The organism is Sporosarcina sp. P13 (assembly GCF_002743055.1).
Taxonomy (GTDB): Bacteria; Bacillota; Bacilli; order Bacillales_A; family Planococcaceae; genus Sporosarcina.
This window is the reverse complement of the sequence record NZ_PDYM01000012.1, coordinates 1-57,671: the sequence shown is the minus strand read 5'-3', so window position 1 is coordinate 57,671 and position 57,671 is coordinate 1. Positions and strand designations below refer to the sequence as shown.

The 57,671-nt window shown below is 40.5% G+C and carries 56 protein-coding genes, 1 CRISPR repeat array, 1 riboswitch and 1 other annotated feature (1 of these 59 running past the window's edge); of the genes, 39 read left to right on the top strand and 17 right to left on the bottom strand.

The window, feature by feature from the left end; all coding sequences use genetic code 11:
• From CSV79_RS07895 to CSV79_RS16780, 11 genes are all read left to right on the top strand, one after another.
• On the top strand, positions 1 to 750 hold the 3' portion of the coding sequence (locus CSV79_RS07895; RefSeq protein ID WP_199171892.1) for an aldehyde dehydrogenase family protein. Its footprint begins 720 nt before the window's first position; only the last 750 of its 1,470 coding nucleotides appear in the window; its start codon lies beyond the left edge, outside the window; it ends in the stop codon at positions 748 to 750.
• A gap of 23 nt (positions 751 to 773) precedes the next feature.
• A complete protein-coding gene (locus CSV79_RS07890) occupies positions 774 to 1,058 on the top strand; it encodes a BMC domain-containing protein (protein WP_099688497.1) in 285 nt (94 codons plus the stop codon).
• Positions 1,059 to 1,091: 33 nt separating this feature from the next.
• Positions 1,092 to 1,964, top strand: a complete 873-nt coding sequence (pduL, locus tag CSV79_RS07885; protein ID WP_099688496.1) for a phosphate propanoyltransferase — start codon at positions 1,092 to 1,094, stop codon at positions 1,962 to 1,964.
• Between the two features lie 16 nt (positions 1,965 to 1,980).
• Positions 1,981 to 2,286, top strand: coding sequence for a EutN/CcmL family microcompartment protein (locus CSV79_RS07880; RefSeq protein WP_099688495.1), 306 nt, complete (start codon positions 1,981 to 1,983; stop codon positions 2,284 to 2,286).
• Positions 2,261 to 2,596, top strand: a complete 336-nt coding sequence (locus CSV79_RS07875) for a BMC domain-containing protein (protein WP_099688494.1) — start codon at positions 2,261 to 2,263, stop codon at positions 2,594 to 2,596. Before CSV79_RS07880 ends, CSV79_RS07875 begins: the two co-directional genes overlap by 26 nt.
• A gap of 205 nt (positions 2,597 to 2,801) precedes the next feature.
• Entirely contained in the window at positions 2,802 to 3,752 is a 951-nt protein-coding gene (mdh, locus tag CSV79_RS07870) for a malate dehydrogenase (protein ID WP_099688493.1), read from the top strand.
• Positions 3,753 to 4,055: 303 nt separating this feature from the next.
• Positions 4,056 to 4,223 (top strand): hypothetical protein, encoded by a 168-nt coding sequence (locus CSV79_RS16785; RefSeq protein ID WP_158232494.1) that lies wholly within the window; start codon positions 4,056 to 4,058, stop codon positions 4,221 to 4,223.
• A gap of 164 nt (positions 4,224 to 4,387) precedes the next feature.
• A riboswitch (cobalamin riboswitch) is annotated at positions 4,388 to 4,563 on the top strand.
• 173 nt (positions 4,564 to 4,736) lie between these two features.
• On the top strand, positions 4,737 to 6,011 hold the full coding sequence (locus CSV79_RS07865) for a ribonucleotide reductase N-terminal alpha domain-containing protein (protein ID WP_143560548.1): 1,275 nt from the start codon (positions 4,737 to 4,739) through the stop codon (positions 6,009 to 6,011).
• Positions 6,012 to 6,209: 198 nt separating this feature from the next.
• The gene (locus tag CSV79_RS07860; RefSeq protein ID WP_233201403.1) at positions 6,210 to 7,295 is read left to right on the top strand and encodes a YibE/F family protein; all 1,086 of its coding nucleotides are present in this window, start codon (positions 6,210 to 6,212) and stop codon (positions 7,293 to 7,295) included.
• On the top strand, positions 7,292 to 8,077 hold the full coding sequence (locus CSV79_RS07855; RefSeq protein WP_099688491.1) for a YibE/F family protein: 786 nt from the start codon (positions 7,292 to 7,294) through the stop codon (positions 8,075 to 8,077). The genes CSV79_RS07860 and CSV79_RS07855 overlap by 4 nt, the downstream gene beginning before the upstream one ends.
• A gap of 527 nt (positions 8,078 to 8,604) precedes the next feature.
• A complete protein-coding gene (locus tag CSV79_RS16780; RefSeq protein ID WP_158232493.1) occupies positions 8,605 to 8,763 on the top strand; it encodes a hypothetical protein in 159 nt (52 codons plus the stop codon).
• A 248-nt stretch (positions 8,764 to 9,011) separates the two neighbouring features.
• Here the strand turns inward: CSV79_RS16780 and CSV79_RS07850 are convergent, their stop codons facing one another.
• The 6 genes from CSV79_RS07850 to CSV79_RS07825 all read right to left on the bottom strand — a co-directional run bounded on the left by CSV79_RS07850 (position 9,012) and on the right by CSV79_RS07825 (position 13,809).
• Complete coding sequence (locus CSV79_RS07850) at positions 9,012 to 9,776, bottom strand: ABC transporter permease (RefSeq protein WP_099688490.1); 765 nt, start codon at positions 9,774 to 9,776, stop codon at positions 9,012 to 9,014.
• Positions 9,773 to 10,663, bottom strand: a complete 891-nt coding sequence (locus CSV79_RS07845; protein ID WP_233201400.1) for an ABC transporter ATP-binding protein — start codon at positions 10,661 to 10,663, stop codon at positions 9,773 to 9,775. Before CSV79_RS07845 ends, CSV79_RS07850 begins: the two co-directional genes overlap by 4 nt.
• Positions 10,653 to 10,880: a PLDc N-terminal domain-containing protein gene (locus tag CSV79_RS07840; RefSeq protein ID WP_099688489.1), complete on the bottom strand. Its 228-nt coding sequence runs from the start codon at positions 10,878 to 10,880 to the stop codon at positions 10,653 to 10,655. The genes CSV79_RS07845 and CSV79_RS07840 overlap by 11 nt, the downstream gene beginning before the upstream one ends.
• Positions 10,880 to 11,977: a helix-turn-helix domain-containing protein gene (locus CSV79_RS07835; RefSeq protein WP_099688488.1), complete on the bottom strand. Its 1,098-nt coding sequence runs from the start codon at positions 11,975 to 11,977 to the stop codon at positions 10,880 to 10,882. The genes CSV79_RS07840 and CSV79_RS07835 overlap by 1 nt, the downstream gene beginning before the upstream one ends.
• 213 nt (positions 11,978 to 12,190) lie before the next feature.
• Positions 12,191 to 12,787: an N-acetyltransferase gene (locus CSV79_RS07830; RefSeq protein ID WP_099688487.1), complete on the bottom strand. Its 597-nt coding sequence runs from the start codon at positions 12,785 to 12,787 to the stop codon at positions 12,191 to 12,193.
• A 407-nt stretch (positions 12,788 to 13,194) separates the two neighbouring features.
• Complete coding sequence (locus tag CSV79_RS07825; protein ID WP_099688486.1) at positions 13,195 to 13,809, bottom strand: DUF421 domain-containing protein; 615 nt, start codon at positions 13,807 to 13,809, stop codon at positions 13,195 to 13,197.
• A gap of 120 nt (positions 13,810 to 13,929) precedes the next feature.
• Between CSV79_RS07825 and CSV79_RS07820 the strand changes: the two genes are divergently transcribed.
• Complete coding sequence (locus tag CSV79_RS07820) at positions 13,930 to 14,298, top strand: hypothetical protein (RefSeq protein WP_099688485.1); 369 nt, start codon at positions 13,930 to 13,932, stop codon at positions 14,296 to 14,298.
• 80 nt (positions 14,299 to 14,378) lie between these two features.
• On the opposite strand, the gene nhaC is transcribed toward CSV79_RS07820, so the two are convergent.
• A complete protein-coding gene (nhaC, locus tag CSV79_RS07815; RefSeq protein WP_099688484.1) occupies positions 14,379 to 15,758 on the bottom strand; it encodes a Na+/H+ antiporter NhaC in 1,380 nt (459 codons plus the stop codon).
• Between the two features lie 563 nt (positions 15,759 to 16,321).
• Between nhaC and CSV79_RS07810 the strand changes: the two genes are divergently transcribed.
• The 3 genes from CSV79_RS07810 to CSV79_RS07800 are packed head-to-tail and all read left to right on the top strand — an operon-like array spanning position 16,322 to position 18,598.
• The gene (locus CSV79_RS07810; protein ID WP_099688483.1) at positions 16,322 to 17,164 is read left to right on the top strand and encodes an amino acid ABC transporter substrate-binding protein; all 843 of its coding nucleotides are present in this window, start codon (positions 16,322 to 16,324) and stop codon (positions 17,162 to 17,164) included.
• A complete protein-coding gene (locus CSV79_RS07805; protein WP_099688517.1) occupies positions 17,154 to 17,867 on the top strand; it encodes an amino acid ABC transporter permease in 714 nt (237 codons plus the stop codon). The genes CSV79_RS07810 and CSV79_RS07805 overlap by 11 nt, the downstream gene beginning before the upstream one ends.
• Positions 17,864 to 18,598, top strand: coding sequence for an amino acid ABC transporter ATP-binding protein (locus CSV79_RS07800; protein WP_099688482.1), 735 nt, complete (start codon positions 17,864 to 17,866; stop codon positions 18,596 to 18,598). The genes CSV79_RS07805 and CSV79_RS07800 overlap by 4 nt, the downstream gene beginning before the upstream one ends.
• 44 nt (positions 18,599 to 18,642) lie before the next feature.
• Here the strand turns inward: CSV79_RS07800 and CSV79_RS07795 are convergent, their stop codons facing one another.
• Positions 18,643 to 18,966 carry an MGMT family protein gene (locus CSV79_RS07795; protein WP_099688481.1) on the bottom strand — a complete coding sequence of 108 codons (324 nt, stop codon included), beginning with the start codon at positions 18,964 to 18,966 and terminating at the stop codon, positions 18,643 to 18,645.
• Between the two features lie 114 nt (positions 18,967 to 19,080).
• Between CSV79_RS07795 and kynU the strand changes: the two genes are divergently transcribed.
• The 4 genes from kynU to CSV79_RS07775 all read left to right on the top strand — a co-directional run bounded on the left by kynU (position 19,081) and on the right by CSV79_RS07775 (position 23,507).
• A complete protein-coding gene (kynU, locus tag CSV79_RS07790; protein WP_369824936.1) occupies positions 19,081 to 20,358 on the top strand; it encodes a kynureninase in 1,278 nt (425 codons plus the stop codon).
• The gene (kynB, locus tag CSV79_RS07785; protein ID WP_099688479.1) at positions 20,355 to 20,987 is read left to right on the top strand and encodes an arylformamidase; all 633 of its coding nucleotides are present in this window, start codon (positions 20,355 to 20,357) and stop codon (positions 20,985 to 20,987) included. The genes kynU and kynB overlap by 4 nt, the downstream gene beginning before the upstream one ends.
• On the top strand, positions 20,984 to 21,802 hold the full coding sequence (gene kynA / locus CSV79_RS07780) for a tryptophan 2,3-dioxygenase (protein WP_099688478.1): 819 nt from the start codon (positions 20,984 to 20,986) through the stop codon (positions 21,800 to 21,802). The genes kynB and kynA overlap by 4 nt, the downstream gene beginning before the upstream one ends.
• A 64-nt stretch (positions 21,803 to 21,866) precedes the next feature.
• Positions 21,867 to 23,507 carry an S-layer homology domain-containing protein gene (locus CSV79_RS07775; protein ID WP_158232492.1) on the top strand — a complete coding sequence of 547 codons (1,641 nt, stop codon included), beginning with the start codon at positions 21,867 to 21,869 and terminating at the stop codon, positions 23,505 to 23,507.
• 181 nt (positions 23,508 to 23,688) lie between these two features.
• Here CSV79_RS07775 and CSV79_RS07770 read toward each other — a convergent pair whose 3' ends face one another.
• The gene (locus tag CSV79_RS07770; RefSeq protein WP_099688476.1) at positions 23,689 to 24,924 is read right to left on the bottom strand and encodes a dicarboxylate/amino acid:cation symporter; all 1,236 of its coding nucleotides are present in this window, start codon (positions 24,922 to 24,924) and stop codon (positions 23,689 to 23,691) included.
• A gap of 191 nt (positions 24,925 to 25,115) precedes the next feature.
• On the opposite strand from CSV79_RS07770, the gene CSV79_RS07765 reads away from it, so the two are divergent.
• Together CSV79_RS07765 and CSV79_RS07760 are read left to right on the top strand one after the other, a co-directional pair.
• On the top strand, positions 25,116 to 25,535 hold the full coding sequence (locus tag CSV79_RS07765) for a MarR family winged helix-turn-helix transcriptional regulator (protein ID WP_099688475.1): 420 nt from the start codon (positions 25,116 to 25,118) through the stop codon (positions 25,533 to 25,535).
• A gap of 12 nt (positions 25,536 to 25,547) precedes the next feature.
• Positions 25,548 to 26,738 (top strand): MFS transporter, encoded by a 1,191-nt coding sequence (locus CSV79_RS07760; protein ID WP_099688474.1) that lies wholly within the window; start codon positions 25,548 to 25,550, stop codon positions 26,736 to 26,738.
• Between the two features lie 174 nt (positions 26,739 to 26,912).
• Here CSV79_RS07760 and CSV79_RS07755 read toward each other — a convergent pair whose 3' ends face one another.
• Positions 26,913 to 28,103 carry a coenzyme F420-0:L-glutamate ligase gene (locus CSV79_RS07755; protein ID WP_099688473.1) on the bottom strand — a complete coding sequence of 397 codons (1,191 nt, stop codon included), beginning with the start codon at positions 28,101 to 28,103 and terminating at the stop codon, positions 26,913 to 26,915.
• Between the two features lie 112 nt (positions 28,104 to 28,215).
• Here CSV79_RS07755 and CSV79_RS07750 point away from each other — a divergent pair, with 112 nt between their 5' ends.
• Both CSV79_RS07750 and CSV79_RS16775 read left to right on the top strand, forming a co-directional pair.
• Positions 28,216 to 29,100: a LysR family transcriptional regulator gene (locus CSV79_RS07750; protein ID WP_099688472.1), complete on the top strand. Its 885-nt coding sequence runs from the start codon at positions 28,216 to 28,218 to the stop codon at positions 29,098 to 29,100.
• A 27-nt stretch (positions 29,101 to 29,127) separates the two neighbouring features.
• The gene (locus CSV79_RS16775; protein WP_158232491.1) at positions 29,128 to 29,292 is read left to right on the top strand and encodes a hypothetical protein; all 165 of its coding nucleotides are present in this window, start codon (positions 29,128 to 29,130) and stop codon (positions 29,290 to 29,292) included.
• Between the two features lie 53 nt (positions 29,293 to 29,345).
• Here CSV79_RS16775 and CSV79_RS07745 read toward each other — a convergent pair whose 3' ends face one another.
• The 4 genes from CSV79_RS07745 to CSV79_RS07730 all read right to left on the bottom strand — a co-directional run bounded on the left by CSV79_RS07745 (position 29,346) and on the right by CSV79_RS07730 (position 32,210).
• Positions 29,346 to 31,022 carry an ABC1 kinase family protein gene (locus tag CSV79_RS07745; RefSeq protein WP_233201399.1) on the bottom strand — a complete coding sequence of 559 codons (1,677 nt, stop codon included), beginning with the start codon at positions 31,020 to 31,022 and terminating at the stop codon, positions 29,346 to 29,348.
• Between the two features lie 100 nt (positions 31,023 to 31,122).
• Positions 31,123 to 31,692, bottom strand: a complete 570-nt coding sequence (locus CSV79_RS07740) for a manganese catalase family protein (protein ID WP_099688471.1) — start codon at positions 31,690 to 31,692, stop codon at positions 31,123 to 31,125.
• Between the two features lie 36 nt (positions 31,693 to 31,728).
• On the bottom strand, positions 31,729 to 31,992 hold the full coding sequence (locus CSV79_RS07735; protein WP_099688470.1) for a spore coat protein CotJB: 264 nt from the start codon (positions 31,990 to 31,992) through the stop codon (positions 31,729 to 31,731).
• Complete coding sequence (locus CSV79_RS07730; RefSeq protein WP_099688469.1) at positions 31,992 to 32,210, bottom strand: spore coat associated protein CotJA; 219 nt, start codon at positions 32,208 to 32,210, stop codon at positions 31,992 to 31,994. The genes CSV79_RS07735 and CSV79_RS07730 overlap by 1 nt, the downstream gene beginning before the upstream one ends.
• Before the next feature lie 305 nt (positions 32,211 to 32,515).
• On the opposite strand from CSV79_RS07730, the gene CSV79_RS07725 reads away from it, so the two are divergent.
• From CSV79_RS07725 to CSV79_RS07695, 6 genes are all read left to right on the top strand, one after another.
• Entirely contained in the window at positions 32,516 to 34,087 is a 1,572-nt protein-coding gene (locus tag CSV79_RS07725; RefSeq protein ID WP_099688468.1) for a BCCT family transporter, read from the top strand.
• Positions 34,088 to 34,275: 188 nt separating this feature from the next.
• Positions 34,276 to 35,052 (top strand): ABC transporter ATP-binding protein, encoded by a 777-nt coding sequence (locus CSV79_RS07715; protein ID WP_099688466.1) that lies wholly within the window; start codon positions 34,276 to 34,278, stop codon positions 35,050 to 35,052.
• An 81-nt stretch (positions 35,053 to 35,133) separates the two neighbouring features.
• A complete protein-coding gene (locus CSV79_RS07710; RefSeq protein WP_099688465.1) occupies positions 35,134 to 36,582 on the top strand; it encodes a phospholipase D family protein in 1,449 nt (482 codons plus the stop codon).
• 114 nt (positions 36,583 to 36,696) lie between these two features.
• Positions 36,697 to 37,314: an NAD(P)-dependent oxidoreductase gene (locus CSV79_RS07705; protein ID WP_099688464.1), complete on the top strand. Its 618-nt coding sequence runs from the start codon at positions 36,697 to 36,699 to the stop codon at positions 37,312 to 37,314.
• Positions 37,315 to 37,466: 152 nt separating this feature from the next.
• Positions 37,467 to 39,029, top strand: a complete 1,563-nt coding sequence (locus CSV79_RS07700; protein WP_233201398.1) for a sensor domain-containing diguanylate cyclase — start codon at positions 37,467 to 37,469, stop codon at positions 39,027 to 39,029.
• A 50-nt stretch (positions 39,030 to 39,079) separates the two neighbouring features.
• Complete coding sequence (locus tag CSV79_RS07695) at positions 39,080 to 39,691, top strand: SAM-dependent methyltransferase (protein ID WP_099688462.1); 612 nt, start codon at positions 39,080 to 39,082, stop codon at positions 39,689 to 39,691.
• Positions 39,692 to 39,756: 65 nt separating this feature from the next.
• Here CSV79_RS07695 and CSV79_RS07690 read toward each other — a convergent pair whose 3' ends face one another.
• From CSV79_RS07690 to CSV79_RS07680, 3 genes are all read right to left on the bottom strand, one after another.
• A complete protein-coding gene (locus CSV79_RS07690; protein WP_233201397.1) occupies positions 39,757 to 41,052 on the bottom strand; it encodes a uracil/xanthine transporter in 1,296 nt (431 codons plus the stop codon).
• Between the two features lie 184 nt (positions 41,053 to 41,236).
• On the bottom strand, positions 41,237 to 43,657 hold the full coding sequence (locus CSV79_RS07685; RefSeq protein ID WP_099688461.1) for a bifunctional diguanylate cyclase/phosphodiesterase: 2,421 nt from the start codon (positions 43,655 to 43,657) through the stop codon (positions 41,237 to 41,239).
• Between the two features lie 349 nt (positions 43,658 to 44,006).
• Positions 44,007 to 44,711, bottom strand: a complete 705-nt coding sequence (locus tag CSV79_RS07680) for a pseudouridine synthase (protein ID WP_099688460.1) — start codon at positions 44,709 to 44,711, stop codon at positions 44,007 to 44,009.
• 174 nt (positions 44,712 to 44,885) lie between these two features.
• Positions 44,886 to 45,103, top strand: a binding site (T-box leader).
• Between the two features lie 89 nt (positions 45,104 to 45,192).
• Between CSV79_RS07680 and CSV79_RS07675 the strand changes: the two genes are divergently transcribed.
• The 10 genes from CSV79_RS07675 to CSV79_RS07630 all read left to right on the top strand — a co-directional run bounded on the left by CSV79_RS07675 (position 45,193) and on the right by CSV79_RS07630 (position 56,726).
• On the top strand, positions 45,193 to 46,575 hold the full coding sequence (locus CSV79_RS07675) for an anthranilate synthase component I family protein (RefSeq protein WP_233201396.1): 1,383 nt from the start codon (positions 45,193 to 45,195) through the stop codon (positions 46,573 to 46,575).
• A 34-nt stretch (positions 46,576 to 46,609) separates the two neighbouring features.
• On the top strand, positions 46,610 to 47,647 hold the full coding sequence (gene trpD, locus CSV79_RS07670; RefSeq protein WP_099688458.1) for an anthranilate phosphoribosyltransferase: 1,038 nt from the start codon (positions 46,610 to 46,612) through the stop codon (positions 47,645 to 47,647).
• The gene (gene trpC, locus CSV79_RS07665) at positions 47,644 to 48,432 is read left to right on the top strand and encodes an indole-3-glycerol phosphate synthase TrpC (RefSeq protein WP_099688457.1); all 789 of its coding nucleotides are present in this window, start codon (positions 47,644 to 47,646) and stop codon (positions 48,430 to 48,432) included. Before trpD ends, trpC begins: the two co-directional genes overlap by 4 nt.
• Positions 48,429 to 49,064 (top strand): phosphoribosylanthranilate isomerase, encoded by a 636-nt coding sequence (locus CSV79_RS07660; RefSeq protein WP_099688456.1) that lies wholly within the window; start codon positions 48,429 to 48,431, stop codon positions 49,062 to 49,064. The genes trpC and CSV79_RS07660 overlap by 4 nt, the downstream gene beginning before the upstream one ends.
• Complete coding sequence (gene trpB / locus CSV79_RS07655) at positions 49,045 to 50,235, top strand: tryptophan synthase subunit beta (RefSeq protein ID WP_099688455.1); 1,191 nt, start codon at positions 49,045 to 49,047, stop codon at positions 50,233 to 50,235. The genes CSV79_RS07660 and trpB overlap by 20 nt, the downstream gene beginning before the upstream one ends.
• Positions 50,235 to 51,026, top strand: a complete 792-nt coding sequence (gene trpA / locus CSV79_RS07650; protein WP_099688454.1) for a tryptophan synthase subunit alpha — start codon at positions 50,235 to 50,237, stop codon at positions 51,024 to 51,026. The genes trpB and trpA overlap by 1 nt, the downstream gene beginning before the upstream one ends.
• Positions 51,027 to 51,188: 162 nt before the next feature.
• Positions 51,189 to 54,380, top strand: coding sequence for a type II CRISPR RNA-guided endonuclease Cas9 (gene cas9, locus CSV79_RS07645; protein ID WP_158232490.1), 3,192 nt, complete (start codon positions 51,189 to 51,191; stop codon positions 54,378 to 54,380).
• Positions 54,381 to 54,560: 180 nt separating this feature from the next.
• Entirely contained in the window at positions 54,561 to 55,460 is a 900-nt protein-coding gene (gene cas1, locus CSV79_RS07640) for a type II CRISPR-associated endonuclease Cas1 (protein ID WP_099688452.1), read from the top strand.
• 4 nt (positions 55,461 to 55,464) lie between these two features.
• The gene (cas2, locus tag CSV79_RS07635) at positions 55,465 to 55,773 is read left to right on the top strand and encodes a CRISPR-associated endonuclease Cas2 (RefSeq protein WP_099688451.1); all 309 of its coding nucleotides are present in this window, start codon (positions 55,465 to 55,467) and stop codon (positions 55,771 to 55,773) included.
• Entirely contained in the window at positions 55,770 to 56,726 is a 957-nt protein-coding gene (locus CSV79_RS07630; protein WP_099688450.1) for a hypothetical protein, read from the top strand. Before cas2 ends, CSV79_RS07630 begins: the two co-directional genes overlap by 4 nt.
• 35 nt (positions 56,727 to 56,761) lie before the next feature.
• A CRISPR array of direct repeats spans positions 56,762 to 57,653; the repeat unit is 36 nt; unit sequence GTTTCGGTACTCTTTCAGTTTTCGGTATAGGAAAAC.
• Between the last annotated feature and the right edge of the window lie 18 nt (positions 57,654 to 57,671).

The following is a 57,671-nucleotide window of genomic DNA, read 5'->3' as shown; positions in this document are numbered from 1 at the left end:
GAGCAAGCAATTGTTGTCGATAAGCACGTCGTTGATCTTGTCACTCGTGAGCTAAAGAAAAACGGTGCCTATATTTTATCGGATGAAGAGAAAAAGATTATGGAAGGTGTAATCTCACCAACTCCTGGTAAGGTGAACCCGAAAGTAGTCGGTAAGAGCCCGCAGTTCATTGCGGATCTAGCAGGTATTTCTTTACCGGAAGGCACGCGCTTGATCATCGGTATCGAAACGAAAATTGGTAAGGATATTCCGTTTTCATTGGAAAAACTATCACCAATTTTTGCTATGTATACTGTGGACGGTGTGAAGCATGCGAAGGAAGTATGCCTTGACTTGCTGAACCTTGGCGGACGCGGGCATAGCTTGGCACTTCATACGGAAATCGATGCAGTCGCTCGTGAATTCGCAATGGAAATGCCGGTATCTCGTATTTTGGTTAACACGATGTCTTCTGTTGGAGCCGTCGGAGGTACAACAGGCTTGATGCCATCATTGACATTAGGTTGCGGCACATTCGGCGGCAATATTACGTCCGATAATGTGACAGCGAAGCACTTGCTGAACATTAAGCGAATGGCATACGGTACGAAAGAAGTTCAATTACCGAAGCATTCAGAACCGGTAGCTAGCTCGAATGATCAGCTTGTATCTAGCGTGATGAACAATGTGTCAACATCAACAAATAGCAACATCGATCCAGCATTGGTACAGAACTTAGTCAGTGAAATTGTTAAGCAACTTACAAAATAAAACCCTATTAGGAGGAAACAATTATGAACAGAGAAGGTACAGCATTAGGAATGGTAGAAACAAAAGGTTTAATCGGTGCAATTGAAGCAGCAGACGCAATGGTCAAAGCAGCTAGCGTAAATTTAGTCGGTAAAGTACATGTCGGTGGCGGAATTGTAACAGTTATGGTGCGTGGCGATGTAGGCGCAGTAAAAGCGGCAACAGACGCAGGAGCAGCATCTGCACAACGTGTGGGTGAATTACTATCTGTTCACGTCATCCCAAGACCACATAATGAACTTGAAATGATCTTGCCAAAAAGCGAATAATCACTGCGGGCAAAGTAGAAAGGCGTGAACGAAATGAATCAGCAATTGATTGAGCAGATTGTCGGGGAAATTCTCGGGCAACTAGGGAAAAGTCCCGTTCAATTGCCGGAACGAGCGGTTCCTATTGCAGTTTCCGCTCGTCACGTACATTTACAGCCTGAACATGTGGAAGTATTGTTTGGCGCAGGGTATCAATTGACGCAACGGTCCGAGCTTTCACAGCCGGGCCAATTCGCCGCTAATGAAACGGTGATGATTGCAGGACCTAAAAGCAGTATTGAACGCGTACGTATTTTAGGACCTGTCCGAAAAGCGACCCAAGTTGAGGTTAGCTTTACGGATGCCATGAAGCTTGGCGTCAAGCCCCCACTTCGGGAATCCGGCAATATAGAAGGATCAGCACCGATTACATTGATCGGACCAAAAGGCAGTGTGCATATCGAACAAGGTTTGATCATCGCGCAGTCTCATATCCATATGCCTCCCTCAGATGCTGCGCGTTTTGGCGTGGAAGACGGAGAGTATATTACGGTAGATGCTGATGGAATCCGACCGATTTCATTCCGCAATGTGCGCATTCGGGTGAATGAACGTTATCGTCTTGAAATGCATATTGATACCGATGAAGCGAATGCAGGTTTCATTACACAGGGTACAATTGGTCGTTTAGTCAAAGCGAATGATGTAAAAGAAACGGGAGCTGTACAAACTATACCGGAAACGGTGAAAGTACCTAGTCCGGTAAATGTTTCGCAGTCATTTGAATTTACGAAAAAGCTTTTGTCTACTGAAGACTTAGCCGCGATTTCAGAAGATGAAATTGTTATTAATAAAGGAACAATTGTCACAGCACTTGCAAAAGATACTGCACGGGAACTCGGTAAAACGATAACCGTCAGAAAGTAGAAAAAGGTGATTACGCATGAGAATGGGCAGAGTAATCGGTAATGTGTGGGCAACTCGCAAAGAAGATGGGTTAGCTGGTCTGAAGCTATTAATCATCCAGCCGATTGATGCACACGGCAATAATATACAGACGCATATGGTCGCAGCGGATCGAATTGGTGCAGGAATTGGTGACGAGGTGCTCATTACGAGTGGTGGTTCTTCACGCTTCATTTTGCCGAAAGAAAACCCAATTCCTATCGATGCGGTCATAATCGGTATTATTGATTCAACAGAAGTGAAGAGAGGTGATATACATGAGTCAAGCAATCGGAATGATTGAAACAAAAGGATTGATTGGATCAATTGAAGCGGCGGATGCTATGGTGAAGGCATCAAACGTGGAATTGGTTTCACAGGAGATGGTTGATGGCGGAATCGTTACGGTCATCGTTCAAGGTGATGTAGGTGCGGTTCAAGCAGCAGTTGATGCAGGTCGCGATGCAGCAGCGCGTGTCGGTGAATTACTCGGTGCGCACGTAATCCCTCGTCCTGATGATTCAGTATATAGTATGATGAAGCCGGCAGCACCTGTTGTTCCTGAAGTAAAGAAACCGGCAGAACCTAAGGCGAAGGCACCAAAGAAAGACTGATTTAGTGAATGGTTGTATTAGTGATCCGCGCGAAAGTTATTGTGTACCGAGCAAAACCCATGCTGAAACGAGCGAAAGTCTGGTCGGACCGAACGAAACCGTCACCAGACCGAGCGTAACAGGCATCGAACCGAGCCTAAGCCACATAACACCGCGCCAAATACGATATCAAAACATCCAGTCTATATAGAAAGGAGTAGTTTTCATGGCTTTCAAACGACATAAGATTGCTGTTATTGGAGCAGGTCACACCGGATCTACGGTTGCATTGATGGCAGCGCAGAAAGAATTAGGCGACATCGTCTTAGTGGATATCCCGGACCTTTCCAATCCGACGAAAGGAAAAGCATTGGACCTTCTCCAAACGAGTCCTGTGCAGCAATTTAATTCTCGAATTACGGGTACAGCAAATTATGAGGATATAGAAGGCGCTGCGATGGTTATCATTACAGCAGGTGTTGCGCGTAAACCGGGCATGAGCCGTGATGATCTCGTTGCAACTAATGCGAAAATTATGCGCTCCGTTTCTGAACAAGTAAAACGCTATGCACCAGATAGTACGGTATTGATTTTAAGTAATCCCGTTGATGCGATGACGTATGTTTGCTATAAGACAACAGGCTTCCCGAAAAACCGTGTCATTGGTCAATCGGGAGTACTCGATACTGCACGTTTCAACACGTTCGTCTCGGAAGAACTGAATATTTCTATAGAGGACATTTCGGGCTTCGTACTAGGCGGCCATGGTGATGATATGGTTCCACTTGTACGCTATTCTTATGCTGGCGGCATTCCGTTGGATAAAATCATCCCAGCTGATCGACTAGAAGCAATTGTTGAGCGTACACGTAAAGGTGGCGGCGAAATTGTCTCACTACTAGGAAACGGTAGTGCTTATTACGCACCTGCTGCAGCACTAGTTGAGATGGCAGAAGCGATCATTAAAGACAAGAAACGGATCTTGCCGTCGATTGCTTATTTAGAAGGCGAATACGGTTATCAAAATATTTATTTAGGTGTTCCAACTGTTCTTGGGGGGAATGGCATCGAGAGTGTCATTGAACTACCGCTAACAGATGAAGAGCAAACAGCGCTTGATCAGTCAGCGGACTCTGTCAAAGCGGTAATTGAGATTTGTGAAAAGCAAATGTCCTAACAACTAATTATCTCTCTAAGTCGTGTACAGTACTTAGGGGGATGTTTTTTATAGTGAATAATTAGTGGGATTAAAAAGTTATTTACTTTTTTTTACGTGCGTGGTACAATAAAAAGAATTCATTGAATTATTAAACAGGTGCTTAGGATATGCAATCAAAAATCTGTGTAGAAAGCATTTTATCTTCCTTTTTAAATGTAAGCGCTACCAATTGGTCGGTGATTCATAAAAAGTGAAGAATAAGTTCTTTTATTCTCCGATTCGCATATACTATGCAAAATACAAAATCCGGGAGGGGTTTCTATGCAAAACAACTATCAAAACAATTCAGCACAAGCAGAGCAAAATGAGACATTCTATTTAATCACAGGATACTCAGAGAATGGCTTTATCCATGGTATTACATGGGAAGAAGCATATGCTAAAGGATTGGCGGATTGCGGCTGTCTATGCGAACAACAACTAATGTAAGTAATGAGGAAAGCTCGATACAGGGTGCCTAGCTAAAACAATTGTGGATGTGATCCCAATCGTTTTGTGCATAGGCACCCTGTTTTGTTGTGTCTTCAATAGCGAGTTAACAAACCCTACCACCCTCTTTGCGATTCATGATAAAATGAAACCAACTAAATGAATTAGTTTGCACGATACGTTGGTACCTATCAAGGTATAAAAGGGAATTCGTAAACCGGAGCTGTCCCCGCAACTGTACGCACGGACGACCGCCAGAATTAGCCACTATGGAGACATGGGAAGGCTTGGTGGAAGGATGAAGTGAAGCCAGGAGACCTGCCGCGTATCGTCAAAGCAACACTTTCTTCGGGGGTTGAGAGGTGGAGGCAAAAAGGTATCTAACATCTATGTGTATTGCATAGAGTTCATTAGAGTTGCCTAAATTTGTTTCCTCATTCACAACTATTGCAATCATTTTGCCGAGGAGGCGGAATGATTGTTTTTTTGTTGTTTAAGAAAGGAGACGGTGACATGAGAGTACTTGAACAGACAGATGAGCGAACACCTGAACGGACGTTATTGCAGATAGTATATCAACAAGCGGAACAACAGCGTGGAAGGCCGGTATATCAAGGGTTTCATCAAGTAGTACGTAAACTATTGCAGGATGGCTTATATGGGCAGTGGATTCATAGCTATTCAGCAAGTGAAATCAAGTGGCTGGAATTGCAGATAGTAGCGGAACGCGATCAACTATTATCTTTTACACAGCTTCGACAATATATAAATGAGTTTGTGACAGCAGATTATTATGACCAGCGTATTGGATTGCCGCAAGAAAGGCTGATGCTTATTGCGATGGCTGCACTGCAGAATGAAAACGAGCATCGTCTGCAAAAAGTAAAGGAAGCGTATTGGGCACTGAGCAATGGCTATATTACCTTACCGGCTGATGTTATGTCTTTCTTCGGTAAGACGTATCATCAACAGCAGTCTATAACACAACCTTATTCGATGGATTTGGTAGATAGTAGGATCCTGTCATTTTTATCGAGTAAGGTGAAAGAGAAACACATACTTGTCCCAGATAATTTTATGGAACAGGTAAGTGCATGTGGCTCTTGGCTCGTATTAGATAAGGAACATGTTCAACGAGTCTTGGGGTGCTCGCTTCCTAATGTCAATAGTGATACATTTCGTCAAGCGGTCGCGCACCCTTCCATTGCGCACAAAAAAGTTTCTGCCATTGGCCTGATGAAACAGCTGTTGGCTAGTAAAGGCGTTATAGTGCATTTCGGTGATCGATCAAAGCTTAGTAGTACGAGACTACACACGTATATTCAACTGCCGCAAGTAAAGAAGAGTACAGACTTGGCTCGGGTTTGTTCAATTTTCATACGTTTGCTGAACGGAATTATAAGTGAATGGGATTGTAGTTTGCAGGTTGAAGTTGCAGGATGGGAAACTGCAATCGTTAATCAGAACATCGGTTTACATTCACAGGCGGCACTTTACTATATTGAAGAAGTATCCAATGAAATAAACCGACATCTAGAGGCAGCATCTAGGCTGCATGGAATACAAATCCCTTTGCGCATAGCATCCGCTGGCAAAAGTCACTCAGCTTATCCAGCAACCAAACAACAGCAATCCACAATGATTGATCGAGCGACAGTAGAACAACGCCATACCGATCAAGGAGGCTCTATCACACTGGAGAAATCCTTTGTTATCGAAACCGCAGAACTGTTACAGCTGCTCATGAAAGCGTGGAGATGCGGAATACCTGAAGTTCGACTAATCTAAAGTTCATTTATGGAATGTAGAGCCTTCTTTTCGTCATGGGGTAAATATTGATGGTCCATGAAAAAAACAAACCATTTCTGTCAATCCTACGTCAAATACGTGGTAGGCTTAAACTATGCCATACCCCAAAGAGCGTTAGGAGGTTTTATCTTGAAGAGAATCATAAAAAGAATGAAAAATATAAAAGTTGTGCAATGGATGATCTATTTTACTTTGGCACTTAGCTGTATCTGTTCTATTATATTCATACATAACAATCATTCACTTTATGACCGTCCGATTGCCGAAGTTGTCAGCACCACAGTGGAAGAAACATCGGATGTGACGGATATGCATGGTAATAAGGATACGCTGTTTACCCAGAGTATCGTGGCTAAGGTGAAAAATGGGGAAGAGTTAGGTCGGGAAATTCATTTGACCAATGACTATTCCACTTCAGGAGCATATGATCAACAGTATCATATAGGTAATGAATTATTCGTTTCGATTGACTCAGAGATAGGAGAAGAGTTGACGGGTAGTATAACAGACGTAAAGCGTGATAAATATGTCTTGATCGTCGCTTGGTTCTTCGTTTTTACGTTATTGATTGTTGGGCATAAGCAAGGGCTATTAGCGATTGTCAGTTTTTCGATGAATGTGCTGCTATTGTCTTTCGCATTAGACATTTATGTGAAGTATTACGATGTCAGTTTACTGGTTGTTTGCGGGATCTGTATTTTATTGTTCACCGCGATTTCGCTATTGCTTGTTAGTGGTTTTAATGAAAAAACGTATGCAGCGATTGTCGCGACGTTGATTGGAACGGTTGCGTCGATGTCCATTACGTCACTTGTCATCTGGCTCACTTCAGGGAATGGTTTGCGTTATGAGGAAATGCAGTTTTTGACGCGTCCTTATCATACCGTTTTCATGGCGGGGTTATTCATTGGATCGTTAGGAGCCATTATGGATGTGGCGATTACGATGTCTTCTTCGCTGTTTGCTTTATATGAAAGAAATCATGAAATTTCGATCAAAGCGCTGAGAGCGTCTGGAATAGATATTGGGAAAGACGTGATGGGTACGATTACGAGTATTTTATTTTTCGCGTATATTAGTGGTTCGATCCCAATGCTTATTTTATCTTTGAAAAATTCATCTCCGGTAGGGTTTGCTTATTCGATGAATCTGTCGTTGGAGTTAGCACGTGCGTTGGCTGGCGGTATCGGTATTGTGTTGACCATCCCCATTGGTATTTATACAGCGATTTATTTCATTGAGCGAAAGAGGGCGAGTGTATGAATGTATTAATATTACTCGCAGCGATTTTACTTGTCTTGATGGTACTAGTTGGCGGGTGGCAAGGCGCAAAGGCTTTTATCTCGTTGTTTCTGAACTTTGGAGTCATATTTTTCACGGTGTTTTTCATGCTAGATGCTTCCGCTAATCCAATCGTTATTACATTCATCGCCTGTATCGTCATTGGCTGTATTAGTCTATTTTATATTAATGATGTGAATAGCAAGACGGTGATTGCGTTTGTTTCTACAATGATTACGATTAGCCTGTTGTTGTTTTTTATTGTGATCGTTTCGGAAAAGCTAATGATTCATGGATTTGGTGAAGAAGGGGAAGAGGCGATAGCCGGACTTTCTCTTTATATTGGCGTGGATTTCATGAAGATTGGTGTTTCAGTTATTATTATGAGTACAATCGGAGCGATTATGGACGTCGCTATTTCGATCGCTTCTTCTATGCATGAAGTGTTTAAGCATACGCCGACTCTGAGTAAGAAAGAATTGTTCAAATCGGGAGTTAGTATTGGTCGGGATATTTTAGGAACCGATACGAATACGTTGTTCTTTGCTTTTTTTGGAGGGTATTTGGCTCTTCTTATTTGGTTTAAGGATTTACATTATACGATTGGCGATATTATGAATTCGAAAATATTTAGTTCGGAAATGATTTTGATTCTTTGTGCGGGGCTTGGGATTGCTTTAGTTATTCCAATCGCATCGTGGATGAATGCGTATTTTTTGGTGAGAGTGAAGACTGTTAAAAAAGAGCAGTCAGAGAAGTTGTAAGTGATGACTTCTCTGACGCCTTTTTTGTTGTGGCGTTGCTCGACTTATATAGGGTACGGAATATGGAGAAGGTCGGTTTCCTATTACCGCTTCGGCACGTGGGGGATTGCCTCCCGCCAGGAGCCAACAAGCGAAGGGCACGCTAGTTGTCTCCTGGCTTCGGCCGACCCCGCAGTTGTGCCTACGCTTTTTGAGTACAGTGTAGTTCTAGTAGTCTTTGGTACGGGGAAAAACCATTTAGTGTTGGATCGTTGCTCGACTTATTTAGGGGACAGAATATAAAGAAGCTTGGCTTCCTATCATCGCTACGGCACGTGGGGGATTGCCTCCCACAAAGAGCCAGCTAGCAAAGGACGCTAGCCGTCTCTTTGTTTCGGCTGACCCCGCAGTTGTGCCTTCGCTTTTTTAGTACAAGATAGTTTTAGTAGTCTTTGGTACTAAGTAAAATTCACTTTCAGACTTTAAAGTACTATGATACTTACCTTCCCTCACCAAACGAAGGCGCCTTACAAGCGGTAGGCGGAGTGATGAGACAGAGAGGTGCTCTTCCTTTCTGGCTTATTGCGGGAGCCATCCGCCAGCGCCGAAGTGAGTATAGTGATGATCACTTCTTTACATACAGAAGCGGATTAAAGTGTCTAGAACTTACTGAATCCCTTACTAACATCAAAGAGCTATGCCGCTAACTTTCACTTACTAAACGCGGGAGCCATCCGCCAGCGCCGCAGTGGGTACAGTGATGAATTACTTCTTTACATACAGAAGTGGATTGATGTGTCTAGAACTTACTGAATCCCACACTAACTTCAAAATACAATGCCTCTTACTTTTCTTCACCAAACGAAGGTCCCTTACAAGCGGTAGGCGGTGCGATAAGACGGATATGATATTTTATCGAATATCAACACCTACATAGATGTATAATCAGGAACTTTTATACTAACTTTCGTTTAAAATGTACAACTGTTAAAACGACAAATACTAATGTTAGACCCAAAGTAAGGAGATAGGATACAAATACATCTGCGGGTAGTAGGTCGCCAGTCAATAATTGTGGCGGGGCAGTAGCTAGTTCAAGGGGGTTCCATGATTTAGACTGTGGAAAGATAGCTGTGATAAATAACCCAATCATGCCAATAAACGTAACTAATATACCACCATACGGCGTAGCAAAATATGTGTTTCCCCATAACGTAACTGCTATAAGCAATAAACCAAATATATATAAACAACTGGCAGCGAAAAATAGGTGCTGGAGTGTGCTTTGATCCCAATAAAAAGCAGTATAGGCATATGTGATAGTGAAGGATAAAAGAATCGCCAACGTCCAATAGCAAATAGCCATCATATACTTCGTTGTGATCACCGTACTGCGACGCAAACCCTTTGTCAGCAAAATTACGAGCGTACCTTTTTCCAACTCCTTTGACATCATCGTGCTAAACAATAAAATGAAAACAACCAAGCCCATTTGCGGTACATTTTTGTAGAATTGTAACCAAGAGTCAAGTGCAGTTGGCTCAGGTAAGTCCATTATCGTACCAGCGGGCATGAATTGTTCTAGCAAAACAGGCGTGATTTTGGCTGTAAATGGATTGAGGATACCTAAAATTGAGAAAATCACTACGACGAGCAATAGTTTATACGTCTTAACGCTCTCAAACCATTCCTTTTTGAAAAAACCGAACCATTGATTCATCCAAGTACCTCCAATACAAGTTGCTCAAGTAATTTTGTTTGGGGTTGCATCGATTGTACGATAAGTTTTTGTCTAGTCAGCTCTTTCATGAATGTTAAACGTGCGGCATCATCAGGTAAAGTGACGAGTAGTGTATTCGCATCTACTCTCATAGTAAACGGCAGGTTTTGAAGTTGTTCCATCGCCTCAGTGGCAGGAATTGTGAACGTGTAGATGAACTGCCCACTGAATTGCTGCTGTAGATTGATGAGTTCATCTTGGAATATAATAGTCCCTTCATGCAACATCGCGACGTGATCGCAAATTTGTACGGCGTCTGAAACGATATGTGTGGAAAAAAAGACAGTCGTTTCAGTTTTGGCCTTCTGTAATATAGATAAAATTTGGGCACGACCTGCAGGATCCAGAGCGGAAGTTGGCTCATCACAAATTAATAGCTTCGGACGATTGAGCAAAGCCTGGGCAATACCGAGCCGCTGTTTCATGCCTCTTGAAAAGGTGCCGATCAGTGATTTGGTATCAACAAGACCGACCAATTCCAGTAATTCATCAATCCGAGTCATCCGTTCACTTTTAGGCATGTTTGTAATAACTGCACAAAGTTCCAAGTACTGTCTTGCGTGAAAGAATGGATAAAACTCAGGAACGTCAGGTAAATAGCCAACATAGTCGTTTGAACGCGTCTCACCGAATGTCACACATTCACCCGCGATTGAAATGGAACCCGCTGTGAGTGGCAACAAGCCGAGCATGCACTTCATTAGTGTCGTCTTGCCTGATCCATTTGCTCCAACGAATCCAAAAACCGTATGTTCTGGGATGTTGAGGTTAATATCCCGTAGTACTTCGTGTGTTCCGAATTGCTTAGTCACATTATTAATTTGCACGACTATGACGATCACCTCTTCCGAAGACGAAATAAACAAGTGGTCCGATAAACTGAATGAATAATACGATCAGTAGCCACATCACTTGATTGCCAAATCGATAGTATGGGTGGCGAATGACGTGAATGGCTGAGAAAATAGCCAAACCTACTTGTAAAATGATGAGTGGGATCAAGAAGGGTAAGTATTCAAGTAATAAATCCAGGTCGTTATTCATCAACATCTCTCCAAACCAAAATGTAGTCGTTCACGTAACTTTTGCATTTCTTCATCCTGATAAAAGGGTTCAAAGAAGGGGGCATCCATCGACTCTACTATGGATTGTTTAATTATTTTTGTATTACGCAGTGGATTCGTACCTAAATCCAATTGTTCTAGCCAATCCTTCAATAAATTAAAGTATTCATCTCCCCGTAAGGAAAAAGGAAATAAATCATGGATGCATACGTCTACGTATTTTTGTAGGTAGCGATAGAGTAATTCCCGATTCATTGAAAGGGCTGCACATTGTGCTACACCGTAATAAAATTGAAGGCATACATTGGGATGTAATTTCCGCAATGTATATAGCTCAATCATTCCGTTGATTCGATGAATAGTTTCATCAAAAATCCGCGTATCGGATGCTGAAAGGCGCAAATAGAGGGGGCTACTGCCAACGAGCTGAAGGACATTTTGGTACATCATGACTTGAATGACGCGCATTGCCTCTTCTTGTTCCCCCAGTTGTTCAAATGCGGTTGCCAGTAAAATCTCATCCCCGATGTTTGGCTTGATTACACCATCTAATAATTCCAATGTAGTTTTGGGATCCACTTGCATAAGTGCTACCGTTGCTTGTAAGGAGTTGGCCTGACGCAGGACCCAAACATCTTCACTTAGTAGGCGGATGCGGTCAAGCCACTGATTGATCTTCTGTAAGATAGAAGAACTATCTTCACTCAACATATGATGGTTGAGCATCAGAATACTCATCTGTAATAGGAAGGCGGGGTCGTGATAGTATAATTTTATTTGTTCTTTAACCTCAGTAAAGACTAACTCAAACGGTTCTTTACCGAAACGAGAAGCAAATTCATAGTAGCAAATTTGGATTGCTTCTTTGGATAACTGTCGTTCATACCCAAGCAACTCGTCGACAGTCAGCCTAAAATACGAAGCGATTTTTGGCAATAGGGTGATATCGGGATAGCTTAGTCCTTTTTCCCATTTCGACACGGAAGCTTTGGATACCTGACAGTAAGTGGCGAGCGTATCCTGTGTAATTTGAAGACGTTTTCGTTCTTGTAAAATGATAGAACCTATCCGTAACATGACCTCACACCTTTCTCTATTAAGTATAAGATTAAAAGGAGGTTGATTCAATCAACTGTTGGGTGATTTAAAATGTAGGAAGTCAACTAATAAGCGATAAAAATGAGTGGAATGTATGAGAAAGAGAGTGTGTGCAAATACAATAGAAAGATATGGGTAGAGAAGTTTCTATAAAGATACAAAAAAGCCGGTCCATGAAAGACCGGCTTCTCCTCACACACTCACTGATGTGAAAGGTTCTAAAATATTCTTTTTTGGTTTTGCTTGAAATTGTAGAACTTTCTCTGTCGGATCGTATGAATCTCCATAGAAATCTTGGTCTTTGTAGGTATGAATTTCTTCGTAGGTGGTTTTCATCGCGTTGAATACTTCTTTTTCATCCGCTTTGGCAGGTGCTGGAGGTGCCCAGTATAGAATTTCGAGGATTGTTTGTTCACCGGTGGCTAATGAACGACGACTATAACCGATTTTCTGTGCATGAGTAAAGTCTTCTCTTGCATAGAACTTTAGTCGTTTGCCGGTATCAGGTTCTGCTTCATCTACTGGTTCAACTTCCAGTAAAATCGGTTTGTTCTTGGTCTTCAACGAATCCAGCAGTTTTTTTCCTAGTCCTTCACCGCGTGCGGCTGAAGATACGAAAAGATAATCTACGAACACGAAGTCCTCCGTTTCCACGTACATTAATACGTGCTTTGGTCCTTCTTCCTTGTAATAGACATTGCCTTTGTCATTCAATAATGTCTCCATATGTTCCTTTGACTTCATCTCTTCGATTGGAAAATACTCTTTCAATTTGTTGTACCAATGCATTTGTTAAATTCTCCTCCATAGGTAATTCGGTGTACCTGGAGCTTTTTGTTTGGGATCAAACAGTTTGAGGAAAAAAGAGGTCAGAAAAAAATCCTCATATCTAGTATACACTCTTTCTAAAGAAAGTGAACCAAAAAAATAATAAATTTTTAATTTTTTAATTACTACATAAGAAAAACGACGATAGAATGTAATCCATCGTCGCTTCTTAAAACCCTTTACTTGCGGCTCCTGTTGGCTGGATATGCTCCGTTTTTCTTCTTTTCATTCATAAAAGTTTTTACGACAGGATACAACACCATACCCCATTTTATTACCTTTTTCATTACTTTTAACATAATTTAAACTTCCTTTCTTCGTGCAGTAGTTATAAGTAAATTCCCCTGTTTACTTACTGTCTAAACTTCTTACTCAAGAGAACTAGGCACGGTTTTTTTATGTTCAATTTCCGTAAAGAGATTCACTTGTTCTGGAACTGGTAATGGTTTTTGTTCAAAATTATTTTCCAGTTGTAGTTGCTCGCTTATTTTCTTTAATGTCAGTTGGATTCGGTCAATGTCCTCTTTAGTAGCAAATTGCTTACGGTCTATTAATAAAAATCCCAACTGTCCGCTTATTTCGATGGTTGCATATTTGACATCATCTATATTCGCAATTCCGCTTTGCCGTAGATGCATTTCTATTTCGTCTACTGTTAAACGAAGCTTTTTCATATTGTCTTTCTTCAGCACCCCATTTTCGATGACGACTACTGATCTTCCGCGTACAAGACCTTCGAAGAAATCCCACTTCAAAGCGACTATTTCAAATAAAATTAAAGTTAATACGAGGACTAGGGAGAGTAAAAGAGTCTGCCAAATATTTTTACTCGCTACCGGTTGAATCAGCAACGTACCGACAGCAATCATTAAGACGGTTTGTCCAACAGTCATTTGAGAAATTGATTTACGCCCTGAAATATGTAATAGCACAATGCCTGCTCCAATAATTAACACCGCTTGCCAAATTGAATTGAAATCCATGAGTTTTCACCGCCACTTCAAATGTTTCCCTATAGCATGAGGTCATTCCTAGCTATTATGCATGAAAAGTATAAATCCTTAATTAGGGAACGTTCGTATATTAACAAAGGAGTGATTGATTTGCCTCAAGATATTCAAGAAAGGCAATATAACTTACAAGAAAAGCGATTGAAGCACCGTCGTTTAATAAAACGCTTAGAGCAGACGAGTCAAAAACTAATCGCGATGAAGCTAGAGCGCGATCGTCTTCATCAGGCGTTGACGAAAGAACAGCAAGATGTTGTGAAGCTCGGAAAATTTTCATTTGCTAAGAAGATTAGTGAATGGACCGGCACATGGGATGAAAAGATGAAGAAGGATATAGAGGAAGCGGCCGAAGCTGAGTTGATAATATTTTCTCTAATTGGATGGTTCATACGCGCATTACAGATGTCAAAAAGAAGCTACACGCAATTATGCAAGATGTCCGTCGTATACAGGATCAACTAGCTAGAAAACGTGCAGCTTCTGAAGAAGAAATCCGGCGACTTGATCAGCAACAAGATGATATTGTCAAGTCGTAACGTAACTTAAATTCTTGTCAGTGTCTTGCCTAAATAGCCGAAAAGAACGGTCAAGATAGGACTCAATAGACAAAAGAATGCGAATGGTAAATAAGCAATTGTCGGCACGTCAAGCACAGTCGTAATGAAGATCCCCGCCACACTCCAAGGTACGAGTGGATTAATAACAGTTCCTGCATCTTCCATTACACGACTCAAGTTTTTATTGGCTAGGCCGACTTTTTCATAACTTGATTGGAATGCTTGACCTGTCAAAAGAATAGACAGGTACTGCTCGCCAATTAGTACGTTAATACCGATTGCAGTAAGGGCAGACGTTAAAATGACAGACGATACTTTGCGCAATAAACTTTCGATTTTAGCAAGTAAGCATTGAACGATACCAAGTGTAAACAGCATGCCACCCATACTGAGTGCCAGTAACACAAGTGCTATCGTGAACATCATGCCTTCCATACCGTCACCGCGCGACAATAACGCATCGACAGCCTCTACACCAGTTGAACCTGTATAGCCGCTGAATAGAATTTTTAGTACGTCAGAAATGCTGTAAAATGTATGAATATAAGCAATCATAATAGCGGATACTGCACTGACGGCAAGTGTCAAAATCGCAGGTGCTTTAACGAACGTCAAAATAATTAGAATGACAACTGGAACTAGTGTATACCAATGGATTAAATTTGTTCCAAGTAGGGCAGTAGTAAATGTCTCTACCGTATCTAAATTATTTGTTGTCACGCTAGGAGACAAGGCTCCGAAGAGTATGAGCGAGATAAAGAACGCTGGAATCGTCGTCCAGCCCATATTGCGTATATGTTCAAACAAATCCACACCGACAATTGATGAAGCTAAGTTAGTCGTGTCGGATAAAGGAGACATCTTATCCCCAAAAAATGCACCAGACACGATGGCACCTGCCGCAAGTGGCAATGAGAGTTCAAGTATATGCGCCATACTGATGAATGCTACACCGATTGTCGCCACGGTTGTTAATGAACTACCGACTGCTAAACCGATAATTGCGGTTACGATAAAGACAATTGCATAGAAGAAGGCCGGTGTAATCAATTGAAGCCCTGCATAAATGATTGTCGGAATCGTACCGCTCATCATCCAACTACTTACAAGTATTCCGATAAAGAAAAACAGGAAAACTCCACTCATTCCTGCGCTTGCTCCATCAACCAATCCTCTTTCTAGCTCTTTATACGCGAGCTTTTTCCATAAACCATAGCCAAATAGTAATAAAATCGCGAATAAAATCGGTACATGTGGGACTGAATCAAATTTTACAATGCTGACACTGATCATAGCGACAATTAGTGTGGTCAAAAGCACGGAAGCTTTGACAGTAGGTGTATGAATTGCCTTTATGGGAAACATGTGAACGACCTCCTATGATTAGAACGTAAAGAACTCCTATCATCCCAAAATTGCAGGGACGAAGGAGTTCAACGTTCAGTCTCTTTTTGCTACTGCAAATAATTTCACTGAAGACTATGCTTCATCATATATGATGTACCTATTATATACGTAAAGATATACCGTGACGAATTTTATCATTTTCGGTAGATAAGTCAATAGATGAACCGATCAAGGATAAATAACTACATAGGTTTTCCGTTAATTATTTGAATGGAGTTATTTCCTGCGTGGAAAGGATAAAACGTAGTGTAACTATATAAAATAGAAAGAAATGTGTTTTCATCATAACGAGTACGATCGCAAAAACCAAATATGGATTTAACGTATTATTTAGTATCCTTCATGCATTGTTAGATCCTATACTAAAATAAAAGACTAAATTCATGCTGAAAAGTTTCAACTTATCAGTTAATTCTGTATAATGGAATAACCTGTGTGGCAATACATAGCTATTGACAGAGGCGCAACTATCTTTTATGATTCATATCACAAATATGTATAAGAATAGTGGGGTTTATAAAATGAAGAAAACTTTATTATCATTTCTAGTAGTTTTATTAGCGGCTGTACTGGTTGCATGCGGTTCGAAAGGTGAAGATAAGACAAGCGACTCCACTGATAAATCGGATGAAACATCAGGTGAGTCAACGGATACTAACGGTCTGTTTGATAAAGTAGTAGAAAAAGGCGTATTGAATGTAGGAACAGAAGGAACATATGCACCATTCTCTTTTCATGATAAATCGGGAAAGTTAACAGGTTATGATGTGGAAGTGACGCAAGAAGTTGCAAAACGTTTAGGCGTTGAAGCGAAGTTTTTTGAAACACAGTGGGATGCAATTTTTGCGGGTCTAGATGCAAAACGCTTCGACATGATTGCCAACCAAGTAGGTATAAATGATGAGCGTAAAGTGAAATATGAATTTTCAAAACCGTATACACGGTCTAATTCTGTGTTAGTCATCAGAGCAGGAGAAGACATCGCATTTGATGGAATGGAAGGCAAAAAAGCAGCACAGACATTGACGAGTAACTATGGCGAACTTGCACAGTCAAATGGGGCGGAAATCATTAAGATTGATGGTTTCAACCAGGCAGTTGATTTAGTAATCGCCAAGCGTGCGGATGGAACGTATAATGATAAACTTTCGGTACTTGATTATATGAAACAAAAACCGGATGCACCGATTCAAATTGTGGAGCAGGAAAATGTTTCAGAAGAGAATAAATCAGAAAATGCATTTCTATTCAGACAAGGCAATTCGGATTTGGTAGATGAAGTAAACAAGGCATTAGATGCGATGCGTGAAGACGGTACGTTACAAAAGATCTCCGAAAAATGGTTCGGTGATGATGTATCTTAACAGTATCGCCTTAAGCCCTGAACGGATACAGAGACTTCAAGAAATCGCATCGACATCTATCGGGCCATTAATCGAAGGTGCTATCAAGTTTACAATCCCTTTGGCGATTATCGCTTTTATCATAGGGTTGACAATTGCTATTTTCACAGCCCTTGCAAGAATCTCATCCAGTAAAGTATTACGTGGAATTGCCCGTGTGTATGTTTCCATCATTCGTGGAACACCATTACTCGTTCAATTATTTATTATTTTCTATGGTCTACCAACAATTGGTATCGTCATTGATCCTTTTCCCTCAGCGGTTATTGGATTTTCATTGAACGTAGGGGCCTATGCTTCTGAAATTATTCGGGCTGCGATTTTATCCATTCCAAAAGGACAATGGGAAGCAGCTTATTCTATCGGTATGAATTACTCTCAGGCATTACGTAAAATTGTTTTACCACAAGCAGCGAGAGTTTCGGTTCCTCCTCTTTCAAACTCTTTTATTGGATTAGTGAAGGATACGTCATTAGCTGCAACAATTTTGGTGGCAGAGACGTTCAGAAGAGCACAAGAAATCGCGTCGATGAACTATGAGTTTTTATTCGTCTACACGATGGCAGCACTTGTCTATTGGGTGATCTGTTTCATCCTATCCATTATCCAAGGTAGAGTGGAAAAACGCCTGGATCGGTCTGTTGGTAAGGGAGGAATTTCATGATTACGATAGAAGGACTGCAAAAGTCATTTGGGTCATTAGAAGTTATTAAAAATGTGGACTTGGAAATCGGGCAAGGAAAAGTAGTTGTCATTATCGGACCATCCGGCTCGGGTAAATCTACGTTGTTACGCTGTCTCAATGTACTTGAAACTCCGAATGCCGGCAAGATCTTGATTGATGGTAAACAGCTTGATTTCAACAAGTCAGTATCCAAAAAATCAATTAGTACATTCCGCCGTCTAACGGGAATGGTGTTCCAAAGTTATAATCTCTTCCCGCACTTAACCGCGACAGGAAATGTCACGGAAGGGTTGAAGACGGTAAAGGGCGTTTCTAAGGAGGATGCGCAACATAAAGCGGATCAATTACTCGATAAAGTCGGTTTGACCGCCCATAAAGATAAGTATCCGTATCAGCTATCAGGAGGTCAACAACAACGGGTAGCTATTGCACGTGCGCTTGCAATGGATCCGAAAGTGATGTTGTTTGATGAACCTACATCAGCGCTTGATCCAGAACTAGTCAATGAAGTGTTGCATGTTATGAAGGATTTAGCGCATGAAGGTATGACGATGGCTGTGGTGACGCATGAGATGAAGTTCGCGCGGGAAGTGGCGGATGAAGTGATTTTCATCGATGGTGGTGTCATTGTAGAGAGAGGTGCACCTTCACAAATTTTCACTAATCCACAACATGAACGTACGAAGAAGTTTTTTAGTTTATTACAGTGAATTTGAAAAAACCGCTTGAGAATCTTTTGATGCCAAGCGGTTTTTCATATTTCCAGTGGTGGATGCCATCGATAGATATCGAGTGGTATTTTTCCTTTATCGTCAAACTGGATACCTTCTGATTCGAGTCGTTGTCGTTGCGTATCTCCTTTAGCTTCTGCTTTTTCAGGAGTGGAGATGCCGCCTTGTGCATTGATAATTCGATGCCACGGTAAGTCGTATTTTTTGCTCATGGAATGTAGGACACGGACGACTTGTCTGGCACCGCGTGGATTACCGGCTTCTGATGCGACCTGTCCGTATGTCATAACGTGGCCTGCCGGGATTTGCTGGATGATTGCCACTGCTTTTTCTGTAAATGTTTGCATAAGTCATCCTCCTTTAGTTAAAAGCGTAGCATAGAATCTACAGCATGTCACATAGTTAAGGTACGTATTTCGTAAGCTAGATATGCTGTCATTTTACAACAGATAGAAAGGAGAATGATTATGTACTCCCCTACACTAGAATTTGCAAAAACACTTGATCAACAGGATGAACTGGCTTCCTATCGTAAGGAATTTTACTTACCAGAAGAGAAAATTTATATGGATGGTAATTCGCTTGGTTTATTATCGCGACGTGCAGAAAAAACATTACTTGAACTGCTTGATTCATGGAAGGCTCTTGGAATTGACGGTTGGACGGAAGGTATACATCCGTGGTTTTATCTGGCGGAGCAGCTTGGCGAACGAATGGCACCGTTAGTAGGTGGAAAGAAATCTGAAGTCATAGCGACCGGTTCCACGACAACGAATTTGCATCAACTCGTTTCGACGTTTTATCGACCAGTAGGTACGCGGACAAAAGTCTTAGCAGATGAATTGAATTTCCCGTCCGATATTTATGCATTGCAAAGTCAGATCCGCTTACGAGGTCTCAATCCAGAGGAACATCTGATTCGCGTGAAGAGTGACGACGGATTGACTCTTGATGAAAATCGTATTATCGAATCAATGACGGATGAAGTAGCGCTAATTGTCTTGCCGTCGGTGTTATACCGTAGTGGACAGGTGCTAAATATGAAGGTGCTTACAAAAGCGGCGAATGATAAAGGTATTACTATCGGGTTTGATCTCTCACATTCGGTTGGTTCGATACCACACGCGTTACATGAATGGGGAACGGACTTCGCGTTTTGGTGTACGTATAAGCACCTGAACGGCGGTCCGGGTTCTGTCGGTGGATTATTCATTAATGAGCGTCATTTTGGTAAAGAAGCGGGTCTAGCCGGTTGGTTCGGCTCTGATAAAACGAAGCAATTCGATATGGAACATACGATGACTGCGGCTAGTGACGCAGGAGCGTATCAAATAGGTACACCGCATGTACTCAATCTTGCACCTTTAATCGGTTCCCTTGAAATGTTTGAGGAGCTTGGAATGGAGAAGATTCGGGAGAAGTCTTTGACGCTGACAAGTTATATGTTGGATTGTATAAAGACAGAGCTAAGTGACTTTTCATTCAGTATTGGTAATCCTCTAGATTCTAGTCGTGGGGGACATCTTTTATTGCTGCATGAGGAAGCTGCGAGAATCTGTAAAGCCTTAAAGGCGGAAGGTATAATTCCAGATTTCCGAGCACCCAATGGTATTCGTTTAGCTCCCGTTGCGCTTTATAATTCATTTGAAGACGTATGGCAAACAGTGCAGATTTTAAAGCGAATCATGAAAGATGAGACATATAAGCAGTATCCGAATCAACGAGGTGTCGTGGCATGACAAATGAATGGATAGATATTACGCAACCGCTTAATAAGCAAATTGCAGAATGGCCGGGAGATACGCCATTTTCCTATGAGGTGGCAGTGTCTAAAGAGCAATCGGGTTCAGTCAATATTGGAAAGCTAACGATGAGCACACATATCGGGACACATACAGATGCACCATTTCATTATGACGATGATGGATTACGAATCTTAGATTTGCCGATAGATCTTTACATCGGGCGTGCTTGTCTGATTGATGTAACAGGCGTGGACTGTGTGACGCGCGCACATTTGGAGAATATAGATTTTGAAGGGGCTGAACGGGTTCTATTGAAAACAAGTAGCCATCCAACATCAAGGGAATTTCCCAGGAACTTTACTGTAATCGGTGAAGATGTTGGACCTTTATTGAAGGAGCGAGGTGTTCGTTTGATTGGTGTCGATACGCCTTCTGTTGATTCGGAAAACAGTAAAGAATTAGTAGCCCATCATTCGCTCTATCGCAATGACGTCATCATCATTGAGAACCTAGTGTTAGACTCATTGGAAGTAGGACACTATGAACTTATTGCGTTGCCTCTTGCGTTAGAGGACGCGGATGGTAGTCCAGTGCGCGCGGTAGTTAGAAGGTGTCAATCATGACAGAAAAGGGGATTCATACAGATTTTCGTGAGTCGATGACCTATGGCGAATATTTAAATTTAGATAAAGTGTTATCGAGTCAAGAGCGATTATCTGGCCACCATGACGAAATGTTGTTCATCATCATTCATCAAGTAAGCGAACTATGGATGAAATTAATTTTGCATGAGCTTGAAACCGCAATTGAATCAATTCAACAAGATGAATTGCCGGAAGCGTTCAAAATGCTTGCGCGTGTGTCAAAAGTTCAGTCACAAATTATTCAAGCCTGGGATGTGCTCGCTACATTGACACCTGCTGAGTATATGGAATTCCGCAATAGCTTGGGGCGTGCCTCTGGTTTCCAATCCTATCAAAATCGCTTAATTGAGTTCGCACTTGGCTATAAGCAACCGCAGATCATTACAATTTATGAGAAAGACCCACAACTTTCTAAGACATTAGAAAAGGCCTATCATGCACCTGGTATTTACGATGTAGCAATCCAAGCGCTGGCGCGTGCTAGTTTCCCGATCAATCCCAAGTTGCTTGAACGTGACTTTTCCGTCACGTATACGGGTGATCCTACCGTAGCGGATGCCTGGCTGACGGTATACCGCGACGTTGATCAATACTGGGATCTTTATCAATTAGCAGAGAAGCTAGTCGACATCGAAGACAGCCATCAGCAATGGAGATTTCGCCATATGAAAACAGTGGAGCGTATTATTGGATTCAAAAAAGGGACGGGTGGGTCGTCAGGAGTGAACTATTTAAAATCGGTACTTGATCATCGGTTTTTTCCAGAACTATGGAATATTCGAACTGAAATTTGACAAACTAACTAGCTAAATATTATGATATAGTTCAAATAATCAGAAAATGAAGGGTGGTAAACTGATGAAAAAGAAGCCGATCGGTCACTTGTTTCTCGCATTCGCATTGCTGCTACAACTCGCTGTGCTGCCATTGCAAACCGCTGCTGCAGAACCCGAAAAGTCTCCAACCTGGATTCCATCTATTAACTATTTAGCACTAGGGGATTCATTGGCAGCGGGAGTTACGCCTAACAACGAATTAGGCAAAGGATATGCGGACTTTTTAGCAGAAGAACTAGCAGGACAGGAACTGCTCCAAACTAGTAATAAAGGTTTTTCGTATCCCGGCTATAAGACTGATGACATACTAAGAGACTTAGAGACAAATGTTTCCAAGCCAGTAATTGGTATGGGACATCAGGATCAAACAGCAACTATTCAACCATCTATTACAGAAGCAAACCTCATCACCTTGTCAATTGGGGCAAATGATGTGCTTTCGAAAGTGAAGTTTGATGAGAAAGGGACTCCACTATATAAACCTGAAGAAATCCAAGCTTCCATGATGAGCGTGGGCATGAACATCCAGAAGATTTTAGGGGAAATTTATCAGTTGAATCCAAATGCACAAGTATACGTAATGGGTTACTACAATCCGTTCCCTACTTTACGTGCAGATGTTCAACCGGTGATTGGACAATTAGTCAACGGATTAAATGGCGCGGTTCAAAGTGGATTGAAGGGAACGCCGGCTCATTTCGTTAGCACGGCAGATTTGATTGCTAAGGACTTTGCAACGTATTTACCAAACCCTCAAAATATTCATTTGAGTGAAGCGGGCTATAAAGCCGTAAAGAATGCATTCAATGAATCACTAATGAAAAACTATCCGTGGTTTAAGAAAGATGTACTAACAGTAGAAAAGAAAGATGCAACAACTGTAGTACTTGAGTGGGAGCCAGTTATTGATACGGCTATGATTACGACGTATCAAGTATTCAATGGTGATCAGAAGGTTGCAGAAGTAATGGGACCAGTTCTTACGTATGAAATCACAGATCTTCAGCCGAATAAAGAATATAATTTCACTATTAAAGCAGTTAGTCAAACGGGTAAAATGAGCATTCATAATATAAACAAGGTGTATACGTTAGACAGTGAACCTGCTGAGCCACCTGTGGTGTTCACGGATATTTCCAAGCACTGGGCAAAAGAAGTAATCGAACTTGCAGCGATGAAGGGTATTGTAGGCGGATATGCAGATCATACATTCCGTCCAGATCAATCACTGACACGTGCACAAGCAACTTCGATCGTCGTTCGCATGCTAGATTTAAAGCCAAAAAGCACGAAGATGGCATTCGATGATTTGGCATACTATGCTGATAGCACGAAAGCAGATATTCAAGCAGCCTACGAATATGGTTTGATGAGTGGTGTAAATGGTCACTTTATGCCAAATAAACCAATTACTCGTGCACAATTAGCATTGTTACTAAGCCGTACGTATACCGTAGCAACAGGCAAGCCATTCACACCAACAGCACCTGCACCGTTCAGTGATATCCAAAAATTTGCTAAGGATACACAATGGGCAATTGCTGGGTTGTATCAGTTGAACATCGCAACAGGTGACCAAGGCAAGTTCATGCCAAATGCTCGTACTACAAGAGCACATGCAGCAAAGATGATCGTGAACTCGATGCAAGTAATCGGTCAATAAGCATTACAAAAAGGAAGGACTCGAATCTACCGAGACCTTCCTTTTGATTGTATAAATGATTGGGGAGTAGGTTGCTTAGCTACGTTTCAGGCGGATATGTTCCGGAGGGCCCGCATATAGCTAGCCCGCTGAAGCGTAAATCACGAACCGCACATTAATTTTTGTTTTCGTTTTACTATCTTTATGCTGTAACTTTCTTCGGATGCTCTTTTTTATCCACTACAGCTGCACCGACGATGTCGCCCATTACGTTTGAGGCAGTACCAGCCATACCAATCAACGCATCGACTCCAGCAATTAACGCCACAATCTCAAGCGGCAGACCGAACATTGTGAGCACCGCGGATAGTGTGACTAGTCCAGCGGCGGGTACACCAGCCGTGCCTATGGAGAGCAACGTACCAATCGCGATAATGACAATAAAATCTACAGCAGATAAATTCAGATTCGTAATATTTGCGGCGAATACGAGGGAGATTCCCATACGTAGCGCACCGCCATCCGAATTGAAAACAGCACCAAGTGGTAACGCGAAATTCGCTGTATTCTCGGAAACGCCTGCTTTTTTTGCAGACTCAATCGCAATAGGTAATGTCGCAATACTACTAGAAGTAAAAAATGCTGCGGTATAAGCATCTTTTGTATTGCGATAGAAAGGCAATACCGGATTGCCGAAGAGCTTCAAGAACCCACTATAAACAAATAACCAAAGGATTAGAACACCCAGATAAAATACGCCAACAAAGGATAGCAGACCTATGAATGTATCCCATCCTTGCTCGCCAAAAGCGGTTGCGCTAATTGCAAAAATACCGATGGGTGCATACAGTAATACACCCGCCAATATTTTATAGAACATCGTGTTCAGTGCATTGAAGAAGCGATCAAGTAAGTCGCCCATCTCTACAAGCTTCGTGTCCTGGGAAAACTTCATAGAAGAAATCGCCATGCCGATAATTACAGCAACAAATAAAATGGCCATTAAATCGCCGGTAGTGAATGCGGCAAATATATTCTTAGGAACGATTTGTAGTAAAACTTCAGAAAAACCTGGAGCGTGTGGGGGCTCTACTACTGCATCCGTTGGTAACGTCAAATGCTTACCAGGCTTCAGCCATAAAGCTAAGGAAAGGCCAATCAACACAGCAGCCGCTGTTGTGGCTGCGTAATACAAAATCAATTTACCGCCCATTTTGCTTAACTGCACTAGATTCATCTGATTGACGGCTAGTACAACTGTTAAAAAGATTACGGGAACGGCAACCAGACTAAGCAAGTTTAATAACAATGTACCAAACGGCTTAAGGAATGAAGTGTATTCGTTAAAAAATATGCCGAGCAATGTTCCAGCAATAAATCCAATCGTAATTTTAACAACAAACGGTGTATTCTTATATTTATTCCAGATAAAGTTCACTCTCCAATCAATCCTCTTATACACGTAGCTAATCAAACGTAATATGGGATTACTGTATTATTTCATCATAGCATATACAGTTGCTAAAAAGTTCATTTAATAGCTTCACATTGCTTTACATTGCAAGTAGAAAAGAATAAAATTATGATAATAGTTAATTATCCCAACTAACCTTTTAAGGAGTGTTTCACGTGAAACGACAACCACAGTTTTTTGCAGAATATATTCAACTTTATCGTCCTTTATTAAATCGATTAAACACGCTTCTTGCACCGTACAGTTTGTTTAATTCACAATGGGGCATACTAAAGTTATTGAAGCTTGAAGGAGAAATGACTTCGGCAGAAATTGCCACGCGCCGTCAAGTTGAAAAACCGAGTGTGACAAAAATTGTTCAGCGCTTACTGGAAATGGATTTAGTTAGTATACGACCTGGTACGGATCGTCGAGAAAAGTGGATTGGTTTGACAAGTCAAGGACATGAAACGGTCGACAAAATTGTTTCAGAATTAGAGAAAGTGTATTGTGGATTATTGGAAGGCGTCGAGCTAGAGGATATTGAAACAGCAATTCGCGTGATGGAGACAGCAAGAAAAAATCTAAATAAATAAAAGAGGGATTAGATGGACAATAAGAAGATTTGGACAAAAGACTTTATTGTTACTTCTATAATTAATTTTCTTTTAATGTTAGTGATGTATTTATTAATCGTTACAATAGCACCTTTTTCAGTGAAAGAATATGGAGTGTCCACAAGTGTAGCAGGACTTGTCTCAGGCATTTTTATCATCGGCACATTAATTGCACGACTTGCGGTTGGTGGGCTCATTAGCAAAGTAGGTAGTCGTAGAATTTTATTAATCGGCTTGGCGATAACTGTTTTAGCATCGGCCTTTTATTTAGGAGCAGTTAATCTACCATTATTGATGGCAAATCGATTTTTCCACGGGGTTGGTTTAGGTATCGCATCAACTGCAACAGGAACGATGGTTGCACAAATGTTACCACCATCACGAAGAGGGGAAGGTATTGGCTACTTTAGTTTAAGTACAGTGCTTGCCACGGCAATAGGACCGTTTTTTGGTATCTTCTTGAGTCAGCATTTCGAATTTAGTGTATTGTTCATTTTCTGTTTGGCAATTAGCATCGGCTGTGCATTGATGTTCTTCTTTGTTAGAAAAACACCAGCTGTTATGCCTAAAAAAGACGTACAAGTGTCAAAAGTGAAATTTGGTGTCAGTAGTTTACTGGAAAAACGAGCGTTACCAATTGGCTTTATCACATTGTTAGCAGCAATGGCTTATTCGGGCGTTCTGTCATTCATTTCGTTCTATGCAGAAGAAGTTAATTTGGTAAATGCAGCTAGTTTTTTCTTTTTAGTGTATGCCATTGCGGTTTTATTATCTAGGCCGTTTACTGGAAAACTTTTGGACGTGAAAGGAAACAAATTTGTCGTTTATCCGTCCTTGCTATTATTTGCAGCAGGGCTTTTACTACTAAGTGGTGTGCAGGCTGGTTGGATGTTACTTCTTGCGGGGGGAATTTTAGGTCTTGGCTTTGGTAATTTTCAATCATCTGCGCAAGCCATTGCCTTACAAGGTGTGAAACCTGAACGCCTTGGAGTAGCAACATCTACATTTTTTATCTTCTTGGATTTTGGCTTTGGTTTTGGACCTTATGTACTTGGTGCACTCATCCCACTTATCGGTTACCGAGAGTTATATGTTGTACTAACAATCGTTGTAATTGTTGCGCTTGCTTTGTTCGTGCTATTTAGCCGAATTAGAAAGAAATCTGAACAAACAGCCATGTGATATGAATCAATAAAGGGAAAAGACACTACTTCAACATGCGTAGTGTCTTTTATATTAGGAAAGGTCCGCTTCCCAGAACCCATTAGATGTACAATACTTCGTTTTGAGACAACTTGCATAGTAACGAACGAGACAAAAAAACACCTGTGAGCGTAACGCTCGCAGGTGGAAAACTTAATTTGTAAAGTTATCGAAATATCCTTGTATGAAGACGATTGGCGTTCCTTTATCTCCGCTTCCAGAAGTTAAGTCAGATAATGAACCGATCAAGTCTGTCAGCTTACGAGGCGTAGTACCTTGTGAAGCCATAGAACCCATTAAGTCTGTATCCTTTTTCTCAATAAAGTCAGAAATAGCATGTTTCAGCTCTTCACCACGCAAATCAGAGAAGTCATTGTCTGCTAAATATTTTAGTTTAACTTCATTTGGAATACCATCTAATCCGCTTGTATAAGCAGGGGACACGACTGGATCCGCCAATTCCCAAATCTTTCCAACAGGGTCTTTAAATGCGCCATCACCGTAAATCATGACTTCGATATGTTTACCAGTTTCTTTTTTCAGCATTTCTTGGATGTTGTCGACAACAGGTTGGCAACTATGTGGGAACAGTTTAATACTGTGTTCTTGTGCTTTGTTGGCACCAAGTAAACCGAACAGTTCATTGTAGCCGCTACCGTCGATGGATTCTGCTAAGATGTCGTCTAAGCTGTAAACTTTCTCAGCACCATTTGCTTTAAGAATTCGCTTCGTTCTAAAACGTGTATGGATATCACATGTTAGAACTGTTTTTGTATAATCTAAAATTGTTCTAGCGTTGTTTGAGAAGATAACTTCGTGTTCTACACCAAACTCGTCCATTAATGATTTATAGTATTCGATGTAATCGACACCAGTGAATGGGTGTTTATTGTCACCGAAATGTTCGCGGAATTCAGCTTCAGTCAACACATCTGTCCAAGGATTAACCCCTTTTTCATCTAAACGATCTAGCTCTATCAAGTGGTTGCCAACTTCATCAGAAGGATAGCTAAGCATTAAGACGATTTTCTTTGCGCCTTTTGCGATTCCGCGTAAACAGTTACCAAAACGGTTACGACTCAAAATAGGGAAGATCACGCCAATTGTATCATCACCAAATTTTGCCTCGATGTCTTTTGCGATATGACCAATTGTTGCGTAATTACCTTGTGCACGTGCCACGATGGATTCTGTAATTGATACGATATCTTTATCTTGAAATGAAATATTTTCAACTCTAGAAGCGTCTAATACGCTGTCTACCACGATTTGTTCAATATTGTCGCCTTCATTGATGATTGGACAACGCAATCCTCTAACAACAGTACCTACCACTCTTTCCAAATCAATCGCTCCCTATAGAAACTCAATTTGATCACTCTTCACTGTATTATAGCGCGTGTTTATGGTATAAGTAAAATTAATATACTTAATAGGGGATATAAGAGGTGGTTATGTGTCAATTAACTTAGAATGGTATAAAGTTTTTCGTACGGTCGTTCAAAATAAAAGTTTTTCGAAAGCGGCTAGACAGTTATTCATGACGCAACCGGCAATCAGTCAAATTATCTCGCAGTTGGAACGGGCACTGGATACGCGTCTTTTTAATCGTACATCTAAAGGGGTTACATTGACTGATGAGGGGGCCATGTTATATGAATATGTCAATTCAGCGTTAAATCTAATCGATGCAGGCAATGAAAAATTACGCGAGTTGAAGAGTCTATCGGCAGGCGAATTGAAAATTGGTGTAGGCGATACGATCTCTCGTTATTATTTATTGCCCTATTTAGAAGCGTTTCATACCAATTATCCGAGTATTCGTTTTAAAATTATTAACGGAACAACAATGGAACTCATTGCTTCACTGAAATCGGGTGAAGTAGACATTGCTATTTGTAATTTTCCCGTAGAAGATGATTCTTTAGAACAGCGTGCATGTTTTGACGTGCAAGATACATTTGTTTATGGGGAGCGATTTAAAAAACTGTTTCTGCGTCCCGTACCATTGCAGGAGCTAACGAGGTTACCACTTATTTTATTGGAATCTAAATCAAATTCTCGTCAGTATGTGGAAGACTTTTTATTACAACAAGGCGTGAAAATTTATCCGGAGTTTGAGTTAGGATCACACGAGTTATTACTGGAGTTTGCGCATATTAACCTAGGAATCGCTTGCGTAGTTAAAGAGTTTTCAGCAAATTATTTGGACGCAGGTAAGTTGCATGAAGTAGAGTTTCTGGATCCTATCCCGAAACGTAATATTGGTGTCTGCTATTTAAAAGGAGTTTCTTTATCGCCAGCTGCATCTAAGTTTATTGGGATTTTGGAGAAAGCATAATGTACAATTGTCAACGAATTCGTCGTAGTGCTCATAGATTGTAGTGCCGCGCTCATAGATCGTGGTTCTGCGCTCATAGACCATGATGCCGCGCTCATAGACTGTGTTTCCGCGCTCATAGACCGTGATGCTGCGCTCATAAACCGTGATGCCACGCTCATAGATCCTGTGATCCCGTTGACAAAGCGATAGTATGAACAGCGAAACTGCCCTTCTATCTCGATTGTCCTAGTGATAAACGGTCGTTATATTCTGCCCGACCGTATAATGGAGAAGATTAAATAGCCAAACATAAAAGTCGCAATGATAGAACCTACTTCAATCAACGGTAAATGCAAAAATATAGCAGTCTGTCCGGAAATGGCAGATCCAATTATCAGTCCCACCATCAAAATACTGAATGCAAGTAAGACAATGCTCAACGAAAGACGATTAGCAATTTTATCGAATCTACGGAATATGATAGTTGATTCTTTTAGACCTACTGCTATTTCAACTTTTCCTTTTTCAATCGTTTTCACTGCTTTTTTAATATCGTTAGGTAATTCCACTAGAATTTCTGTGTTTTTCACTAGCGAAAGCCAACTATTTTCGAGTAGGTAGCGGGGGTCATATTGTTTTAAAAGTGCTTTTTTACTGTACGGCTCGATTGCTTTCATGATGCTGAAAGAAGGATCTAATGTGCCCAAAACACCTTCTAATGTAAGAATCACTTTTGACAAAATGGCGATTTCATTCGGCAGACGAATATGATGTCGGAACGCGATAGAAAAAATCTCCACGAACACATCGCTAAGCTTTAGATCCGTTAGGGAGGTTTCATAATACTTGCGCTGGATATTTTGTAAGTCCCGATACAAGGCGTCGATGTTCGTATTGTCATCTAAAATATCCATCGCAGAAAAGATGTCAATTAGCCGCCGAATATTCCCTTTTCGCAAAGCCAGCAGTAGGGAGATGAAATGATAAGTCATTTCTTTACTAAGTTGTCCGACCATCCCAAAATCAATGTAGTGCACAACGGGTCCTGGTGCGATAAATATATTGCCAGGATGTGGATCTCCATGGAAGAATCCGTATTCCATCACTTGTGAAAGCATCGAGTCAGCAATTCGTTCAGCAAGTAGTTGCCGATCATGACCTTCTTTATCTAATTGCTGTATATTGCTTACTTTTATTCCTGTAACTAAGTCTGTAGTAAGTACCTTACGGCTAGTGTATTCATCGTAGACACGTGGCACGTGAATGTCAGCTATTTTTTCAAATTGTCGTGAAATCCGTTCGGCATTGAGAGCTTCTAACTGATAATCAAGTTCTTCCCGCAATGATTGGGAAAATTCATGAATGAGATCACGTAGATGATAAGCCTTGGCCCACTCCATATTCTTTTCTAAAAAGCCTGTTAAGTCATGGAGAATTGCCAAATCAGTATTCACTTGTCTCTCTATATTTGGACGTTGTATTTTAACCGCCACAAACTCACCGCTATTTAATCTAGCTTTATGTACTTGCCCAATTGAAGCGGAAGCAAGGGGTTCTTTATCGAACTCTTGAAATAATTCTTCTATCGTCCCGCCAAGTTGATATTCAATAATTTCCCGCACAACTTCAAATGAAAAAGATTCGACATGGTCTTGTAGTTTTTCCAGCTCCGATGCAATTTCCTCTGGTACTAAATCGCAGCGACCACTGGCGATTTGCCCTAGTTTGACAAAGGTTGGCCCAAGTTGTTCTAACGCAATCCGTAGCTTTTTTCCAACATGATATAAATTCACATCAGCTTCTTCGTCAGCAGAAGAAAATTTTCGATCAGTCAACCCAAGCCGAAATAAAATATGGCTAAATCCATTTTTGAAAAAAACATTAATGATTTCTTGAAAACGCTGTGCATTCTTCATTCTTCGTTTCAGCAATAAGAACACCTCCGTTAACTCCTCTCTCCAAAAGATACCATTAAGTGGTGTGTAGTGAACAATGAAAAGAACCCATTCCTCTAGCGCAAGAGGGAATGGGACCATGCAATCAGAAAATCTTTTTCCGATCACGTTCTTCTTTTAGCACTTCAACCGCTTCGCGGAATCGCAGGGAGTGTATGTTTTCCCGTTCTCTTAGGAATTTAAGTGAATCGTTAATGAGCGGATCATCTGAGACGTCGATAATCCATTGATAAGTCGCTCGTGCTTTTTCTTCAGCTGCAATATCTTCGTATAAATCGGCTATTGGATCACCTTTTGCTTGAATATATGTCGTTGTAAACGGTACTCCACCTGCATTTGAGTAGAAAAGTGCATGCCCGTGATTAACAAAGTGTGCACCAAGTCCCGCCTCTTCCAATTGTTCTGGTGTAGCGTCTTTTGTTAATTTATAAATCATCGTCGCAAGCATTTCTAAGTGTGAGAATTCTTCAGTAGCAATATCATTGAGTACACCAATTATTTTATCGGGAACGGTATAGCGTTGATTCATATAACGTAAAGCCGCCGCTAGTTCTCCATCAGCGCCCCCATACTGTTCTGCGATATACTTCGCAAGTCGTGGATTACATTCACTTACTTCTACTGGATACAGCAGCTTTTTCTCATAAACCCACATACTTAATCCTCCTAATAAAGTAGTGCGACCGATATGTCACATTTGCCACGGCCAAGGTGCTTGATTCCAACGCCAGCCCATTTCAATCGCTTGCTCCGATGGGATTGAATGTAGGGACAGAGGGCCGTACCGCTTCTCGTAAGCCTTCCTTGCTCTGGATGCTTCTTTGATCGCAAGTCTCCACTGCTCTAGTCCATCTTCATCATTTGGATGAGTATTTGTATAAAGTGTTAATTCCACAACAACGAAATCAGCTTGCTGTACTTCTTTAAGCATTGCTCTTTGCTCTCCGGCATCCATTAGGAAATCCCCTCCCTTTTCGAATAACCATCGACCAACGCGGGCCAAAGACTTCCATGACGTAATGCTTCAGCGGCAGAAAATTGGGGAAGTCCCGGTGGTTGAACATTCATGAACAGCTGTGGTGGTAGCGAAAAGGTCTTCTCAAGCACAGGTGGGCAAGGATCTAACGGAGATACATAAGGTTTATAGCTACCTCGGAACGTATAGTTATCCAGTTCTCATCACTCCTCCGTCTAACGTATGCAGAGTATGTAATAGGTATGAAAATAAGGGCGAAAATTAATTATTAACTCATTATGGGTAGTAAATGGGAAGACCACAGCTAATTGATTTACGTACATGAAAAGGGCATTTTCACTTGAAGATGTCTTTTTCGATGTGTACTATAAATAGTTATAATCTGTTTGGTAAATATATCTACTACCTTTTTATAATCGGAAATGTGTTATATACCCTTTATTTATGGGTATGAAGAATAGTAAGAGAGTTACCAAATTGAACACTAGGAGTCGATATAATTGTGAATAAAAAGTTTTGGAAAAACCCCGTATTCTCCATCTCGGCAGTATTTATCTTTATACTTGTCGTATTAGGTGCCGCAAAACCGGTACCATTCGGAAATGTATCCGAAAGATTGTACCACTTTACGACAGATAATTTCGGATGGTTTTATTTACTTGCGGTATTTATTGTAATTGTATTTTTAGTAGGGCTTGCTATAAGTAAGTACGGTGCAATTCGCCTTGGGGGCGATGCCGAACGTCCAGAGTATCCATTCTTTACATGGATTGGTATGTTGTTTTCTGCCGGCTTTGGTGTTGGGCTTGTATTCTGGGGTGTGGCGGAACCGATGAGTCATTACTTCAAATCACCAATTGCTAGCGTAGAAGCACAGACGGAGGAAGCTGCACGTGTAGCGATGGGCTACTCGTTCTTCCACTGGGGGATTTCACAGTGGGCAATTTTTGGCATGGTCGGATTAGTGATTGGCTTCTTGCAGTTCAGGAAAAAGAAAGATGGCCTAATCTCTACGGCATTGGAACCGTTGATTGGCAGCAATCGCTATGTGAAGACCGGAATTGATTCATTCGCTGTTGTAGCGACAGTCATGGGAATTGCGACTTCATTGGGAATGGGTGTCCTGCAAATGAGTGGAGGAATGGAATATGTATTCGATATAAAAAGTACATTTACTGTTCAACTCATTATAATTGCTGTCGTATTTGTAGCTTATATGACATCAGCTGCATCGGGATTGGGTAAAGGAATTGCGTATCTTGGGAATTTTAATCTTGGGATGGCGATTGCGCTATTAGTGTTTTTTTTCATCGTTGGACCGAAAGTGTTTATCCTTGAAACCTTCACATTGGCTATTGGAGATTATATTAATAATTTCATTACGTATAGCTTGCGGTTACAGCCTTATCAGGGCGGTACGTGGGTGAAGGATTGGACGATATTCTATTGGGCTTGGACTATTGCTTGGTCACCATTCGTTGGGGCATTCGTCGCGCGCGTATCAAAAGGTCGTACCATTCGTGAGTTCATTATGGGTGTGATGGTCATTCCACCCGCATTTTCATGTATGTGGATTGCAACACTGGGCGGTACAGCGTTATATAGTGATTTGCGAAACGGTACACAGATAGCACAAGAAGTTGATCAAGATGTAACGTCAGCAATTTTTGCAACACTGCAACACTTACCGATGACAAATATCGTATCGTTTTTAGCGATCGTACTTATTTTTACATTTTTAATTACGTCTGCTGACTCTGAAACCTATATTTTAGCAAGCATGACAACACGCGGAAGTTTATTCCCGCCTTTAGTTACGAAATTCATCTGGGGCTTCTTGATGACTGCTATTGCGGCTGTGCTTTTGTCTGCCGGTGGACTGGAAGCGTTGCAATCAGCATCACTCGTTTCCGCTTTGCCATTTACTTTATTCCTTTTACTTCTGATGTTCTCCTTGGCTAAGTTATTAGCGCGTGAGCCAATTACGGTCAGACCGACTGATATTCGTCAATTTGAGCATGTAGAAGGAGAAGTTAAAAAGAGACGGAAACGTAAAGAAAGCGAAAAAGAGTGAAAAGTGCGTCGAGAGAAAGAAAAGGCGAGAAAAGCAAAAGAAAAAAGTGATAAACAATATCAAGAACTTGAAAAAAAGAAATACATGGAATATGAAAAAGAAAAAAAGCAAGGCGACAAATAATACAGGAACCGGATCATTGCTTCTAGCACGATCCGGTTTTCTATATAACCGAGAGGAGATTGGACATGCCTATAGTAAAGGTAGAGGGTATTTATTTTAAAAGAGGTGATAATCAAATTTTACAAAACGTTGATTGGGAAATTTCAGAGGGACAACAATGGGGCTTGCTTGGTTTAAACGGCTCAGGGAAAACATCATTACTATCTATCATTTCCACTTACGAGATTCCTTCTTCAGGTGAAGTAGAAGTGCTTGGGAAGCGCTTTGGCAGTACATATCTACCTGAACTTCGTAAAAGAATCGGTTATGTCAGTAGTTCATTGGAAAAGTTCTCGGACTATTTCTGGCACGAAGAGATTGAACGAGTAATTATTAGTGGAAAGTTCGCGAGCTTTGGCATTTACGATAAAATCATTGATGAAGATTGGACACGCGCACATTATTTAGTGAAAGAATTTAGGTTAGACCACGTAAAAGGTAAGAAATTTAATGTGCTTTCTGAAGGAGAGAGGCGACGTGTGCTAATCGCAAGAGCGTTAATGGGTGAGCCAGATTTGCTTATTTTGGATGAACCATGTTCTGGTTTGGATATTTTAGCAAGAGAACAATTCCTTGAAGCACTCGAAATAGCCGCGAATAATAATGTACATCTTGTCTATGTGACGCATCACATCGAAGAACTCGTACCGAAAATCACACATGTCTTATTGCTGAAAGATGGCCAAGTAGTTGCTGCGGGCCCAAAACATGAAGTGATGACGAGTGAATTACTTTCGGAAACCTATCAAGTACCTGTCTCTATCGAGTGGATCATAGAACGTCCATATCTGTCTGTTAAATAAAGTAAGTTGGCGTAGTTTACAACGGTCTAGAGAGGGAACTTTCTATAATAGAAGACTCACTCTGGAAGGGGGCGAGTGGTTATGCCCAAGAAACGAAAATGGACGAAAAAAAGAATTGCTTCATATATACTACTTATATTTGCGTTATTGTATGCAGGAATTATGCTCTGGCAAACTTACAAACCGTTACCGCCAGGAATATCCTATGCGGGCGAGTTGCACCAAGTAGATGATATTGAATTTTTGTACGATCTAACCTTTTCAAAGACAAAATCAAAAAAACATTACACATCGGAGTTGCGTATTTTTAAAGAAGTATTTCAGATGATTGAAGAAGCGGAACAGTTTATTGTAGCTGATTTCTTTATGATGGATGACTATTACGATGAAAAGGAAGACTTTATTCAGCTGGCTGATCAATTGTCACAGACTCTAATAGAGAAGAAGAAAGAAAACCCTAACATGCCGATTGTCTATATAACAGATCCAGTAAACACAGGCTATGATTCATATGAGTCGGAGTGGTTTAAGAATCTTAAGAAGGCGGGTGTGCAAGTCGTCTATACAGATTTAGAGCCATTACGTGACTCGACGCCCATTTATTCAGGAATCTATCGTATGTTATTTCAATGGATTGAGTTTGGCGGTAAAAATCACTTTCCGAACTTCTTAGCAAGTGAAGCACCGGATGTGAAATTTACGTCTTATTTAAAAATGTTAAATATCAAAGCCAATCACCGAAAAACACTCGTGACCGATCAAGCAGCTTTAGTGACTTCATCTAACCCTCACGCAGCAAGTAGTCGCCATGGGAATGTGGCATTTAAAGTAAAGGGACCTATACAAAATGATATATTAGAATCAGAAGAGGCTGTTCTGCAGTATTCATCGGGAGGAAAATTACCCCGTGTTGAAAATTTAGAAGAAGGAACAGGTCCATATGAAGTCCAATACGTCACGGAAAGTAAAGTACTAAAGGCGTTAGTGGAAGATATCGAAAAGACCCAAAAAGGTGATCGTATTCGAATGGGCATGTTCTATTTATCCGAGCAACAAGTCATCCAACCGTTAGAACGAGCGGCAAACCGTGGCGTCAAGGTGGAGATGATATTAGATCCGAATGAAAATTCATTCGGCAGTAAAAAATCAGGATTACCCAATCGACCTGTCGTGCAGGAACTTAGAGAGAACACAGACAATAAGATTGATGTGCGTTGGTACAATACAGTAATTGGACAATATCATACAAAGCTAGTTACAATTCAAACCGCTGACATGACATTTATCACAAACGGCTCTTCTAATATGACGGAACGAACATTGCGCGATTATAATCTTGAAGCCAACTTACGGATTATTGCTCCGACTGACAGTGAATTAACAAACGAGATCAATACGTATTTTGATAGGTTGTGGGACAATGAAGATGCTCTTTATACACTAGATGTTGAAAAGTATCAGAGCAACTTAACATTCTTCCAACGTGGCATTTATGCCCTACAGCGTTGGATTAAAATGACAACTTACTAATCGTAAACATCGTTCAGTAGCCAGTTGAACGATGTTTTCTTAATTTTAATATAAGCAAAGAATGTGTAATGATGTGAAAATTTAATGTAAAGTGAAAGACAGGAGGGATGTTAAATGAAAATTGTAATTTTTGGTGCGACAGGACGAACGGGTAGTGAAATCTTAAGCAGAGCGTTAAAGAACGGACATGAAGTAAAGGCATTTGTACGTACGCCCGAGAAATGTGAGCCGCATGAAAGGTTAATCTTGGTTCAAGGGGATGTACGAAATGCCGATGAAGTGAAGCGTGTAATTGAAGGTGCTGACGCTGTAGTTAGCGCGCTTGGAACAGATAAAACGACTACGTTGACGGAATCAATACCGTTGATTATAGATGGAATGACAGAGCATGGGGTTAAAAGAATTGTAACAATTGGTACAGCAGGTATCTTACAAAGTCGGAATGAATCTTCTCAACTGCGATATCAATCGAAGGATTCTAATCGTAAACTGACATTCGCAGCGGAGGAACACCATAAAGCGTTCGACTTATTACGTAATTCTGCACTAGATTGGACAATTGTTTGTCCTACGTATTTACCCGATGGGGAAGCCGTAGGAAACTATCGCACGGAAAGAGACTTTCTACCGATTGATGGGAAAGAAATTTCTACGAAGGATACAGCGGCGTTTGCTTATGATGAGTTGATCAAAAAAGAGCATATTGGTTATCGTGTGGGAATTTCCTATTAATGATAGATTAACGATTATTATTACAACTAATTGAATCGTTAGACCTGAAGTAAGAGAAAGAGTCCATAACATTTCCTGTTTACTGTGGTATAGTAGGTTAATAGAACCCTAGGTAGTTGGGGAAGGGACTTGGTAATCTGATGGGATGGTCTTTGAAAAAACTAATTCAGATTGTGGCGATGTTGGCAATTGTTTTAACCTTTTTAACGAGTACAACAGTCGGCTATCGCGTGAACAAGCAGGCCTTAATCGATTCTACTTTGGGGACAAATAAAGCTTATGCTGAAAAACTAGCTTCCACAACAAACACTTATTTACGTGAAACGCTTAAAATATTGCAAGTGAATTCTGAAGAAGTCCTGTCATTGATTGCGCAGCCTGATTCTCAACTACAATTGAATGGGATAGTGGAACGAATTAGAACGCAGACAAGTACGTTTAACTCCGTTGTTATTGTCTCTCCAGAAGGAATTGTACAAGGTGTATCACCTTCGAGTCTGAACTTAATCGGTGAAAAGCTGACATCTGTTGGTGCAAAGCAAGCTATTGAAGAGAAAAGATCAATAATTTCACAACCGTACGTGTCAACCACTGGAGAATTGATTGTGTTCATCAGTGTACCGCTATTTTCGGAAAATGGTACATACAGAGGGATTTTAGGTGGAGCTATCTATCTTAATAAACCGAATGTTTTGGAGAAAGTTTTGGGTGTTCACTTCACTGAAAATGGTTCGTATGTCTATGTTGTAGATAAAAAAGGATCACTCATCTATCATCAACACGGGAAACGTATGAAAGATGACGTTTCAGAAAATGAAGTAGTGAAAAAAGTAATAACAGGTATAAATGGTTCCCAGCAGTTCGTCAACACAAAAGGAATTCCTATGCTTGCGGGATATGCCTATGTGCCAATTGCTGACTGGGGTATCATATCGCAACGCCCAGTTAGTGTGGCGGTATCCCCTGCCAAAAGCATGGTGGTAGAGATGGCATGGAAGTCCTTGCCTTTACTATTGCTGGCATTTTTCTTAGTACGCTATTTGTCGAAGAAAATTGCAATGCCATTACAAAGATTGGCTTATTATACTGAGTCTAGTCCGGAAGTTGATCAGAAGGAGAAGATGGAAACTGTCTCTGATTGGTATTATGAAGCGAGGCAGCTAAAAGGTGCCGTGTTGTATAGTATTGATTATTTCAAGAATGAAATGAACTATTTCATTCACCAATCCACGACAGATCCGCTGACGAAGTTGACGAATCGGCGGACGATGGATGATTTCATGAAACAATGGGTAGAGGAAAAGAAACCGTTTGCTTTAGTGATTTTTGACATCGATAAGTTTAAACGAGTAAACGATCGATACGGTCACGTGGTAGGCGATGAAGTGTTAGTTTACTTAGCAGATCTTATGCAGAATGCAGCTAGAAAAGGTGATATCTGCTGTCGCTATGGTGGGGAAGAATTTGTGATCTTACTGCCTAAAGCTGACAAAGCCACTGCTTATCAAGTGGCGGAACGTTTGCGTGAAAAGCTAGAAGGTACTGTCAGTCCGTGTGGAGAAATTGTAACGATTTCAGCCGGAGTCGCTACGTATCCACTAGATGCAGTTTACCCAGCCCAGATTATTGAACTAGCAGACCAATGCCTGTATCAAGCAAAACGTACGGGTCGCAATAAAACAATCGTAGTTTCCGATGAACCTCGGCATGAGTAAGATATGCCGCGGTTTTCTTGATTGGAAAGATATTCAAAGGAGAGGGTTCGATGGACGAACAAGTAATGGATAAGCGTCTGCATATCAAAACAGCTGGTATGCGTGAATGGGTTCATCAGCTGGCGCATTATAATCGCTATGAGGCTACGCCATATGAAGGTCTGGACTATTTGTTTGCTAATCATGAGATCTTGAAAAATGGTAGCTTAATTGATTTTGGTTGTGGTAAAGGGAGGGTACCTATTTATGTGCAATCTCTTTATTTTCTGGATACAATTGGGATTGAAATGAGTAGCGTACTCTATCAAGATGCTATGAATAATTTAATGGATTATCGGCAGGCTTTTCCAAAGAAGAAAGGTAAGATCTCGTTTGAATGTATATTAGCAGAACGTTATAAAATTCCATCAGATGCTGCTACGTTCTACTTTTTCAATCCTTTTTCAATAGAAATATTCCGATCCGTCATCCGCAATATTGTCCTGTCTTTGCGAGACACACCACGTTCAGCTGAAATCATTTTGTATTACCCTACTACGGCTTATAAACTATTTCTACAAGGTCATCCATCGTTCGAAATGGTAGCACGAATCCCCATTACACATCTGCAAGTACATGATGAAAATGAACTATTCCTAGTGTATACATACAAACAGTCCTGAAGCATGTGATCAGGGCTGTTTGTATTCAAAGTAAAAGAAAGCGGATAGAATACCGTTTCACTGCGCTACATGCGGAAGCGTTGGCCAATCCAGAAGATCAGTTCCATTAATAATGCCGCAAGAATACCTACTAGTAAACCGCTAGAAAGCAATGGTTGTACAAGTTCTGGTAGGGAAGCGAAGACGTCTGCTGGCAACGTCATGATTGACAGACCTAGCAATGCGGGAAGGGCTACACGGTAAATAGTCTTTGGCTCAAATGTCAGTCCTTCGATGTTGCGCAATGCCGAACGGAATAACTGTAAATAGGCTACGAATAGTACCGTATTCCCTACACTTTGTGGAATGGTAGAGAAGAATGCGCTTAAAGGTGGTATAAGGCCAAGGCTGATGAACAGAATGGAACCGATGAAGAAAGGTGTGCGCTCTTTAATTCCACTTGACTGCAAAAAGCCAATCGATGAAGCATAGGGTGCGTAAGGTACAACTCCGAGTGCACCTGCTCCAACATTTAATCCGCCTGTAATGAAGAAGGACATTTTGTATTGCTTCTTTGTCGTTTCTTTTTCATAAATATCTTCCGCACCTTTTAACGTTGCAATGGTATTTGTCGTATTGAGTAGTCCTGTAATGATAACCATAATGACAATTCCGATTTCAAATGTCGGTTCTCCCCAAGGAAACCACTGAATAAAAGGTGTTGTTTTAATCGTCTCTGTTGCTTCTTGTGGGAAAATCAAAACCGCGCTAATCCAGCCAACGGTCATACCAATGAGTAGATTCAAGCTGCTAATAATCCCTTTTCCTTTTACGTGTACTAAGATCGTCAATGCAGCTAAAGCGAATGAAAACAATGTCGTAGATAAACTTATGTACTCACCATCATTAAGACCAATCATACCTTTTAAGAAGATTGTAATTAATTGATTGGCTAATAATAATAAAAATACGAACATCACTGCAGGTGTAAACCATTTTTTCAGTATTTCACCCATGCCAAGCAGACCTAACACGGCAACAAGAACGCCAGAAATCATCGCGCCGACTGCGATACTGCCGCCGACTGTCGTTAGACTTAACCCCATTGCACTCGCAGTACCTGCTAAACTAAGTACCACACCCCACCATAATCCCGATTGTCCTTCCATCAGTGCCAAACGATGGCCCAATATACCTTGTAAGAGACAAGCTATTCCGGTATAAATGAAGGAGCGTTGTATTGCAGAGACGATTTCAATTTGCTCTAAATCAAAGGCTGTACCTACTGAAATCGGAATGACGACAGTATTAGCAAACATGAAAAACAGCCATTGAAATCCTGCTAACGCGGTGACAGAATACCGCATTTGATTTGTTGCCAATTACATCACCTCTTGTGAAAGTCCTTTGCTAACATTTTATTTATCTAAAATGTTAGAATACAGTGAAGACTATAGCATACTAGTACGAGAATTAATAACGTTTCTTTCTGAAGGAGACTCAATATATCATTATCAAATAGAATAAAAAACCTAGAGAATAGTAACATTCGCTAGGTTTTTCTGTTTATTTATAGTAAATACTTTTCAGTAAGTTTGTAATTTCATGACATGGCAGTGGTCGCGAATAAAGGAACCCTTGAGCTTCATCACATTTAAGTGCCTTTAAGAATTCAGCTTGCTCCTCGGTTTCAACTCCTTCAGCGATGACTCGTAAGTGTAAATTTTTAGCCAAATCAATAATGGCTTTGACAATTACAGAATTCGTACTCAATTCTCTGATGAAAGATTGATCTATTTTCAAATGGGTAATTGGAAATTTACTTAAATGATTTAAGGACGAATAACCTGTCCCAAAATCATCAATACTTGTGTTGACTCCAATTTCCCGAATTTCTTGTAGGATTCTCTGGCAATAATCTACATCCGATGTCATGCTCTCCGTAATTTCGATATTTAAATACTGCGGTTGTAATCCGGTCTTTAGCAGTGTATTTTTTAAATCTGAAATAAAGGTTGGACTCTTAAACTGGCGTAACGATACATTGACACTCATTTGAATTGGGGGATACCCAAAATCTTGCCATTCCTTTGCTTTTTTACAAGCTGTCTCTAATACCCACAAACCAATCGGTAGTATAATACCTGTCTCTTCTGCGATGGGGATGAATTTTCCTGGTGAAATCATTCCGCGTGAAGAGTGATCCCAGCGTAAAAGTGCTTCTACACCATTTATTTCTCCAGTTTCAAAGTTTAGTTGTGGTTGGTAGTGGAGAGTCAATTCTTCTTTCGTTAGTGCTTGTCTTAGCTCCATTTCGATCAATGTCCGTTCCATTAAATCGTTATATAGTTCTACAGTGAAAAATTGATAGGTACTTTTCCCAGATTGCTTTGCCAAGTACATAGCGGAGTCTGCATTACGAATGAGAGTGTCATAGTCTTTTCCGTCTTCAGGGAACATGCTAATTCCAATGCTTGGTGCGATAAATATCTCTAAATTATTAATAAGGAAGGACTTTGATACTTCTTCGACGATTCGCTTTGCTATTAATTGAACGCCTACTTTGGTAGTGGACGTACATAGAATGATGAATTCATCACCGCTGAGTCGAGCGACTAGACCACATTGTCGGACGAGTAATTTTAATCGTTCACCGACTGCCTTTAGTAGTTGGTCACCAACATAATGACCCATCGAATCGTTGATGTTCTTAAAGCGATCTAAATCAATAAAAAGTAAGGCAAAGGGGTCATTAGATTTAGCCCTTTTATCAATTAGATCTTCGACTGTTTGCTTCAGTAAGCGTCTATTTGGAAGCCCGGTCAAATGATCGTGAAACGCCATATGTTCTACAAGTTTCTCGGCTTTTTTTCTGTCTGAAATATCGATTGCAGTTCCAACAACTTCTACTACACGTCTTTCTTCTAAAATAGGAGAAAGATAGACGAGGAAGGTGTAGGACATGTACTCGAATTCAAACTGTGAACTGCGGCCTAACAAACCTTCTAACAACTGTCTTTTAAAATTAGGTAAATCCGAATCTTCGTTAAATGCCAATTGATTAAGTGTGTCGGTGGTCATACCTAGTTTTTTAACAATTTTTCCTTCAAGTAATGTAATGTTAATGTTCTTATTTTCATCAAAGGAATATTTGAAAATAGCATTTTGTAGATTTTTAACGGTAGTATTAAAATCATTCTTAAGTGCTATTTCTAAAGAACTTTCAGCTGCTTTATGTGAGGTGACGTCCTGTCGAATAGCAATGTATTGGAATGGCTCTCCGTCGAGTCCTATAAATGGAACAATCGTTGTATTCACCCAATAATAGTCACCTAGCTTCGACAAGTTTCGAATATTGCCGCGCCAAACTCTTCCCGAACTAATGGTACGCCACATCTCCTTGAAAAAACTTATAGGATGGGTTCCTGAATTGACCACGCGGTGTGTATTGCCTATGAGTTCGTCTCGTGAGTATTTGGAAAGTTGGCAGAATTGGTCGTTGACATATGTGATTACACCCTGTGCGTTGCAGATTGCTACAACAGCTGCTTCGTCTAGTGCATACTTGAAGTTATGGAGGTCATTGCGTGTTTTTGCAAATTCATGTGAGACGAGCTTAGAATCTGTGATATCAATACCGAGTGATAAGTAATGAGTCAATTGTCCAATAGGATCGTAAATAGGAACAATCGTAACATCCAACCAATACTTTTGACTATACTTTGAAAATATACACACAGTCTCTTGATACACTTTATGTACAGCGAAGTGTTCTTTCAATACGTTAAGAGTATCTGCAATTAGTCGTTCTTTATTTAGCAGTTCCAACGTACTTCCTATTAATTCATCTTTTCTATAGCCAGTCAACTCGCAAAAGTTCTGATTGACATAGGTCAGTCTGCCGTGTAAATCAATAAGAGATAAACAGAACGATTCTTCAAATAAGGTAGATAAAGATGGATTGAATGTAGATGTGTGAAAAGACATCAAACTAACTTCCTCTCTCAAGACATCTGTTTATTTATAGTATGATAGTTTCAGTGATCGTCTAACCTTTTAAAATATATTTTAAAATGATGAATAAATCATATGCTATAGACTTTTCGGATAATTATATCACAGGGAGAGAGAGTATTGAACTAGTCAGATGGAAAAATTAAGTATTTATGAATAGGAAAGTCATCAAATAAAGAAGGGGCTGTGACATTACTAGAAAAAAGTCCGTTCCCCTGCGGTTCTGTATCTTAAAAAATACGTTTATAAATGCGTAGTCAAAAAAATGCAAGAAGGCGAATTAGTCCTTCATGCATTTAGAGGTTTTGTCCCATCCTCACTACTATCTTTTAGGTTCGTAATGTAATAGTTGAAATAGTTTCTGGCGCTCTGCATCTGTCAGTTCCCGCCACTCACCAATCGCCAAATCATCCAATTCGATATTAAGAATCCGTACGCGTTGTAGACGGTTAATATGATAGCCTAGTGCTGCACACATTCGACGGATTTGTCGATTTAAGCCTTGTTTTAAGATAATAGAAAATGTTCGGGGGCCAAGTTTAGTAACTGTACACGGTTTGGTCACGGTATCAAGAATCTTTACACCACTCTCCATTTGTTTAATGAAGGATTCAGTAATCGGGCTATCCACAGTAACAATATATTCCTTTTCATGTCCGTGTTCTTCTCGTAAGATTTCATTGACAATATCACCATCATTCGTCAATAACAGTAGACCGTCTGAATCTTTGTCCAATCTACCTATATGGAAAATACGTAGTGTGTGATTAATGAAATCGACTACATTGCCTTTGATGTGACGCTCAGTGGTGCTTGTTATGCCAACAGGTTTGTTGAGCATGATATAAACAAGTTTCTCTTCTTGTTGTATGAGTTTCCCGTCTACTACCACTTCGTCACCTAGTTCTACTTTACTGCCAAGCTCCGCAAGTTGTCCGTTAATTTTGATACGACCGTCTGCAATCCATTGATCGGCTCCTCGTCTTGATACAATACCTGCTCCACTTAAAAATTTATTGATACGCATATAAACTCTCCTTCCGAACTTGTCTCAATATGTTGATTATAACATTTCACTATAATAAGATGTTGACATTAAAGATTCTGCGTATTAAGATAAATGTAATAACTAGAGGGACAGAAGATTTCGATAGCGGAGTCGTCCACGTTAGCTGAGATGAGATAGTTGAGAAGAGAATAGTGAAAAGATATGAATAAGAAGAGTAACGATTGAACGTGCTTTCTAGAGAGTCAGTGGATGGTGCAAACTGATACACGACAGTCGTGAATGGACTTATGGCAGCTGTTTTAATTAAAACAGACGTTGGCCTGCGTTAAGGGCAGTGTGAGAACACATAAAGTGGAAGGGCTTCGACTCTTCAATTTGAGGTGGCAACGCGGTTATTAATCGTCCTCTGCAACAGGCTAAATAGGTCTGTCTGCAGAGGGCTTTTTATATTTTATTGAGAGTATGGTGTCTATAGATGATAGAGAAGAGGAGAATGGATATGATGACAGAAAAGAAGAGCTTACGCGTAACGACAAGAAAGATTGATGGGGATTCCTTAACACCGATCCTGATTTTTAGAAGACTGAAAGGGAATCATAAGTTTTTGCTGGAAAGTTCTTCTCAAGCAAGTGGTTCTGGACGTTACTCATTCATCGGACTCAATCCTCAAAAAGCCTATCGCGGACGGGACGGTGTAGTAGAAGAAATCGTTTATTCTACGGATAAAACATATAGACATGAAGGCGATTTATATACATTACTGAAACGTTTGATGCCTCGTATTACAGAAGATGCAGGGTTCCCGTTCACAGGTGGAGCGGTTGGCTATGTAGGATATGGAGCAGCACGTAACGGTGAAAAACGTACAGCAGATGATCTGAATGTTCCAGATGTCTACTTCAATATTTACGATACAGTCGTAATTTATGATCATAAATTACATGAAGTAACGTTGCTTCATACAGAGATTAATCCAGTCTACGAAGCACCAGACTTAGATGAAATTGAAGATATGATCGTAAACGGTTCAGTAGATCAGGAAGAGGAAGTATCCATTTCTGATTATCGGTGCGCAATTTCAAAAGAAGAATTTGAACGCCGTGTGCAGATTGTTATCGATGCAATTAAAGAAGGGCAAGCTGAGCAAGTGGTATTATCCCGTCGTTTCGAAGCGGATATCACAGGTGATCCATTCGCACTTTACCGTAGGTTGCGTCGACGCAATCCATCTCCGTATATGTACTACATGGAATTTGAAGATCATACAGTGATCGGCACATCACCTGAAAGTCTTGTACGCGTTACAGGAGACAAAGTATTGACGAACCCAATCGCAGGAACGCGTAGAAGAGGGCGCGATGAAGCGGAAGATCAAGCGCTTGAAAAAGAGTTGCGCAACGATCCGAAAGAATTGTCCGAGCACGATATGCTAGTAGAAGTAAGCAAAAAAGAACTAGAACAAATTTGTCGCCCAGAAACGATTGAAGTAGCAAATTACTTAGAAACGGTACGGTACGAGCACGTCATGCATCTAGTTTCTGTAGTAGAAGGCGATTTAGCACCTGGATTACATGCACTTGACGCACTGAAGGCGACATTGCCAGCGGGAACTGTAACAGGCTCCCCTAAACCAGCAGCTATGACGATTATCGACGAACTAGAAGATCAGCATCGCGGAATTTACGGAGGCGCAATCGGCTATATCGGCCTAAATGGTAATATCGACTTTGCACTCACAATCCGTACGATGTTAGTCAAAGACGGCAAAGCATACGTCCAAGCAGGAGCTGGCGTAGTAGAAGCTTCTGTTCCAGCATTGGAATATAAAGAAACATCAAATAAAGCCCGGTCCTTGCTCGAAGCAACCGAACCGGCAAAGTAATCTATAGGGTATTTTTCAGACGAGAAGAGGAGAGATGAGCGTGGAAAAGTATATAAGCATAGTAGAGAAAAATGGTCACCTCATGTACGAGGAAATGAAACATGTAGCTGAATTGCTATTTAATGAAGAAACAAATGAAGAGCAAATCATACAATTTCTAAACGCCCTGTCTAAAAAAGGTGAAACCTCTCATGAAGTCGCTGCCTTAGCAGCCGTCATGAAATCATACGCAATCGATTTAACACCAGCATCCGCTCGATATTTAGATAACTGTGGAACAGGTGGAGATGGTGTTAATACATTTAATATCAGCACAACCGCTGCATTCGTTTTAGCGGGTGCAGGCGTACAAGTCGCTAAACACGGCAACCGGAAAATTTCCAGTGCAGCAGGAAGTCAGGACGTTCTTGATGCGCTCGGTATTCATTCAGACTATCAAACGACAGATATGCAGCGATTGCTTGAACAAGAAGGGATTGCCTTCTTATTCGCACCAGCTATTCATCCGAAAATGAAGCGCATCGGTGCTATTCGTAATAAAATTGGTAAACCGACGATCTTTAACTTGGTTGGACCTCTGACGAATCCAGTATCACTAGAGACACAATTCACGGGAATTAACCGACCAGACTTCATCATGGAATATGCATCTGTGTTGAGAATGCTTGGACGTGAAAGAGCGATCGTAGTGAGCGGTGCTGGTGGAATGGACGAAGCATCCCTTGCAGGTCAAAACGAATTTGTACTACTCGATCATGGAGATCTGATTCCGTTTTCATTAACTGCGGATGATGTAGGTTTGGAGTACGCACCACTATCCGCTATAAAAGGTGGAGACGCAGTAGAGAACGCAGCGACCACACGAGCAATTTTGAATGGCGAACGTGGTCCGAAGTTTGATACAGTCGTTTTGAATGCAGGTATTGGTTTGTTTGCGAATGGTCAAGTGGCAACGATTCAAGAAGGTGTCAAGCGCGCGACGGATAGCATCTTATCCGGAAGAGCATTAGAAAAATTAGAAGCCGTCATTGCATTTAGTGAAATGATTCGGCAGAAGGCGGTTACCCAATGACGATTTTAGATAGAATTATTGCGCAGAAGAAAATAGAAGTAGAAAAACTACTAGCGGATAAAACGGTATTTCCTGAAAAAGAACTGACGCGTCCTTCACTTTATACTACGTTGCGAAAAGCCCAGCAATTGCAAGTGATTTCAGAGATGAAACGTGCATCACCTTCTAAAGGATTGATTGCTGAAGGTGCAAATCCAGTTAAACAAGCAACAGCATACTATGAAGCGGGTGCTGCATGTATATCTGTTTTGACAGATTATGAGTTTTTCAAAGGTTCGTTTGAAGACTTGGCTGCAGTTGCAGAAGCTGTGCCGATTGCGTTGCTTTGTAAGGACTTTATGATTCATGAAATACAGATTGATCAAGCGAAAAGTGCTGGCGCGTCCGTTATTTTATTAATTGTTGCAGCATTAGATGACAAAACCCTTGGTAGATTGTATACGTATGCCAATGAACAAGGACTGGATGTACTTGTAGAAGTTCATAATGTGGAAGAATTACATCGCGCACTGGCGATTGATGCGAAAATTATTGGTGTCAATAACCGTGATTTGCATACATTTGAAGTAGATTTGGCGCAGACGGAGCTAATTGCAGCACAGTTCCCGTTCGATGAAGAACGTGTTTTCATTAGTGAAAGTGGAATTTGGGGACCTGCAGACGCGGAACGTGCAGCGAAGGCTGGAGCGAGTGCCGTGCTAGTTGGAGAATCATTAATGCGTAGTGACTCAGTGAAAGAAGCGCTACAGTCTCTTAAAGTGGCAAAGCAAGGAATTCGTTCATGACCCGAGTAAAGATTTGCGGATTGTCGAAACTAGAACATGTAAAGGCTGCTGTGGATGCGGGAGCAGATGCGATCGGATTTGTATTTGCACAGAGCAGTCGTGAAGTGACGATTGAGCAAGCGCAGTCACTTGCGTCAACTATTCCGAACACGGTGTTGAAAATTGGTGTATTTGTGGATGCGTCGAAGGAACAGCTACAGAAAACATTTAAAGAAGTGCCGCTCGATTACATTCAGTATCACGGAGATGAATCACCAGAGTTCATTCGCGAAGTAGGTTTGCCGTCGATTAAGGCATTGTCTATCGCGAGTGAAGACGATGTGAAACGCGCAGCTACCTACGATGTGGATTATTATTTATTTGATACACCGGGTGTGGAATACAAAGGCGGTAGCGGGAAGACGTTTGACTGGTCTTTGTTAGAAAACGCAGGTGTTACGCGTGAGCAAATGATTTTAGCGGGCGGCTTGCATGCGGATAATGTGCAACAAGCCATCGCACAAGTGCATCCGTATATGGTTGATGTATCTAGCGGAGTGGAAATTGATAAGCAAAAAGATAGTGAACGTATTCATACATTTATTCAACTAGCGAAGGGCAGGAGTGGTACAGATGGCAACGACAGAAACTAAAGGCCGTTTTGGTAGATTTGGTGGGCAATTTGTTCCCGAGACATTGATGACAGCATTGCAAGAATTAGAAGTAGCATACGAAAAAGCACAGCAAGATCCTGCATTTAAAGCAGAATTAGACCATTACTTAAAAGACTTCGTTGGCCGACAGACACCGTTGTTTTTTGCGGAGCGTCTAACGAAATATGCCGGTGGTGCAAAGATTTACTTGAAGCGTGAAGACTTGAATCATACAGGCGCACATAAGATCAACAACTCATTGGGACAAGCATTACTTGCGATTCGTATGGGCAAAAAGAAAATTGTTGCAGAAACAGGCGCGGGTCAACATGGCGTGGCAACAGCTACAGCTTGTGCATTATTAGGCCTTGAGTGCATCGTATTCATGGGGAAAGAAGACGTTCGCCGTCAAGAATTGAACGTTTTCCGTATGGAGCTACTTGGTGCAAAAGTGGTTTCTGTCGATAAAGGCGCAGGCACGTTGAAGGACGCGGTCAATGAAGCGTTGCGTTACTGGGTTTCGAACGTAGAAGACACGCATTATATTCTCGGATCAGCACTCGGCCCCCATCCGTTCCCACAAATCGTTCGTGATTTCCAACGTGTCATCGGTGTTGAAACGCGTCAGCAAATCGTAGCACAAGAAGGTCGTCTGCCAGATGCAGTCGTCGCATGTATCGGTGGCGGTAGTAACGCAATCGGTATGTTCCACCCATTCGTTGAAGATGAAGACGTTAAATTATACGGAGTCGAAGCTGCAGGAAGTGGTATTTCTTCCGGTAAGCACGCGGCAGCGATTGCGGGTAAACAAGAAGGCGTTTTGCATGGTGCGTATATGTACGTACTACAAGATGAGGATGGTTTCATTAAAGAAGCTCATTCCATCTCGGCAGGTTTAGACTATCCAGCAGTAGGACCTGAACATTGTCATTTACATGATATTAAGCGTGTGCAGTATGATTCCGTAACGGATCAGCAAGCACTTGAAGGCGTACAGTTATTATCTCGCATAGAAGGGATCATCCCTGCTCTTGAAAGTGCGCATGCCGTCTATTATGCTGTGCAATTGGCGAAAAAGATGAAAGAAGACGAAGTACTCGTCATCTGTTTATCTGGTCGTGGGGATAAAGACGTTCAAACGATACGCGATGCGTTAGGAGGACAAGCATAATGACTAAACAACAAGTAGAACAAGCGATTATGGCGTGCAATGAACGTGGTGACAAAGCTTTCGTTCCATATATTATGGCGGGCGATGGTGGGCTTGAGACATTGAAGAAGAATATTTTATTCCTTCAAGAAGCGGGCGCTACTGCAATTGAAGTAGGTATTCCGTTTTCTGATCCAGTAGCGGATGGCGAAGTGATCCAGCGAGCGGGTGAGCGTGCGTTGGCTAAAGGTGTTACGCTTCGTAAAGTGATGAATGAACTCGCTACATTCAAAGATCAAGTCACAGTTCCCCTTGTCATCATGACGTATTTGAATCCTGTACTAAGCTACGGATTACAAGTAATTGCAGCGGATTGTGAAAAGAGCGGTGTATACGGTTTAATCATTCCGGATCTTCCCCTTGAAGAGAGTGGGATCCTAAAAGACGCGTTGAAAGATTCTGACGTGGCGTTAATCCAACTCATTTCTTTAACAAGTCCGGCTGAACGGATCGAAGCAATCGCTAAAGCGGCAGAAGGCTTCATCTATGCAGTGACAGTTAACGGCATTACTGGTGTCCGTTCTTCATTCACTGAAGGATTGGAAGGTCATTTGCAACGGTTAAAAGCAGCAAGTTCCGTTCCAGTACTTGCAGGTTTCGGAATTTCAACACCTGAACAAGTACAAAATCTAGGTGCATTAGCAGACGGCGTAATTGTGGGAAGTGCCATCGTTACATCATTGCACGAAAATGACTTGTCGACAATCAGCACATTGATCAATGCATCAAAGAACACAGTTTCTAAAATATAATGACAGACCGAATAACTGATGAATTTCAGTTGTTCGGTTTTTTTGTGTTTTTGAGTAAAGTCGGATATGTGAAAATTCCATTAACGAGAAAGGCGGTATTACAAAAATTTAGAATATATGGTAAGTTAGTTATAAATAAAATGTACTAGTAGGAGTGATTTCTTGGGAAAGGTATTAGGGTTAGATATCGGAATTTCGTCTGTAGGTTGGGGAATTATTGAATCTGAAAGTGGAGAAATAGTAGACGCGGGTGTCAGATTGTTTGAAGAAGCATCAAGGAATGCTAATGAAGAGAGAAGGGGTTTTAGGGGATCGCGACGTTTGAAACGCCGTCGTACACATAGACTAGATCGCGTGAAAAAACTTCTTTATGAAAATGGTTTTCCTTTAGAAGGTATAGGGGAAATTAATCCATACGAGGCTAGGAAATCCGCAATCTATCATGAGGTTTCAAAAGAAGAGTTAGCTGCAGCAATCTTTCATATTGTCAAACGTCGGGGGGTAGTTCTTGATATACCGGATACGGACGAGAGTTTGGGCGATGAACTTTCGACTAAGGAACAGCTATCGAGAAATAGTAAGTTACTGAAAGAAAAGTTCATCTGCGAAATACAGATTGAGCGTTCGAAAAGTGGAATTGAAAAGATTAGAAATCATGAAAACCGCTTTACTACTGCGGATTATATTCGTGAATTGAATGCAATATTAAACAATCAAAAAAAATATCATGTAGAGTTAACCGATTCTTTGATTGATGAAATAGTGGAGATAGTCGAGAAACGTAGAGCGTACTATGAAGGGCCGGGCTCGGATAAATCGCCAACATCCTATGGAAGTTATTTTATTGATAAAAATGGGCAGCTTCAGTATGTTTCTATGATAGATAAGATGAGAGGGAAGTGCACTTACTTCCCCGATAAAGATAGAATTCCCAAAATGTCTTATACGGCAGACTTATTTGATCTATTAAATGGTGATTTGAACAAATTGCAAATAGATGGTGAATATTTGTCTAAAGAAGATAAAGAGTTTTTGGTAGAGAACTACATTAACAAAGGAAAGAATATTACGTTACCTCAAATATTAAAATATAAGAATGCTGTACCAGATGCATTAGTAAGTGGATACCGGATTAATATGAAGACGGGTAGTCCTTTGTTCACAGAGTTTAAAGGGTTTAAACTGATCTTGAAAATCGTGAAAGAAAAAAGTTTACCCACAGATTTATTGAATAATATTGATGTAATGGACGAAATGGTGAATATTTTAACAGCTGAAAAGTCTTATTCGAGACGAGAGGAACAACTGCATGAACTGTTAGGATACTATGATAATCCGGATCGTCAAAGAATTATTGACGCATTTAAAGAAACCGTAGAATTTGTAGGGTATCATTCGCTATCTAAAAAAGCAATGAAGCTGATAATGGAAGATCTATGGTGTACGAATAAAAACCAAATGGAATTGTATAGTGAATTAAAGATGGAGCAAAAGCGCTTGGAAAAATTGACTAGCACAAAAAATATTATGTTTGATGGAGACGCAATTTTAAGCTCGGTCGCAAAAAGAGCTCATCGTGAAACGATAAAAATAGTGAATGAAGCTAGGCGGAAGTATGGGGAATTTGATTCCATCATTGTGGAAACCGCACGAGAGAAGAATAGTGAAGATGAAAGAAAACAATATAGCGCATTCCAAAAAGAAATTGGCAAATTTGAAAAGCGAATGGCAGGTATATTGGGAGTATCGGAACTAAAAGATTTACGGTTAAACGGTAAACAGCATTTAGCACTTAAATTATGGGATGCGCAAGATGGCAAGTGTTTGTATTCAGGGAAAACGATCATTGCCAACGAAATTGTTTCAAACTTTTCTTTGTTTGAAATTGATCATATCATTCCGGTATCTATATCATTCGATGATAGTCAGTCAAACAAGGTACTATGCTATCATTCGCAAAACCAGAAAAAAGGACAGCGAACACCGTATCAATACTTATCAAGTGGCGAAAGTGAACGATCATTTGATGCATTTAAAATAGAAGTGTTGAACCTATTTAAAGGGAAAAAGATTAATGGAAAGAAGAAGGACTACTTTTTAGAAGTGCGAGATGTGAAAAGAAATGAAGAACTTCAAAGACAATTTATCAATAGAAACTTAATAGATACTCAGTATGCGATGAGAAGCTTCTCTACTAACTTACGTACCTATTTCCAAGTGAACGACATAGAAACAACAGTCTTATCTATACGTGGTGCGTTTACAGCTGCTATACGTCGAAGGGCCCGTATTAAAAAAGATCGGAATAGCGGACATGCTCACCATGCGATTGATGCATTGATTGTGGCGGCAATAGGCAAACTACCGGTTTTTGAACTGTTTAGAGAATTTGATATGAATGACCAGGGGGTAATATTTGAAAAAAGTACAGGAGAAATTTTACCGGGAGACGACTTTTTTAATGGTAAAATGATTAGATTTTTCCGTGGACTCATAAACTACGAATCACAAATTAAGTATTCTCATAAAGTGGATCGCAAAGCTAATCGAGCAATGTCAAATCAAACGATTTACGGAACTAGAAAAGACGGTGACGATGTATATTGCTTAGCTAAATATAAAAATATCTATAGGTTGGATAAGGGGGCCGTCGCACCTGTCCTCAAAAGAATAGAGAAAAATCCAGAAAGCTTTTTGATTGCGAAACATAATCCAGAGTTATTTAATTTAATTCAGAAAATAGTTAAGGAATATGGAAAATCAGATAATCCATTTAAGGCCTACTATGATGAACATGGCTATATTTTAAAAGACGGTAAAGTTCCAGTGAAGCATTTAAGGTACTATGACAATAAATTAGGTGTTCATATGAATATAACTGATAACTATCCGAATGCTAAAAATGAAGTTGTTCTTCTTAAAGTTAAAGGAGTAAGAGTAGATTTATACAGGAATGTTGAAGGGAAATACAAATATGTAGGTGTGCCTTATTATTGGTTCAAAACTGTCGGTGATCAGTTAATATTAGATATGGAAAGATATGAAACAGAATTGAAAAAGGATTATAAAAAGATCGATGAAACATATGAATTTCAATTAAGCCTATATAAGAATGATTTATTTAGCTATGAAAAAGATGGAGAGTTAGTCGAAAGAGTATTTAGAGGGGATGCCAATCCAAGGCAAAATAAAATAGAGAGTGAATACGTTTATAAGATAAGAGAAAGAGAAAATAGATCAGCTGGGATTCTTTCCCCGTCAACTATTTCGAATGTAATAAAGTATAATGTAGACGTTTTAGGCAATCGATATAAGGTACAAAAAGAAAAATTTAATATCTATTTACAAAAATGAAATAATCTGTTATATTGTAAATACGATGAATGCATTCATCGTCCTATACCGAAAGCTGGGAGAACCTATCGAAACAAGGGTTTATCCCGAACTCAGCCCCACTTTATGTGGGGCTTTTTCTATTTCTACGAATAAAACACTTCTAAACAGTCAATAACTCAATAGAAGGAGGAGATTCTATTGAGTTGGCGAGTGATTTATATAGCAGAAGCAGAAGAAATGAAATTGTATTTGGATAATCTGAAGGTTATTAAAGATCAACAGGAAATACTGATCCCTTTATCTGATATTCATACAATCGTGGTAGATAATGTACGCACGGTTGTGACAGGAAGACTAATGAATAAGCTCACAGAATATCATATCTTACTCATATTTTGTGATGAAATGCACAATCCAAATTTATTTTGTCTAGGATTATATAGTCATTATAGGGTGTATGGAGTGCTTAGAAAACAATTAACCTGGGAAGATCAATTAAGAGAAGAAATGTGGAGCAAAATACTGCGAATCAAGATTAATAATCAAAACTCTGTCCTGAAATATTTAAAAAGAGATGCTGAAGTGATTGCTAGAATGAGAAGTCTAGCAGAGGGTGTTATTCCTAATGATGCCACAAACCGTGAGGGTGTAGCAGCTAGCATTTATTTTAAAGAATTGTTTGGTACCGACTTTACTAGAAAAAGAAACGCGCTTGATACGTATAATGCAGCATTAAATTATGGATATATTGTATTACGCTCTTGTGTTGCACGCACTGTCGTTTCTTATGGGCTTCATCCGGCCTATGGGATTGGCCATCGCAATCAGTTCAATGCTTTTAATTTAGTGGATGACTGTATGGAAGTGTTTCGTCCAGTGATAGATTTATGGGTGGCAATGACTGTCAAAGATGAGGAATATTTAACTGTTGAAATGAAGCAAAATCTAATCGCACGTTTAAATGCTAAGATTCGTATCGGGGGACAGAATCAAACGGTATTGAACGCAATCGATCTATATATTCAGTCCTTTATTAAGGCGATGAATGATCAAGAAATTGAAAAGCTCCTCTATCCTGAAGATGGCATCGCCATATAGAATCATGAGACTACTTTTATTCTTTGATCTCCCGATGGTCACGAAAGAAGAACGAAGGGTCTATGCAAAGTTCCGTAAGTATCTCATAAATAACGGCTTTTCGATGTTGCAGTTTTCTGTATACGCTAAAATCTTTCCAAATCGCACAGCGTTAGTTCAGTATACACAAGGGTTGAAAAGAAATATGCCTATAAAAGGTTCGATTCGAATCATGGCAGTCACTGAAAAGCAATATGAAAGAATGGAGATTCTTGTTGGTGGAAAAACGATACAAGAAGAGGTCATCACGGAAGAAACGTTGGTGATTCTATGAGAGTATGGAATATTAAAGATGACGACTATGCATACGATATTGATCTAGATCAATGTACTATATTAAAAGGCCAGCATATGATTTGGCATAATATAGTGCGGAGTATTGATAGTTATTTTAATAATCGGTTCTCTGATGTGCAGATTACTGAAGACACGCAACCAATTAATAAAAAAGATTGGAATTGTTATCTCATCCCATATGATTTTAAAGTAGAAACAGAGAGGATTACAGCAAAATCACCTTTAAATAGTTTACTAACGACATATGTAACTGAACTTGGGTTATCGCCATCTTTCTTTGAGTTACAAGAAGTGTGGAGTGAGGTACAGGAAGAATGCTATTTTGCTAATAAGTTGCTAGAGCCATATGAACTTCATGCTGAAATTAGAAACTTTGAAGAGAAAGACTTAAAGAGTTTTATTTCATTCAAAACAAATCAAAAATCAATTTCGCCACTGGATAATAAAATGATGTTGCTTCGGTTTATTCAGAAAGAAGCGATGAATAAACAAACGCTAATTTTAATTGAATTACCGGAAGTATATTCTACAAAAATGCAACTAGAAATATTAATGAATGAAATAAATGCCATGCGGCTAAAAGGAATTCATTTTATAATCATTACTAATGAACTTTCACTTAGCGCAAGAAAAAACTTCATCGTCAGTAATGAAGTTTTCAATGAAAGTGCAATTGAATCGGTGAAACGTGAAGTGTTATTAGATATCCCAAGCGGAGCGGAAGGGCAAGATTTTATCCAAGCGAAAGAGCAGTTACTAACGATTGTGGATAACTATCCAGAATGTGACTTATTTAAGTTAATTAGCTACAGCGAAGAGCAAACTATTCAGCTCTTGATGTATATGATTTTAAGGAAGCTAAGTATTCATGAAACCATTGATATGATAGGGTTTCCTGAAAATATTGTGAAATTTATGAGCAGCTATTAGTAATCAGAATCCTTTGTGTTATACTGAAGGAGGTAGTTTCGGTACTCTTTCAGTTTTCGGTATAGGAAAACTACGATTACGTTTAAGTTTGAAGGCAACGTGTTTCGGTACTCTTTCAGTTTTCGGTATAGGAAAACGCGCCGGCATAGTCGCCCTCGAGGTTTACGGTTTCGGTACTCTTTCAGTTTTCGGTATAGGAAAACCATCGCTCGTAGCGTCCATTAAGGCGTATCGTTTCGGTACTCTTTCAGTTTTCGGTATAGGAAAACAAGCATGCTCGACCTGTGTTACCGGCTGTGTTTCGGTACTCTTTCAGTTTTCGGTATAGGAAAACAGTTCTAGCGTTTGCGGATAACATTCGCGGTTTCGGTACTCTTTCAGTTTTCGGTATAGGAAAACTTGCGCGTCAATGTCCGCAGTGAAACGTTTGTTTCGGTACTCTTTCAGTTTTCGGTATAGGAAAACTAATACCATCTAACATATAAAGCGTACTAAGTTTCGGTACTCTTTCAGTTTTCGGTATAGGAAAACGATGACACGTTGACGACGCTGGGCGGGACGGTTTCGGTACTCTTTCAGTTTTCGGTATAGGAAAACTTACGAGGGGCTGATTATATGACGAAACCAGTTTCGGTACTCTTTCAGTTTTCGGTATAGGAAAACCACGACCCAACTACATGAGTAGCTTATGCGGTTTCGGTACTCTTTCAGTTTTCGGTATAGGAAAACAGAAGCCGCAACTCACACCGCAACAACAGGGTTTCGGTACTCTTTCAGTTTTCGGTATAGGAAAACCTGACAGAGAAAAGAATTCGTTCGTTGGAGGTTTCGGTACTCTTTCAGTTTTCGGTATAGGAAAACTTATTGACGCGAAACGGATTGAATTAGACGGTTTCGGTACTCTTTCAGTTTTCGGTATAGGAAAACAGAAGCCGCAACTCACAC

Bases quoted from the DNA above. Each gene is read 5' to 3' on its own strand.
- CSV79_RS07890 (WP_099688497.1), top strand. From the start codon at position 774: ATGAACAGAGAAGGTACAGCATTAGGAATGGTAGAAACAAAAGGTTTA.
- pduL (WP_099688496.1), top strand. From the start codon at position 1,092: ATGAATCAGCAATTGATTGAGCAGATTGTCGGGGAAATTCTCGGGCAA.
- CSV79_RS07880 (WP_099688495.1), top strand. From the start codon at position 1,981: ATGAGAATGGGCAGAGTAATCGGTAATGTGTGGGCAACTCGCAAAGAA.
- CSV79_RS07875 (WP_099688494.1), top strand. From the start codon at position 2,261: ATGAGTCAAGCAATCGGAATGATTGAAACAAAAGGATTGATTGGATCA.
- mdh (WP_099688493.1), top strand. From the start codon at position 2,802: ATGGCTTTCAAACGACATAAGATTGCTGTTATTGGAGCAGGTCACACC.
- CSV79_RS16785 (WP_158232494.1), top strand. From the start codon at position 4,056: ATGCAAAACAACTATCAAAACAATTCAGCACAAGCAGAGCAAAATGAG.
- CSV79_RS07865 (WP_143560548.1), top strand. From the start codon at position 4,737: ATGAGAGTACTTGAACAGACAGATGAGCGAACACCTGAACGGACGTTA.
- CSV79_RS07860 (WP_233201403.1), top strand. From the start codon at position 6,210: ATGATCTATTTTACTTTGGCACTTAGCTGTATCTGTTCTATTATATTC.
- CSV79_RS07855 (WP_099688491.1), top strand. From the start codon at position 7,292: ATGAATGTATTAATATTACTCGCAGCGATTTTACTTGTCTTGATGGTA.
- CSV79_RS16780 (WP_158232493.1), top strand. From the start codon at position 8,605: ATGAGACAGAGAGGTGCTCTTCCTTTCTGGCTTATTGCGGGAGCCATC.
- CSV79_RS07850 (WP_099688490.1), bottom strand. From the start codon at position 9,776: ATGAATCAATGGTTCGGTTTTTTCAAAAAGGAATGGTTTGAGAGCGTT.
- CSV79_RS07840 (WP_099688489.1), bottom strand. From the start codon at position 10,880: ATGAATAACGACCTGGATTTATTACTTGAATACTTACCCTTCTTGATC.
- CSV79_RS07835 (WP_099688488.1), bottom strand. From the start codon at position 11,977: ATGTTACGGATAGGTTCTATCATTTTACAAGAACGAAAACGTCTTCAA.
- CSV79_RS07830 (WP_099688487.1), bottom strand. From the start codon at position 12,787: ATGCATTGGTACAACAAATTGAAAGAGTATTTTCCAATCGAAGAGATG.
- CSV79_RS07825 (WP_099688486.1), bottom strand. From the start codon at position 13,809: ATGGATTTCAATTCAATTTGGCAAGCGGTGTTAATTATTGGAGCAGGC.
- nhaC (WP_099688484.1), bottom strand. From the start codon at position 15,758: ATGTTTCCCATAAAGGCAATTCATACACCTACTGTCAAAGCTTCCGTG.
- CSV79_RS07810 (WP_099688483.1), top strand. From the start codon at position 16,322: ATGAAGAAAACTTTATTATCATTTCTAGTAGTTTTATTAGCGGCTGTA.
- CSV79_RS07805 (WP_099688517.1), top strand. From the start codon at position 17,154: ATGTATCTTAACAGTATCGCCTTAAGCCCTGAACGGATACAGAGACTT.
- CSV79_RS07800 (WP_099688482.1), top strand. From the start codon at position 17,864: ATGATTACGATAGAAGGACTGCAAAAGTCATTTGGGTCATTAGAAGTT.
- CSV79_RS07795 (WP_099688481.1), bottom strand. From the start codon at position 18,966: ATGCAAACATTTACAGAAAAAGCAGTGGCAATCATCCAGCAAATCCCG.
- kynU (WP_369824936.1), top strand. From the start codon at position 19,081: ATGATTATGTACTCCCCTACACTAGAATTTGCAAAAACACTTGATCAA.
- kynB (WP_099688479.1), top strand. From the start codon at position 20,355: ATGACAAATGAATGGATAGATATTACGCAACCGCTTAATAAGCAAATT.
- kynA (WP_099688478.1), top strand. From the start codon at position 20,984: ATGACAGAAAAGGGGATTCATACAGATTTTCGTGAGTCGATGACCTAT.
- CSV79_RS07775 (WP_158232492.1), top strand. From the start codon at position 21,867: ATGAAAAAGAAGCCGATCGGTCACTTGTTTCTCGCATTCGCATTGCTG.
- CSV79_RS07760 (WP_099688474.1), top strand. From the start codon at position 25,548: ATGGACAATAAGAAGATTTGGACAAAAGACTTTATTGTTACTTCTATA.
- CSV79_RS07740 (WP_099688471.1), bottom strand. From the start codon at position 31,692: ATGTGGGTTTATGAGAAAAAGCTGCTGTATCCAGTAGAAGTAAGTGAA.
- CSV79_RS07735 (WP_099688470.1), bottom strand. From the start codon at position 31,992: ATGGATGCCGGAGAGCAAAGAGCAATGCTTAAAGAAGTACAGCAAGCT.
- CSV79_RS07715 (WP_099688466.1), top strand. From the start codon at position 34,276: ATGCCTATAGTAAAGGTAGAGGGTATTTATTTTAAAAGAGGTGATAAT.
- CSV79_RS07710 (WP_099688465.1), top strand. From the start codon at position 35,134: ATGCCCAAGAAACGAAAATGGACGAAAAAAAGAATTGCTTCATATATA.
- CSV79_RS07705 (WP_099688464.1), top strand. From the start codon at position 36,697: ATGAAAATTGTAATTTTTGGTGCGACAGGACGAACGGGTAGTGAAATC.
- CSV79_RS07695 (WP_099688462.1), top strand. From the start codon at position 39,080: ATGGACGAACAAGTAATGGATAAGCGTCTGCATATCAAAACAGCTGGT.
- CSV79_RS07685 (WP_099688461.1), bottom strand. From the start codon at position 43,657: ATGTCTTTTCACACATCTACATTCAATCCATCTTTATCTACCTTATTT.
- CSV79_RS07680 (WP_099688460.1), bottom strand. From the start codon at position 44,711: ATGCGTATCAATAAATTTTTAAGTGGAGCAGGTATTGTATCAAGACGA.
- CSV79_RS07675 (WP_233201396.1), top strand. From the start codon at position 45,193: ATGATGACAGAAAAGAAGAGCTTACGCGTAACGACAAGAAAGATTGAT.
- trpD (WP_099688458.1), top strand. From the start codon at position 46,610: ATGAGCGTGGAAAAGTATATAAGCATAGTAGAGAAAAATGGTCACCTC.
- trpC (WP_099688457.1), top strand. From the start codon at position 47,644: ATGACGATTTTAGATAGAATTATTGCGCAGAAGAAAATAGAAGTAGAA.
- CSV79_RS07660 (WP_099688456.1), top strand. From the start codon at position 48,429: ATGACCCGAGTAAAGATTTGCGGATTGTCGAAACTAGAACATGTAAAG.
- trpB (WP_099688455.1), top strand. From the start codon at position 49,045: ATGGCAACGACAGAAACTAAAGGCCGTTTTGGTAGATTTGGTGGGCAA.
- trpA (WP_099688454.1), top strand. From the start codon at position 50,235: ATGACTAAACAACAAGTAGAACAAGCGATTATGGCGTGCAATGAACGT.
- cas2 (WP_099688451.1), top strand. From the start codon at position 55,465: ATGAGACTACTTTTATTCTTTGATCTCCCGATGGTCACGAAAGAAGAA.
- CSV79_RS07630 (WP_099688450.1), top strand. From the start codon at position 55,770: ATGAGAGTATGGAATATTAAAGATGACGACTATGCATACGATATTGAT.